Source organism: Pseudomonas sp. BS3767, assembly GCF_900099665.1.
Taxonomy (GTDB): Bacteria; Pseudomonadota; Gammaproteobacteria; order Pseudomonadales; family Pseudomonadaceae; genus Aquipseudomonas; species Aquipseudomonas cerasi.
The window spans coordinates 1-50,932 of the sequence record NZ_FNCX01000015.1 but is presented as its reverse complement, the minus strand read 5'-3'; the positions used below and the strand labels follow the sequence as shown (position 1 = coordinate 50,932).

Annotated in this window: 57 protein-coding genes and 2 pseudogenes; 46 read left to right on the top strand and 13 right to left on the bottom strand. The window is 54.4% G+C overall.

The window, feature by feature from the left end; translation table 11 throughout:
* A partial coding sequence (locus BLR16_RS27640; RefSeq protein ID WP_256333256.1) for a tyrosine-type recombinase/integrase occupies nt 1–1,182 on the top strand: 1,182 nt, incomplete at its 5' end.
* 102 nt (nt 1,183–1,284) lie between these two features.
* On the opposite strand, the gene xopG is transcribed toward BLR16_RS27640, so the two are convergent.
* On the bottom strand, nt 1,285–1,941 hold the full coding sequence (gene xopG, locus BLR16_RS27635; protein ID WP_092194728.1) for a XopG/HopH/AvrPtoH family type III secretion system effector: 657 nt from the start codon (nt 1,939–1,941) through the stop codon (nt 1,285–1,287).
* 351 nt (nt 1,942–2,292) lie between these two features.
* Here xopG and BLR16_RS28730 point away from each other — a divergent pair.
* A pseudogene (locus tag BLR16_RS28730) lies at nt 2,293–2,412 on the top strand (ATP-binding protein); the annotation flags it as partial.
* 147 nt (nt 2,413–2,559) lie between these two features.
* Here BLR16_RS28730 and BLR16_RS27625 read toward each other — a convergent pair.
* Nucleotides 2,560–3,285, bottom strand: coding sequence for a YopT-type cysteine protease domain-containing protein (locus tag BLR16_RS27625; RefSeq protein ID WP_241689261.1), 726 nt, complete (start codon nt 3,283–3,285; stop codon nt 2,560–2,562).
* Between the two features lie 257 nt (nt 3,286–3,542).
* On the opposite strand from BLR16_RS27625, the gene BLR16_RS27620 reads away from it, so the two are divergent.
* Nucleotides 3,543–4,643 carry a DUF4113 domain-containing protein gene (locus BLR16_RS27620; RefSeq protein ID WP_092194724.1) on the top strand — a complete coding sequence of 367 codons (1,101 nt, stop codon included), beginning with the start codon at nt 3,543–3,545 and terminating at the stop codon, nt 4,641–4,643.
* A 75-nt stretch (nt 4,644–4,718) separates the two neighbouring features.
* On the opposite strand, the gene BLR16_RS27615 is transcribed toward BLR16_RS27620, so the two are convergent.
* The gene (locus tag BLR16_RS27615; protein ID WP_005782530.1) at nt 4,719–5,039 is read right to left on the bottom strand and encodes a hypothetical protein; all 321 of its coding nucleotides are present in this window, start codon (nt 5,037–5,039) and stop codon (nt 4,719–4,721) included.
* Between the two features lie 265 nt (nt 5,040–5,304).
* Between BLR16_RS27615 and BLR16_RS29435 the strand changes: the two genes are divergently transcribed.
* From BLR16_RS29435 to BLR16_RS27580, 7 genes are all read left to right on the top strand, one after another.
* A complete protein-coding gene (locus tag BLR16_RS29435) occupies nt 5,305–5,592 on the top strand; it encodes a hypothetical protein (protein WP_092194722.1) in 288 nt (95 codons plus the stop codon).
* Between the two features lie 93 nt (nt 5,593–5,685).
* The gene (locus BLR16_RS27605) at nt 5,686–6,096 is read left to right on the top strand and encodes a hypothetical protein (RefSeq protein ID WP_005782529.1); all 411 of its coding nucleotides are present in this window, start codon (nt 5,686–5,688) and stop codon (nt 6,094–6,096) included.
* A 337-nt stretch (nt 6,097–6,433) separates the two neighbouring features.
* Nucleotides 6,434–6,634 (top strand): hypothetical protein, encoded by a 201-nt coding sequence (locus tag BLR16_RS27600; protein ID WP_092194720.1) that lies wholly within the window; start codon nt 6,434–6,436, stop codon nt 6,632–6,634.
* 112 nt (nt 6,635–6,746) lie between these two features.
* Nucleotides 6,747–7,397 (top strand): AAA family ATPase, encoded by a 651-nt coding sequence (locus BLR16_RS27595; RefSeq protein ID WP_003348583.1) that lies wholly within the window; start codon nt 6,747–6,749, stop codon nt 7,395–7,397.
* Nucleotides 7,387–7,674, top strand: coding sequence for a hypothetical protein (locus BLR16_RS27590; protein WP_003348585.1), 288 nt, complete (start codon nt 7,387–7,389; stop codon nt 7,672–7,674). The genes BLR16_RS27595 and BLR16_RS27590 overlap by 11 nt, the downstream gene beginning before the upstream one ends.
* 211 nt (nt 7,675–7,885) lie before the next feature.
* On the top strand, nt 7,886–8,527 hold the full coding sequence (locus BLR16_RS27585; RefSeq protein WP_092194718.1) for an SOS response-associated peptidase: 642 nt from the start codon (nt 7,886–7,888) through the stop codon (nt 8,525–8,527).
* Between the two features lie 187 nt (nt 8,528–8,714).
* Entirely contained in the window at nt 8,715–9,290 is a 576-nt protein-coding gene (locus BLR16_RS27580) for a PBECR2 nuclease fold domain-containing protein (RefSeq protein WP_003348590.1), read from the top strand.
* Between the two features lie 1,030 nt (nt 9,291–10,320).
* Here the strand turns inward: BLR16_RS27580 and BLR16_RS27575 are convergent.
* The 5 genes and pseudogenes from BLR16_RS27575 to BLR16_RS27555 form a co-directional block, all read right to left on the bottom strand.
* Nucleotides 10,321–10,581, bottom strand: a pseudogene (locus BLR16_RS27575) (tyrosine-type recombinase/integrase); the annotation flags it as partial.
* Between the two features lie 13 nt (nt 10,582–10,594).
* Nucleotides 10,595–11,263: a hypothetical protein gene (locus BLR16_RS27570; RefSeq protein WP_092194716.1), complete on the bottom strand. Its 669-nt coding sequence runs from the start codon at nt 11,261–11,263 to the stop codon at nt 10,595–10,597.
* Between the two features lie 64 nt (nt 11,264–11,327).
* Nucleotides 11,328–13,568: a ThiF family adenylyltransferase gene (locus BLR16_RS27565; protein ID WP_092194714.1), complete on the bottom strand. Its 2,241-nt coding sequence runs from the start codon at nt 13,566–13,568 to the stop codon at nt 11,328–11,330.
* 2 nt (nt 13,569–13,570) lie between these two features.
* Nucleotides 13,571–14,734, bottom strand: coding sequence for a ComEC/Rec2 family competence protein (locus tag BLR16_RS27560; protein ID WP_092194712.1), 1,164 nt, complete (start codon nt 14,732–14,734; stop codon nt 13,571–13,573).
* Between the two features lie 293 nt (nt 14,735–15,027).
* Nucleotides 15,028–15,990, bottom strand: coding sequence for a tyrosine-type recombinase/integrase (locus BLR16_RS27555; RefSeq protein WP_092194710.1), 963 nt, complete (start codon nt 15,988–15,990; stop codon nt 15,028–15,030).
* A gap of 340 nt (nt 15,991–16,330) precedes the next feature.
* Here BLR16_RS27555 and BLR16_RS27550 point away from each other — a divergent pair, with 340 nt between their 5' ends.
* Together BLR16_RS27550 and BLR16_RS27545 are read left to right on the top strand one after the other, a co-directional pair.
* A complete protein-coding gene (locus tag BLR16_RS27550; protein WP_017685122.1) occupies nt 16,331–16,579 on the top strand; it encodes a type II toxin-antitoxin system prevent-host-death family antitoxin in 249 nt (82 codons plus the stop codon).
* Nucleotides 16,580–16,594: 15 nt separating this feature from the next.
* Nucleotides 16,595–16,945 (top strand): type II toxin-antitoxin system RelE/ParE family toxin, encoded by a 351-nt coding sequence (locus BLR16_RS27545; protein ID WP_092194708.1) that lies wholly within the window; start codon nt 16,595–16,597, stop codon nt 16,943–16,945.
* A gap of 116 nt (nt 16,946–17,061) precedes the next feature.
* On the opposite strand, the gene BLR16_RS27540 is transcribed toward BLR16_RS27545, so the two are convergent.
* On the bottom strand, nt 17,062–17,835 hold the full coding sequence (locus BLR16_RS27540; protein ID WP_017279416.1) for a helix-turn-helix transcriptional regulator: 774 nt from the start codon (nt 17,833–17,835) through the stop codon (nt 17,062–17,064).
* A 108-nt stretch (nt 17,836–17,943) separates the two neighbouring features.
* Here BLR16_RS27540 and BLR16_RS27535 point away from each other — a divergent pair, with 108 nt between their 5' ends.
* Nucleotides 17,944–19,044 (top strand): polyamine ABC transporter substrate-binding protein, encoded by a 1,101-nt coding sequence (locus BLR16_RS27535; protein WP_092194707.1) that lies wholly within the window; start codon nt 17,944–17,946, stop codon nt 19,042–19,044.
* Between the two features lie 97 nt (nt 19,045–19,141).
* Complete coding sequence (locus tag BLR16_RS27530) at nt 19,142–19,339, top strand: hypothetical protein (RefSeq protein WP_092194705.1); 198 nt, start codon at nt 19,142–19,144, stop codon at nt 19,337–19,339.
* A gap of 11 nt (nt 19,340–19,350) precedes the next feature.
* On the opposite strand, the gene BLR16_RS27525 is transcribed toward BLR16_RS27530, so the two are convergent.
* Nucleotides 19,351–19,746, bottom strand: a complete 396-nt coding sequence (locus BLR16_RS27525) for a helix-turn-helix domain-containing protein (protein WP_005782487.1) — start codon at nt 19,744–19,746, stop codon at nt 19,351–19,353.
* A 216-nt stretch (nt 19,747–19,962) separates the two neighbouring features.
* Here BLR16_RS27525 and BLR16_RS27520 point away from each other — a divergent pair, with 216 nt between their 5' ends.
* From BLR16_RS27520 to BLR16_RS27405, 23 genes are all read left to right on the top strand, one after another.
* The gene (locus tag BLR16_RS27520; protein ID WP_010199861.1) at nt 19,963–20,475 is read left to right on the top strand and encodes a transcription termination/antitermination NusG family protein; all 513 of its coding nucleotides are present in this window, start codon (nt 19,963–19,965) and stop codon (nt 20,473–20,475) included.
* A gap of 87 nt (nt 20,476–20,562) precedes the next feature.
* A complete protein-coding gene (locus tag BLR16_RS27515; RefSeq protein ID WP_017279420.1) occupies nt 20,563–20,805 on the top strand; it encodes a hypothetical protein in 243 nt (80 codons plus the stop codon).
* A gap of 12 nt (nt 20,806–20,817) precedes the next feature.
* Entirely contained in the window at nt 20,818–21,507 is a 690-nt protein-coding gene (locus BLR16_RS27510; RefSeq protein ID WP_092194703.1) for a lytic transglycosylase domain-containing protein, read from the top strand.
* On the top strand, nt 21,507–21,842 hold the full coding sequence (locus BLR16_RS27505) for a hypothetical protein (RefSeq protein WP_005746160.1): 336 nt from the start codon (nt 21,507–21,509) through the stop codon (nt 21,840–21,842). Before BLR16_RS27510 ends, BLR16_RS27505 begins: the two co-directional genes overlap by 1 nt.
* Nucleotides 21,843–21,854: 12 nt before the next feature.
* Nucleotides 21,855–22,343: a VirB3 family type IV secretion system protein gene (locus tag BLR16_RS27500; protein ID WP_080348828.1), complete on the top strand. Its 489-nt coding sequence runs from the start codon at nt 21,855–21,857 to the stop codon at nt 22,341–22,343.
* A complete protein-coding gene (locus tag BLR16_RS27495; protein ID WP_092194701.1) occupies nt 22,270–24,744 on the top strand; it encodes a VirB4 family type IV secretion system protein in 2,475 nt (824 codons plus the stop codon). Before BLR16_RS27500 ends, BLR16_RS27495 begins: the two co-directional genes overlap by 74 nt.
* Entirely contained in the window at nt 24,741–25,427 is a 687-nt protein-coding gene (virB5, locus tag BLR16_RS27490; RefSeq protein WP_092194699.1) for a P-type DNA transfer protein VirB5, read from the top strand. Before BLR16_RS27495 ends, virB5 begins: the two co-directional genes overlap by 4 nt.
* Nucleotides 25,428–25,459: 32 nt before the next feature.
* Entirely contained in the window at nt 25,460–25,813 is a 354-nt protein-coding gene (locus tag BLR16_RS27485) for a hypothetical protein (RefSeq protein WP_092194697.1), read from the top strand.
* A 10-nt stretch (nt 25,814–25,823) separates the two neighbouring features.
* Complete coding sequence (locus tag BLR16_RS27480; RefSeq protein ID WP_092194695.1) at nt 25,824–26,756, top strand: TrbL/VirB6 family protein; 933 nt, start codon at nt 25,824–25,826, stop codon at nt 26,754–26,756.
* A gap of 407 nt (nt 26,757–27,163) precedes the next feature.
* Nucleotides 27,164–27,952, top strand: a complete 789-nt coding sequence (locus BLR16_RS27470) for a VirB8 family type IV secretion system protein (RefSeq protein ID WP_092194693.1) — start codon at nt 27,164–27,166, stop codon at nt 27,950–27,952.
* Nucleotides 27,942–28,751, top strand: coding sequence for a P-type conjugative transfer protein VirB9 (gene virB9 / locus BLR16_RS27465; protein WP_092194692.1), 810 nt, complete (start codon nt 27,942–27,944; stop codon nt 28,749–28,751). Before BLR16_RS27470 ends, virB9 begins: the two co-directional genes overlap by 11 nt.
* Nucleotides 28,738–30,105, top strand: coding sequence for a TrbI/VirB10 family protein (locus tag BLR16_RS27460; protein WP_092194690.1), 1,368 nt, complete (start codon nt 28,738–28,740; stop codon nt 30,103–30,105). Before virB9 ends, BLR16_RS27460 begins: the two co-directional genes overlap by 14 nt.
* A gap of 9 nt (nt 30,106–30,114) precedes the next feature.
* Nucleotides 30,115–31,146, top strand: a complete 1,032-nt coding sequence (gene virB11, locus BLR16_RS27455) for a P-type DNA transfer ATPase VirB11 (protein WP_092194688.1) — start codon at nt 30,115–30,117, stop codon at nt 31,144–31,146.
* Between the two features lie 9 nt (nt 31,147–31,155).
* Nucleotides 31,156–31,512, top strand: coding sequence for a hypothetical protein (locus tag BLR16_RS27450; RefSeq protein WP_074910194.1), 357 nt, complete (start codon nt 31,156–31,158; stop codon nt 31,510–31,512).
* A 125-nt stretch (nt 31,513–31,637) separates the two neighbouring features.
* The gene (locus BLR16_RS27445) at nt 31,638–34,043 is read left to right on the top strand and encodes an ATP-binding protein (protein WP_092194686.1); all 2,406 of its coding nucleotides are present in this window, start codon (nt 31,638–31,640) and stop codon (nt 34,041–34,043) included.
* A 98-nt stretch (nt 34,044–34,141) separates the two neighbouring features.
* Nucleotides 34,142–34,372 (top strand): hypothetical protein, encoded by a 231-nt coding sequence (locus BLR16_RS27440; protein WP_092194684.1) that lies wholly within the window; start codon nt 34,142–34,144, stop codon nt 34,370–34,372.
* Entirely contained in the window at nt 34,372–36,033 is a 1,662-nt protein-coding gene (locus tag BLR16_RS27435) for a type IV secretory system conjugative DNA transfer family protein (RefSeq protein ID WP_092194682.1), read from the top strand. The genes BLR16_RS27440 and BLR16_RS27435 overlap by 1 nt, the downstream gene beginning before the upstream one ends.
* Nucleotides 36,034–36,073: 40 nt before the next feature.
* Nucleotides 36,074–36,436 carry a TrbM/KikA/MpfK family conjugal transfer protein gene (locus BLR16_RS27430; RefSeq protein ID WP_092194680.1) on the top strand — a complete coding sequence of 121 codons (363 nt, stop codon included), beginning with the start codon at nt 36,074–36,076 and terminating at the stop codon, nt 36,434–36,436.
* A gap of 27 nt (nt 36,437–36,463) precedes the next feature.
* Nucleotides 36,464–38,626, top strand: coding sequence for a type IA DNA topoisomerase (locus BLR16_RS27425; RefSeq protein WP_092194678.1), 2,163 nt, complete (start codon nt 36,464–36,466; stop codon nt 38,624–38,626).
* Between the two features lie 26 nt (nt 38,627–38,652).
* On the top strand, nt 38,653–38,937 hold the full coding sequence (locus tag BLR16_RS27420) for a hypothetical protein (protein ID WP_092194676.1): 285 nt from the start codon (nt 38,653–38,655) through the stop codon (nt 38,935–38,937).
* 27 nt (nt 38,938–38,964) lie between these two features.
* On the top strand, nt 38,965–39,570 hold the full coding sequence (locus BLR16_RS27415; RefSeq protein WP_092194674.1) for a single-stranded DNA-binding protein: 606 nt from the start codon (nt 38,965–38,967) through the stop codon (nt 39,568–39,570).
* A gap of 306 nt (nt 39,571–39,876) precedes the next feature.
* Complete coding sequence (gene stbB / locus BLR16_RS27410; protein ID WP_092194672.1) at nt 39,877–40,611, top strand: StbB family protein; 735 nt, start codon at nt 39,877–39,879, stop codon at nt 40,609–40,611.
* Entirely contained in the window at nt 40,608–41,180 is a 573-nt protein-coding gene (locus tag BLR16_RS27405; RefSeq protein WP_092194670.1) for a hypothetical protein, read from the top strand. Before stbB ends, BLR16_RS27405 begins: the two co-directional genes overlap by 4 nt.
* Before the next feature lie 26 nt (nt 41,181–41,206).
* Here the strand turns inward: BLR16_RS27405 and BLR16_RS27400 are convergent, their stop codons facing one another.
* Nucleotides 41,207–41,626 carry a hypothetical protein gene (locus tag BLR16_RS27400; protein ID WP_241689263.1) on the bottom strand — a complete coding sequence of 140 codons (420 nt, stop codon included), beginning with the start codon at nt 41,624–41,626 and terminating at the stop codon, nt 41,207–41,209.
* Between the two features lie 342 nt (nt 41,627–41,968).
* Here BLR16_RS27400 and BLR16_RS27395 point away from each other — a divergent pair, with 342 nt between their 5' ends.
* Nucleotides 41,969–42,694, top strand: coding sequence for a plasmid mobilization protein (locus tag BLR16_RS27395; RefSeq protein WP_058416849.1), 726 nt, complete (start codon nt 41,969–41,971; stop codon nt 42,692–42,694).
* Nucleotides 42,695–42,896: 202 nt separating this feature from the next.
* Here BLR16_RS27395 and BLR16_RS29430 read toward each other — a convergent pair whose 3' ends face one another.
* Both BLR16_RS29430 and BLR16_RS29425 read right to left on the bottom strand, forming a co-directional pair.
* Entirely contained in the window at nt 42,897–43,130 is a 234-nt protein-coding gene (locus BLR16_RS29430; protein ID WP_040118650.1) for a hypothetical protein, read from the bottom strand.
* Between the two features lie 192 nt (nt 43,131–43,322).
* Nucleotides 43,323–43,607 (bottom strand): hypothetical protein, encoded by a 285-nt coding sequence (locus BLR16_RS29425; RefSeq protein ID WP_371125155.1) that lies wholly within the window; start codon nt 43,605–43,607, stop codon nt 43,323–43,325.
* A 73-nt stretch (nt 43,608–43,680) separates the two neighbouring features.
* Between BLR16_RS29425 and BLR16_RS29070 the strand changes: the two genes are divergently transcribed.
* The 8 genes from BLR16_RS29070 to BLR16_RS27360 form a co-directional block, all read left to right on the top strand.
* On the top strand, nt 43,681–44,100 hold the full coding sequence (locus BLR16_RS29070) for a hypothetical protein (protein WP_025391098.1): 420 nt from the start codon (nt 43,681–43,683) through the stop codon (nt 44,098–44,100).
* Between the two features lie 323 nt (nt 44,101–44,423).
* Nucleotides 44,424–46,433, top strand: a complete 2,010-nt coding sequence (locus BLR16_RS29065; protein ID WP_241689264.1) for an LPD7 domain-containing protein — start codon at nt 44,424–44,426, stop codon at nt 46,431–46,433.
* Between the two features lie 129 nt (nt 46,434–46,562).
* The gene (locus tag BLR16_RS27385; protein WP_003407061.1) at nt 46,563–47,213 is read left to right on the top strand and encodes an AAA family ATPase; all 651 of its coding nucleotides are present in this window, start codon (nt 46,563–46,565) and stop codon (nt 47,211–47,213) included.
* Nucleotides 47,204–47,557, top strand: a complete 354-nt coding sequence (locus tag BLR16_RS27380) for a hypothetical protein (RefSeq protein ID WP_003407059.1) — start codon at nt 47,204–47,206, stop codon at nt 47,555–47,557. Before BLR16_RS27385 ends, BLR16_RS27380 begins: the two co-directional genes overlap by 10 nt.
* Nucleotides 47,558–48,122: 565 nt before the next feature.
* The gene (locus BLR16_RS27375; RefSeq protein ID WP_092194664.1) at nt 48,123–49,436 is read left to right on the top strand and encodes a replication initiation protein; all 1,314 of its coding nucleotides are present in this window, start codon (nt 48,123–48,125) and stop codon (nt 49,434–49,436) included.
* A 138-nt stretch (nt 49,437–49,574) separates the two neighbouring features.
* Nucleotides 49,575–50,000 (top strand): LexA family protein, encoded by a 426-nt coding sequence (locus BLR16_RS27370; protein WP_092194662.1) that lies wholly within the window; start codon nt 49,575–49,577, stop codon nt 49,998–50,000.
* The gene (locus tag BLR16_RS27365; RefSeq protein WP_092194660.1) at nt 49,978–50,241 is read left to right on the top strand and encodes a Y-family DNA polymerase; all 264 of its coding nucleotides are present in this window, start codon (nt 49,978–49,980) and stop codon (nt 50,239–50,241) included. Before BLR16_RS27370 ends, BLR16_RS27365 begins: the two co-directional genes overlap by 23 nt.
* A gap of 59 nt (nt 50,242–50,300) precedes the next feature.
* Nucleotides 50,301–50,932, top strand: a 632-nt coding sequence (locus BLR16_RS27360) for a tyrosine-type recombinase/integrase (protein WP_170846056.1), incomplete at its 3' end; no start/stop codon positions are given.

Here is a 50,932-nt window from a genome sequence, read left to right as displayed (position 1 = left end):
GCACCGAACTCAAAACGAGCGTTTCTGCATGCCTTACGCCGTTTTTTCATCGACTTTGAACTGTGGGGCTGGGGACGTCTAAAGTTCAGCCCCCGTCATCACCTGGCCACACCCCGTACTGTGGCGTTCAACTCGGGTATCAATCCACGCGTTGTCGACGACTCCAGCTGGCTCAAGCTGGTCTGGGCGAGCCTAAACCTGGAGCGTAAGGATTTGCTCTCGGAAATACACTACCCCTTGGCGATGGTTCAGGCGGCGGCTGTGGTGTGGACACACACCGGGCTACGCAGCAATGAAATTATGCGGCTGTCCATGGGGTGTGCGCATGCCCAGCCCCATGAGGTAGTACACGAAGACGGAACCACAATTCCACCAGGGACCTTGTGCTACCTCGATATTCCACCCAGCAAGACATTCAAGGCTTTTGTCAAACCCGTGGCGGTGGTGGTTAAAGAGCGAATCGACGCCTGGCTTAAAGAAAGACCGGTGAACCAGGCACCACTTCTGGATGAACGAACCGGGGAGAAGGTCAGTTACCTGTTTCAGTTTCGGGGCAAGCGCATGGGCGCGGGAGTCATCAACCGTACGATTATCCCGATGCTATGTGCCAAGGCAGGTGTCCCGCTAGACGACAGTCGGGGTCGTATTACCAGCCATCGGGGGCGCGCCTCGGTCGTGACTGCATTGGCGAGTGTTCCGCAGGGCATGTCGCTAATGGAGCTGATGCAGTGGTCTGGGCACAGTTCACCCAGTTCTACGCTCCATTACATCCGCATCCGCCCCACCAAGCTGGCTGCATCATTTGTCAAAGCTGATCAAATGTCTCACATGGTGTCAGTGCTTATCGACCACGGCGTAATCGCACGACGTTCATCTGACCCTTATAACTTTTATGATCTGGGCGATTCGTACTGTTCAAATCCGTTCTGGAGCAGTTGCCCTCATCGAATGGCGTGTGCTGGCTGCGATTTTAATATTCCCAAAGCCAGTGCCAGAGCGCAGGCTCTGGAAAGTAAAGCGTCCATCGGACATTATCTGGAGGCCGTGCCCCTGACGGCCGATGAGCGGGCTATTGTTGAAGGTGACCTGGAAAAATTGGATGGGCTGATACGCAAGCTCGATGATGTGCCGACGCTGGATGGCAGAACGCCCAGTCAAATCGAGGCGAAAAAAAACCGATAATCATGGGCGTCCTAATTTGGCGTTTGTCTTAATTCCTTATGTGCGAAATGAGATATAATCGCCTGTACTCATCTCTAAAAAAATAACTTACAGTAGGTTGCCCTATTGATGTGGCCTGTACTTCATGCGCAGAGGCAGACCGTGTTCAGCTCGGATGGAGTTCTCTGACGGTTTTTTTGTAAGTGAATAGCGGTACTTATCTAATCCAATGGCCCTAAGCTCCTCTTTGCCAGATCCCGTACGTGGATTATATCGATCTCCGCCATCCGCTAAGGAGCTGCCACCTAACACATGTCGAGCATGAACGAGCTCATGAGCCAGGGTCGTGATTTTGTCGTCGTTATCCATTCCAAGGTGTAGCGGTGAGCCATTCTGATTTAAGCATATGCTTGCTTTGTCTGGTGACCAGCCAATAATCGCATTGCTTCCTTCACCTTTGGTAAAGGTCCCCTTTCGTGATAGCTGTGATGCAATGTGCCGATTCTCGTTAAAGTTTTCTGGTTCGTACTTTTCCAGCTGCCTCCTGCTCAGAACAGCTTCGGTATAACACTGGTTATTTATTTCAATCTCTTTTAGCGTGACTTTTCTATCTTTTTGACTGGCAAGAGTGGATATTTTTCGCAATAGCTTATCGCCCGAGGGGCCGGCGCTGATATGGTCAAGTGCTTCCTCTGCTTGTTCTTTGAATGTGTGAGCTGCTGTCGGCTCGTTACTGAGGGGGGCGATATAGATGCCTGGATATCGAGACGGAGTGATCATAGTTATCCTGAAAAGCTAATTGAGTTGATCTGACGAGTATGTGATTGCTTGAGATTTAGCCTATTGGTGTTACTCCAGTTGCTGCTGAAATAGTTTGGCAGGGAGTCTAATGGGGCATCCAGGATTATCTGAAAATTACACTTCAGGTGCTTGAGTGGCCCTCGAGATGGATTCGGTTCCATAAAAAGGTTATGTAGTCTCCAATCAGCAGATGTCTTTCAGACCCCGAATGCGCGGCAAACGCAAAAAACCGCCGTGAAAGCTTCCTGATCGAGATAGATCAGGTCGTGCCTTGTATGGCTTGACCAAATTGATCAAGCCTCATTATCGCAAAGCGCGAGGGCGCCGTTGGACAAATGACATGCGCTAATCGGCGATCCGATCTCAGGCGATGCAATCCTAGACTGGTTGGTGCACAACGCTTATCATATCGAGCTGAAGGGCGAATCGATGCGCAGATGCGCAAAAAAACGACGGCAGGGACTTCAGACTAAAAATGTAATCTGCTGGGCTTCGACGGCCTGTCCAAGTGAGCGGAGCGTAGAGCGAGTGTCCAAATAATCGGGCTGTGTCTCCAAGTGTCGTGGAATCCACAAGGTAGAGCTTGGAGACTTCAAGTCAGTGTATTTTTGAAGCGAATACTTGAACGCCGATTAAAGGCAGTCCATCTACCGATGATATGTTTTCGATAGTATCCGCCAACGCTTTCGAGCGTGTATGAAATTCTCCGAGATTGGGATCAAATAAGGTCGCTCTTTTGCCATCTGATGATACAGAAAAGCCCAGAGCGTGAGCAATTTCTTGGCTGTATATCACCATTACCCCTCTCTTATTTTCTACAATTGCATCACATAAGGAGCTTAGCGCAGCTTCATCTGTGCTCACCTGCCGCCCTGACTGCTTACACGCAATTAGGAAGGGTAGGCCTGAGTTCGACTTGTCCTCTAGAACAGGTTGAAGCTTTAACCCCTTCAACTCAGCAGCTTGCAATAAGCTTTCTGTGCCAGCCATCGCGCCACTTGATACTCCGGGGTTTGCGGAAGCTTGCTCCATCAGAAATTTGTGCTCAGTCCGATAGAAGTTATGAACAGTACGAGCATGCACCACCCCTTCAAAGGAACCCAGAAACCTCATTCTTTCTGCCGATGCATAGGGCGTAACATGATCTTTCCCGGCATGAATCATGTTAATCCAGCTCAATGAAAGGCCAAAGCACATTGCACGCTGACTGATGCCATGATTATTCGTGCAAATATCCTGATCGAATCTCGCCAATGAAATTGAAGATAATTGGGTCGGAAGCTTTTTCCACCGTCCATCACTGAGCTGTGCAGGATCAGGCATTTGATTCTCGACCGAAGCCGAAGACCCAGCTTGAACAGTGGTTAGGCTTGGGTGTTTTCCGATGTGTCCAGACACGATTGTCATATTTCCAGCGCCCTAGTCAAAAAGATGCGAAATGAGTGGTTTCATAAGCGGTTCAGTTCCCTGACTTTTCTGAAGTGGTGCAGCCTGTTTCTCTTGGGTTTGGTACGTAAAATCAGGAACGGTTTCATGCCACGTATCATGCTATCAAAATCAGTAGGCCAAGACGGCAAAGCATGATCCTGCTTACCAAGCTCCACTGTCTCTCCGGACCTTTGGTTGATTTTCCATTCCACATAAATGGCGACTTAAGCCAGCGCGTGATGGCCATCATTGAATCCATGGTCCCTGCTGTTGAGGTTTATAGCATCGATGAGGCGTTTGCAGACCTGACCGGCTTGCCTGGCAATCTGACCGAGTTGGGAAGGTCAATTCGATCCAAAGTCTACCGCTGTACCGGCATTCCCGTGGGTGTGGGGATTGCACCGACTAAGACACTGGCCAAGCTGGCCAACCACACGGCAAAGCGTCTTCAGGCGCACACCGGCGGGGTCGTTGACATCTGTGACCCTGTAAAACGCGATTGGGTGCTGCGCAATACTTCTGTCGGAGAGGTCTGGGGCATAGGTCGAAAGATGAAAGCGCACCTGGAGGGCATGCAGATCCGGTCGGCCAAGGACTTGGCCATGGCCGATCCTTGGATGCTGCGCAAAACATTCAGTGTTGTGATCGAGAAAACGGCACGCGAGCTGGCGGGCACCGCGTGCCTGGAGCTGGACGAAGTCGAACCACCACGTCAGGAGATCTGCTGCAGCAGAATGTTTGGTAAGCGGTTGACCGAGCTGGGGCCGATCAAAGAGGCGGTGGCCACCTACATGATGCGTGCCTCTGAAAAATTACGCGCCCAGGGATCGGTGTGTAAAAAGATCCGGGTGAGCATTCGCACCGGCATGTTCAATCCTGACGAAGCCAAGTATGCAAACGGCGCTCTGGTCCAGCTGCCCTACCCCACCAACGATGTGAGGGTGATGACCCAGTTCGCGACAGAGGCGGTTTCGCGGATTTTTCGACCAGGCTTCAGGTACAGCAAAGCAGAAGTCTTGCTGATGGATATCTGCCAGCCAGGCGAATTCACCGACGATCTGTTCACCATCAATCAGCCGGCGAGTTCAGATCGACTGATGGCTACTTTGGACATGATCAACGGCAAGTGGGGACGCGGGACGCTGCGTACAGGATCAGTACCAGTCGTTCCGGATTGGGGGATGCGCCGTGAGCTGATGAGCCAGAGCTACACGACGCGACTTGATCAGCTGTGGGTTGTAAAGGCTAACTGATCAAGTGCCAGGATCCCCAGGTCAGACAAGGAAAACCCTCGGCTACCCTGAAATTCCAGAGGTTTATTTGCTAGCTTAATCTCTGCGTTTTCCAACAATTACTGCGCCTCGCGTCAGCGAGAAGCCAACGTCTCCAACATAAGTTCCATTGGACTGATTGCAGTTCTCCGACGAGCCCATGGCCACTGGAACGACGTTGACCACGTCATAGCCTCTCTCATCAAAATTGTTATATGCCTCTTCAAGGCGCTGTGAAAACTCATCGAAATCCACAGAGCGATCATCGTAGATTTTCCTGAATTTGGTTCTGAAAATACCAACGTCTTGAGTTTCTGAGTGCTTAGATGCGTAAAACCACGTGGTTATGAATTTCTTCGACACTATCGACTTCTCCATTGTCAGCTCTTCCGAGCTTTTTTACCTGTTGCTTGGCACAGCTCAGGCAGATTAAGTGATGGATGCTGGAAATCAAATCACTTCTGGGTCGTAAAGGCTAAGTGATCAATTGCCAGCGCTCGTGCTGCTTTAAATATTAATTATGAATTAGTAATTAATAATTCTTGTTTTTAGGCCCATATGGGCCTATTATGTCTTTGTTGGTGGCACGCAGAGAGCCACTCGAACCTGAGGGGGCTAGTCGTTGCCACCTACGAGGAACGAGATGAGACTTTCAGATGTAGCGACTATCCGGACGAATTTTCCAGAGGCTCATTTTTGGATAATTCGTCGGGGTTCAGCAGAACGATGCGGCGCACCAGGGCGAGTGTTCAATCCTGAACACATAGGTGTCCTGGTGAACCGAACAGACATCCTTCTACCTGACTACCTTTTCTACGCGTTGATGCATGTGCATCAGCAAGGCTACTGGGAAAGGTTGGCAACAGGGACGCTGAACCTGGTCAACATCCGTGTTTCAGACGTTCAGCGTATCGAACTGTCACCACGGTGAAGAAGGGGCCGGAAGGCCCCAGTCTTTACGTTCCTCAATGTGTTTTATTAATTGGCAATTAATAATTATGATTTATTAATTAATGGGATGACAATGAAGATTGAGCTACCTGGTATCCCTGAACAGCAGAGATTGATTTTCGAGATGGCTACTCGCGAGGCGATAAAGCAGCTCGAAGCAAACCTGCACGCGCCAAGCATTCCTGGTCCGAAGGATCTGGACGAGGCCCTGTTTCCGCGTACTCACCTGTTGCGTAAGCACGAAGGATGGGAAGCACCTCACGCTGAAATAGTCAGGTCCTATTTCCGGCACTTTCAGGACCATTTCGACGCGTATGCGACGGATAAAAAGCTGGCGGGATTGCTTCGCATCGCATCAGACAGACGAATTAGGAAGTTCAAGGAGGGGAGCCAAGACGTGCCTTACGAGATCTGGCGAAATTTTCTAATCCTCACAGGCCGAGTGCCGCAGGACATCGTGCCGATTCTGGCATTCACGGGCTAATAGAAGGAGAAGGTAGTCAAAGAAGGTGCTGGGGATGGGTGCAACCACCCCCAGCGTGAACACAATAAACCTGGTGGAAAATCATGCTCAACATGAAATGTATCACAGCTCGTCCTTTGCTGTTACGTGACCTTGCAGACCCTAAATATCGCTATTGGATAAAACAGTTTGCCGGTGAGGTTGCAGCTCCCTGCATAGCCGAGTCGCTCATGTCGTTCCTTCGTAAGCATCCCCTTATCACCTGAAAGCTGTTTTTAGCTGCAGCGAATGGCCTCTGCGTGTCCGCTCGGATACGCAGGGTGCTGTGCCGTCCAATCTTGGGCTAAGGGAATGGCATATGACCTCTTATGCGCTTACTGGAGCGGTCATTGATGACGAGGGTGTTACTACGATCATCAACGAATTCACCACCAGTGCAGCACGTGCAGCTGGGTGGATCCGCTTCTACACAGGTAACAGCTTTACCGGCACGTTGATCCTTATAACGACTGACATCGACGGTATCAAAGCCAAGCGACGGGTCGTTCTAGATCGTTGAGAAGGGGAATGGACCGATCTGCGCTGGATCGGTCTTGACTAGAAGCCCCGCAGAGCTGATTATTAATTGTTATTTGCGAATTATTAATTGCGAATTAATTTAGGAGGCCCACATGGGCACAATCGTGATGGTTGGCGGGAACAAAGGCGGCGTAGGCAAAACTACCACTGCCGTAAACGTATCCATTGGGTTGGCAATGGAAGGCTACGATGTCTGTTTAGTAGACGCGGATGCGCAACGCAGCGCCTCGAAATGGTACGCAGAGCGTGAAGCGGCACAACTGGAACCGAAGATCACCCTGATTGAAAAACGCGACAACATCACGGTTACGCTGCGAACACTGAGCGAGAAATTTGATTATGTGATTGTCGACGTCGCTGGTAGAAACTCGCGTGAATTGATCACCGGAGCAGTAGTGGCAGACATCATCATTGCTCCAAACCAATGCAGCCAGCTCGATCTGGACACCCTTGGGGAGCTGCAAGAGCAAGTCTTGCGCTGCCGAGATCTAAACCCAAACCTGCAGGCATATGCCTATCAATCTATGGCTTCCCCAAACCCTGCAGTTCGTGTCACGGAGAGGCGCGAATTCCTGGAATTTCTTTCCGAGTATCCTGAGATCAAGCCTTTGGATTCAGTCGGCTTCTATCGGAAAGCATACAAAGACTCGATTCCTTCGGGAATGTCAGTTTTAGAAGGGAAAAACCGTGAAGCAGCTAACGAGATAAAGAGTCTGTTGAAAGAGGTGTTCCATGGCAATTAAAAAGGCGAGTGAGACTGCAAATAGGAGGGGGCAGGTCAGCGAGGAAGCATCTGAACGCCTGGCCCGAGAGCTTGCTGACAAGCCTTATGACTCAACCCCGTTGGCAAAGGCACCGGATAAACGGAAGCCCGTTCCCGTATCGATCAGCTTGCCCCCAGGCATACTGGAGAAAATTGAGGACGATGTGCGTGAAAATAAGCGCTCCGGAAAAGCACTCAGGACGGTCAGTGCGATAGTTAAGCATGCGCTGGAAGCGCAAGGTTACACTCTGGATTAATTGGTAATTATTAAATAATAATTACTGGTTTGCTCATTCTCAAATGGGCCGGGCACAGGGTGGCCAGCTCTTTGGCTACGTATAGTACGAAGAGGGTGCCTAAGGCACCTTTTATCGTTTCTGGCATTAGGCTGTAACCAGTCGATTAAATGGAACGGCAGGGCAGGGCGGCGTCTCACATTAGTACATCCACATGCCCCCGCGAGCCACTATGTGTAGCCATTATGAAGCACCGTCACCGCACCAGGTCGCTGAAGTGTTCGGGGTCGCACTGTTCGACCAGGGCAGGCTCGATCTGTGGCCTGGCTACATCGGTCCATTCCTGCGCCGCTCAGATGGCCGGGCAGATGACAACGATTCTCCCGCAACCATGGAAGTGCTGACCGGCTCCTTTGGGTTGATCCCGTCCTGGAGCAAGGACAGCAAGTTTGCCAAACACACCTACAATGCTCGATCAGAGACAGTGGCCGAGAAACCGTCGTTCCGACATGCATGGCGCCAAGCGCAACATTGCATTATCCCAGCGGTGGCCATCTACGAGCCGGACTGGCGATCAGGCAAGGCAATAGCCACGCGTATAGCCCGTGCAGACGGCGAGCTGCTGGGCATTGCTGGGCTGTGGGAGCAGTGGCGCGATCCGTCCACCGACCAGATCCTGCACAGCTACACCATGCTGACCGTGAATGCAGATGATCACGACTTCATGAAGGCGTACCACAAGCCCAAGGATGAAAAGCGCATGGTAGTTATTTTGCCCAAGGGCTCGTATGCGGACTGGTTGACTGCGCGGCCAGAGCAGAGCGCGGCGTTTATGAACCAGTACCCGGCAGATCGGCTGATTGTGGACATGTGATGAGCCTTACCTGGAGCTGGTGACGGACAGGCTGACTTGTCGCGCTGGCTGTCACCGGCAACCCTGAATATCGAGGGAACTCCGCTCGCTGAATTGAACCTCTACCGCCAGGCTCGGCATCACTACTGTCTTTCTCTAGACATGGCACAATGACGGCCTAACAACCGCCAAGATTGAGCGACGACGTTTGAGCACGGATACTCTCCTACCCAAAATTTCTGAAGTAAAAGGCCAGCCCACGTGGGTTGATAGCAATCTTCCTGACCTGCGTACCTTGGCGCGTGAGCTGCGTACACATGCTCTTGAGGAAGTCACTGCGGCATCCAGCCATGAAGACGCCATTGAGGTGACAGCTCAGCATCTGGGGTTCATCGACTCTGCGATTTTGTCCATAACCGTCATTACGCCTATGGGGGATGTGACTATCCTGCGCAGCAGCATCTACCACATCGTCGAAAAACGACTGGATGCCCGGGAGCGCTACGTAAGATTGGCTTTAGACACTCTCACTGGGCCGCTAGAGGTCTGGAAAGTGGCTTTCACGGACGGCACTGACCGCCTGGCTTTCATTGGTGCGTATGAGTCTAAGCGGCAGATGCTCGTAAGCGTTGTGTTCATCGAGGGGCAGATGCTCTGGAATTTTATGCACACGGACGCCAAATCGCTCAACAAGCATCGTCATGGCGAGCTGCTGTACAAGCGCTACACGCTTTTTTCAGAGCAAAGAAAAAGGGCTACTTGTGAAAGTAGCCCTCAAATTTGAAGCTTGATATTCATATACACACCCTCAAGCAGGGGTGTGGAGGTCTCACCCTACGCCGATGTTCAGCCATCGCCGGGGTTCCTACGCCAGTCATTGCCGCTGAAGGCCACTGGTTTCGCGCTCACTTGCAATCATATACAAGGTGACACGTGTGTCAACCAAATTTGATGAATGGCCGTGATTTTCCGGGACTTCCGGTGACCCTTGATGATAGGAATTTCGCTGCACCACCTGCCCTTGATTGGGCCTATGGCAGTACCAGGTAACTGCTAGCCGTTGTTTTGGAGAGTCAAAAACGGGAGCCAAGGCTCCCGTTTCTTCTCTGGTGCGGCTAGTCCTTAGAATTCCTGTATCACGCGATACAAGCGAATGGACCAGTAAGCCGCTTGCAGCGCGCGAATCAGTTCAGACGGCAGAAACCGTTCGAAAACTGCTTTCATAGAGTAAACCTCATGCGTTAAAGGGCTCGCCCAGATCGAGCGAGGGTATCAACGAGGCAGACAGCACAAAGCCTTAAAGTTGACGGCAGTGTCATCCCGCAATACCCTTTAACCGCCAAGTCAAAAGAAGTATTGCGTTTCGTCTTGCCCTGCATGTTACCAATCGCTTTGCAACGAAGGAAGAAGTTCGCTGAGCGCTACGTGTGGATGAGTCCAAAACGCCGTGAGGCCCGCAGTTTGCGGGCCTCGTCGTTTCTGAGTAAAAATTTGCAAAAGGTACATCGTGGGATGATATGCATTAAAAGTATTCCCCACTGTACCCCTCAGAATCATTGAGCCTCACCGTTCGTCGGTGGCCAGGGAGTTCGTTTTCGCAGTTTTTTTGTAAGTGTTGCTAGGGTGTCAGCAGTCAACTAATCGTTGAATGCTTTTTTCCGACCAGCGGTCAATGCTATGAGCCATCAATAGCGCTTCTCGTATTGGAAAGCCGAAAGTCCGCCCACGCACACCTGGCTCCTCTATGAGGGCTGGATGGGCTCGCCTGAGTTTATCTAGGTGATCAGTAACCGAACCTTTCACTAGCGCTCGTCTCAGTACTTCACTTTAAAAGTCGGTGAATCCTCTGGCCGCTGGTCGCGCCTATCGTATAGCCGCGTGGGACTGATGTTGGCATGGCCAAGCCACATCTGCACCTTGGCGATATCCGCATCATGCTCCAGCGCATTGGTTGCCGCTGTTGCTCGCAAACCATGCACACCCAATCGCTCGACCTCGATGCCTGCCACGCGTGCCCACTGCGCAACAATGGTGTAAAGACCATTCGCAGTGACACCGGCACCGGTATGCACCCCTGACAGGCGCACTTTATTCCCTCTTCACCGGCGCCGCTTTCTTCTCACTCGCATGCAATGCTAGAACATTCTGCACAAAGCGGATGCCCGTTGTCCTCGCTGCCAACGCGGCCATTAGGTACTGCCCCAAAAAAAATGCCGCGCAAGCCAAGGACCGAGCAACATCGACATCACTGAAATGCGTGACTACCGGCACCAGCAGCGTCAACAGTAACGACAACGCCGCGATATCCCGGAAGAGCAAGTAGTTCTTGTGACTATCCACCACAGACGGAGCCGAATCGACCTTCTTGTAAAGTCCATACCACTTTGCATTCTGGTCGCGCTCGGTAACCGGAAAAACACCGACATTCTTCTTCAACCTAGCAAGATCAATGCGATGATCCGCCGGTGCGTGCACGGTAAACGCACGCGAACCCGGCAAGGGGTAAGTAATACGCCAGAACACAAGTATCGCCTTGATATTCGCCGAAATTAGCGACGAAAACAGCAAAACAGGAATGGGCAACAACGCGGTCAAACTAGCCCGAATAAACACCAGCTTGCTCGGCGTCAACTCCTCGATTGACGTGTGGAACGTCATCACCAACAACACCAAGAAATCCAAGATTAGCGTTGCCACCAGCCAAGCCATATTGCGCCCCTTTAGGGCTTTACTGCTGTAATCCACTCCATCCTTCATAGTCCATGCCTTATAGTCAGGAGCAACATTTCAGACCAACGCGACCATCGTAACCTGGCGGACGCTACTTCACTTCAGCCTGCAGGATATGCATATCCCGCTCGCCTACGATGAGCTGGATTGCAGGAAGACCGTCGTCGGCCATGCCCAAAGCCAAATGAGCCAGCTGGATCAAATCATGTTGGCTGGGGGCGGCGGAATGACCAGGCGGATGGCTATGCCAGTCACCGATGTAACTCACCATGCCTCCCGTTCGTTCCGCCGCCTCTTTCAGCGCCTCCACCTGCCCTACCACGCCCCGTTTGAACGAGTGCGGAGTTCCTTGACTATCAGGTGACGCGGGCAACCCTGCAACCACAACGGCTGCACCTATGTTGAAGTCGTAATAGCCAAGCAAGATCCCGCCGGTCTCATTGGGGAAGCCTTCGTTACGCAATACTCGGAGTTGATGCTCAACACCGTGATCTATGAAAACCCTGAAGTCTCCCAACTCCATACATTGCTCTGGAGAAGCAGAGACATCGTGAACGGTCACACCGCCCAGAACTGGATCACGATGCCACACGCGGATCAACGCCTTGTCAGCTTCAGCCCCCGTCTGGACCTGCTCTGCCAAGGTACTTGCGTGCGCGAGAATTCTGGAATAGGGCATCACCACCGAAATATCACGGCAACCGGCACCACTCCAAAACGTGCCTGCTTCGCCACTCAGGTGAGCCGCCCCCCATGCTTCTTGAATCAAAGCGCGATAGTACTGTGCCTCTAACGTGCGCAAACGACACGTTCGCTTCCGATCCTCCACCAGCAGTACTGCCGCCTCACCGTTTGGCGTGACAAACGCAGACATATGGCGTGCGAAATCGTCTCGATCACTGGTAGAGCGAGGGTACTCAAGGGTCGTTGATACATCTATCACCAACTCGGCGGTCGATAGTGCCTGTGAGATGAGTTCTTGGTTGAAATCACTTGCGTCTGCATCGATAGCGGTAATCGACGTCGCTCCGGCCACAGCCAGCTCATGCAGCTTCGCGGCTACCTTGGCCTTGGATTCACCGATTTGCTGCGTGAAGGCAACATGCCGAGACAAGTTGTGCGGCCTGATGTGGTCCTTGTCGATCACTGTCCACCGCCCCCAGCCGCTGCGTCCCCAGAGATTCAGCATCGCACTGCCGAGCGACCCCGCGCCCACCAAAACAGCAGCTGGTCCCTGCGCGACAATGCCGGACTGCATTCTGGCGGCCGTGCCGCTATTGCGGTACAACACGTCCATGGGGATAACTATCTGCTCCTGCCAAACATCGCTGGGTTGCGTGTTCATCAAATCCCTGAAATAACGCCCCTCATGCAAGAACAACGCGCCCACAGCCACACCAAGCGACGACGCCCCCACCGGCACCAATAGAGCTCTTTGAGTGATTGCCTCTGGCTCCGCCCCTGCAATTCTGCAGATCGGGATGTGCAATAGAATAATGGTCCACTTGTTCTCGGGCAATACAGCCAGTCCCAACTCACCTACCTGCCCTTGCAGTTCAGCCTTCAGTATAGAAAGCAGATCAGTATTTCGACGCGATAACATCTCGGCCAACTGCCCTAACGTGGCGGGATCACGCTCTACAAATCCATGAACAACCGGTGGCAGCGTTAACTCAATGTGGGCAACAGCTCCGCTTCCCTGGCGCTCCTCTGAAAGTACATCCAAGAAACAGGTAAACCCTTGATCACGACGATCTTCGCTCCGAGCGATAGAGAACCGGCTAGTTGGGTTCTGCTGAAGCGCTTGCATATTCCAAGGCAACACCAGCTCGAACTTGGAGGCAAAAAACAATTGCTCAAGCGGCTGATCAGCGGCGTGCAGCTCACCCGTCGAGCTTTTCTCAAGCCACCACTGCACCCGTCGCAGGAACCCCTGTGGCGTCCACGTCCGGGCGACTGAAGTAGCTGACTCAAAGTACAAACACAAACTAGCAGGAGCGCCGGGCGGGCCTTGGTTCTGATGCATCAAGAGCGGAAAGTCTTTGCGGAGCGCCAACACCTCGATCGGCGTCTTAAGATCGTCGGGTACACACAATGCGAGACGCTCCCTGTAACGGATGCCCGCGGAATTCTTCGGCGCGATACCGTCACATTCAACGTCGACCAAAATGCATTCAGTGTTCGACGCACCCTCTACGCCGAATCGCAAAAGGCGGACGGGTGCGTAGTCCCGATGGCGCTTGACAGCGTCCAGCAATCGCACGGCACGCGGCAATTGCAAGGCAGAAGCATCCACCTCTGCGCCGCCACGCAGCTCAAAGTACTCCTCCATTATTAACAACCCGCCCGCGGTGGCGAGGATGAAGCCACGGCCGTAGCTCCAACGGACGTCGAACGCTTCCAGGCCACGCCTGCAAACGTCACCTCAAAAGTGATTGGCTCAGGTTTGTTTGCATTCGGCTCTTCCATAGTGACCAGAAATTTACGCCCGCCCACTTCTTTCAGGTATCGTTCATAGGCATTGCGTGCCTGGATATGAGGTGGTTGGATCTGATCATACGACTCCTTCATATCGGTCACTGGCTTACTGCAACTGACAATGTAGGCGTCCCGTTTTCCTTGCAGCAGCAACTCTTTGACCAGGGGCTTTGGCTCAGTCTCTCGCTCCCCCTTATGCCCATCCTTGTTCAATGCCAGATAGCTGCAATGGTGAGGTATATTGAACAAGTCCCATGCTAGGCGATCATCATTCTTGTGGTACCGCGTGGTAGCCACAACGTCCTCAATATCCTCCCAGGTCGCATCACCCACCTCCAGGTAGTCATAGTGCATGCCATCTGCTTGAAAACGTACGTTGAAGATCAAAGAAGCGCGATTGCGGATGATATCGCCATCTTCACAGTGCTTGATAAAGGGCGAATGGCAGAAAAACTCGACACCGTCCTCTGCCAATGTGAAGCCCGGAACAAGTGTTCCCGCATCTATGAATAAATGATCACGAGCGGTGGCAGCTTCCCCCCGCGCCTTAAGTAACGGCTCCAGCCAATCAGCAACGCCCTGAGGCTTGGAGAAAACCAAGATATCTTTACCTTCCAGCAACCTGTGCCGCGCCTCTTGGCGGAGAAGGACGTATTCCTCGCCTTGGTGATCCTTGTCGGCCTCCTCCAGTAACATGGCCGCGGGAACCCATAGTTCACGAATCTTGATGCGCCCTTCACCGTGGTACTTCTTCGCATGCTGAAGCTCAAAAAAATCGGTACTGCCCTGAATATGGTCTAGGTCAGCATGAGTAAACGCAACGACATCGAAGTAGTCGCGGTTAATCTCCTGCAGGTCCGCCTTCAATCGTGCTTTCAAGTCGATCTCGGGTGTATCGGGGGCTTCAGCCGTCCCACGATGACAAAAATCAAACAAGACCCGGCGCCCGGCCGAAAGAACAATTTGCGTCGTGTCACCGTTTCCTACTGGATAAAAGATGACTTGATGTTTATCCGCCATAGATCCTCCTTCATTGGGAATACGCGCCAAGGGATTGGATCCACGGCTGAGTGCCACCACTATATGTGCCACCTCAAATGAATTCAAGGCACAACATGTGCCGATTTTAGATTTTCCTTATTAGTACCGCTATCAAGCGCGCCTAGCCAGTGGAAGCTAGGGGCGGAGGAGTGATTTTTCTAGCTCCCCCTATGCAGCATTGCTCCTGAATTAGCCATCGCCTGCCAGATCCATGTCATTCGCTCCTCCAAGGTGCCTTACCTAGAAAGTGCGACGATCTCGCTCGCCTGCTATTAATACTTCACCTTATAGGTGGGTGAATCCTCGGGCCTGTTCTCCCGCCGATCGTAAATCTTGGTCGTACTGATGTTGGCATGTCCGAGCCAGGCCTGGACCTTGGCGATATCGGCCTCATGCTCCAGAGCATTGGTGGCTGCGGTTGCTCGAAGTCCATGGACGCCCAAGCCGTCGATCTCAATCCCGGCTTTTTTCGCGTAGGCCTCGACCACGGTATAGATCCCGTTGGCCGAAACCCCGGCGCCGGTCGGTTTGCCTCTCAGCGGTATGAACAGCGGAACCTTTTTGTCGTCCAGGTGATGCCCTGATTGTTCCAGGTACAGGTGGATGCGCCCGGCCGCGACAGGGTGCAACGGTAGGTAGCGCACTTTGCCGCCCTTGCCATGGATTTTCAGGTGCTGGATACCGCGCCTTTCTTGGATGTCGCTGACCTGCAGCTGCGCTGCTTCTTCTCGGCGCAGGCCGTGGTAAAGCAGCACCGCCAAAATGGCCCGATCGCGCAGGCCCTTAAGCGTGCTTTCGTCTGGGGCCTCAAGCAGCGCCTTGGCCTGGTGATCACCCAGTGCCGGAGTCTTGCCTTCGTTGCTTTCGATCTTCGGTCGTTTGACGCCATGGACCGGGTTACCGCCCGTGACTGCATTGCTGTCCAGGAGGTGATCAAAGAGGCTGGCCAGCGCGGCCAGTTTTCGGCGGATGGTGGCCCCGGCCAGGCTGCGTTGTTCCAGATCGGCGCGCCAGGCCAATACGTGCGACCGGGTGACCTGGCGAAAATCATCGGCGCTGGCCAGCCCTATAAAGGAAGAGAAATCCGTTAGGTCATTTTGATAAGCACGGCGTGTGCGCGGGTTGTCGAGGTTGGCAAACCACTCGACTGCTGACGGTACTGCGGCCAATTGCTTAAATTCGACGGCGGTCAGCCTGCGCGAGTCGTTCGAGACGACTTTCGTCACATCCTGCATGTAAATCCCTCAGTAGGGCTATCAGTGAACACGGATTAAGATTTTAGTCACCAAAACGCCGCCGCTGGTGCGCAGCGTACACCCTCAACAATACGCGTCAATAATTGGTGATAACGTATTTTATCACCACTTTACTGCCGTACCTTGATGGACCGAGAAGTGAGCGTAAAAACTCTGGGCAAAAAAAGCTGATTGATGCGAAGCAATGAAAATGACTTTGAAAGATTTAATTTGGACTTAATATGGTCTACAATGCACCGTCGCTCGATACCGGATCGACATTCACTTTTGAAGTTGCAAGCGTGGTGCCCTGGCAAAGGACACCCCTAGGAAGGAACTCATGCGAGTTGAAACAATTAGCTATTTGAAACGCAACGCAGCCGACCTGCCTCTCGATGAGCCGCTGGTCGTCACGCAAAACGGTGTCCCGGCCTACGTGGTGGAGTCTTACGCAGATCGTAAGCGCCGCGATGAGTCGATCGCCTTGGTGAAGCTCCTGGCCATCAGTTCCCGCGAGTACGCCCAAGGCAAGCACTGTTCCACTGACGAACTCAAGGCCCGATTGAGCAGGAGGTTTGACCACAAATAATAAATAGGAGCATAAATGAATACGTTTGCACTGCGCTTTACTGATGTTGCTCAGCAAAGCCTCGAAGATCAGGTTGAACACCTGGCTGTCACTCAGGGATTCTCATCAGCTGCTCAACGCATAGATTCCCTTATCGATGCCATCCAGGACAAGCTCCTGTCCACCCCGTTGGGCTATCCGGTCAGTCCTCAATTGAGTGAGCTGGGCGTACTGCACTATCGTGAGTTGAACACTGACGGATACCGGATCTTTTACGAGGTGATGGATTCTGATGGTATTACCGACATCAGCGTATTGCTCGTATTGGGTAGTAAACAGAGTGTTGAACAGGCACTGATCCGCTACTGTCTGCTACAGCCTATGTAGTGGCTGGATGGACAAAACACGCTTGTGCTATCCCATCCAGTCTAGTCTCTGACAGCGTCAAATCATGAAAGGGAATGCGAGAAAGTCGCACTCCCGTTATGATAACTTCTTTTATGTTAGCTTATAGTGCTTTGGAAGAAATAAGCAAAAAGTTCTGATTGAGATTTTATATTGAGCTTACTGTAAAAGTTTCTTCGATGTACTTTCACTGTTTCTGGGGATACTGATAACTTTCCAGCAATTTCGCTATTTGAAAAACCACTCAAAGCCAGCTTTAAAACTTCAATTTCACGCCCCGTGAGTTGTGGAGCAAGCTCTATAATCTTGTCCTGCCATTGCTGGGGTCGAGAGCTTTCTTTTTCTTCAACATCAGAAGCTATACGTTGCTTCATCAAAGCCAATACCCAAGGTTTGATTAAGTCAAATATAGCAATATGCTCCTGAGTAAACCGACTTTTGCTACCCATGGATAAACAAAGTGTTCTTTCAGAGTCAAGCTGAACGTTATACTGAACTTCATCTACTGATACGAATTGTTCAAAATAAAGATGATAGTACTCTGTTTCCAAAAAGTGAGTCGGTGCAATATCCAAGAGATGAAAGAAACCGCTTTGCTGATTTTCTCGATTAGCTATGTAGAAGGGGTCAAGCATGTATAGCCCTTTGACATACCGGTTGAGCAGCCCATCTATTTCTTCTTCGTCAGCGGTATCAGGATAGCAAATTGCCTGTACCCCTTCGCTGCCAAACATCAGCACAACCCAGTTGTCGACTGGTGCATATTCCTTCAGCAATCTGACTAGCGAATTCCAAAACTCAGGTCGGTTGAGCTTTTCGATTAGTTTCGCTATCGATCTGTGCCAAATTTGGCCCTGGAGCTGGTTTGGCATCGTCTACCCCTATTGGGTTATTTAAAACCTGACTTGATACGTTTATATTGCGCCCTCATGGATTCGGTACCTACCAATGGGGACTGACCAATGGCATGGAGTAAGCCTATGAAAAGCGTTCGTATGTTGACCATCATTACTGCCTCTTTGTTCAGCGCTGGGCTAAATATTGCGATTGCGAGCCCAACCAGCGTGCATCTATACAACTGGTATGCCTTCATTGCACCAGATACCCCTAAAGAATTCGAGCACGAAACCGGCAGCAAACTGCTCATTGACTCCTTTGACAGCGCCGAGATCATGCAGAGCAAGGTCATGGCTGGGCGCACGGGGTATGACGTAGTAGTAGCTACCTCAAACGTGTTGCCGAGCTTGATCACTGCAGGAGTGCTCCAACCTCTGGATCGTAGCCAGCTCGGCAACTGGTCGCACCTTGATTCCGAAATACTGGCTAAGGTTTCTGTTAATGACCCTGGAAACCAGTACGCAGTGCCCTACCTTTGGGGGACTACCGGAATCGGATATGATGTCGATAAGATAAAGTCCGCACTAGGTGATGACGCTCCGGTGGATAGTTGGGATTTGGTGTTCAAGGAAGAAAATATTAGTAAGCTCCAGCAGTGCGGTGTAGCAATGCTCGACTCTCCGAGTGAAATTATTTCGATTGCCTTGCACTACCTTGGTCTGCCTCACAACAGCAAAAACCCAGACGACTATCAGAAAGCTCAAGCCTTATTGCTCAAGATTCGTCCTTATGTACGCTATTTTGACTCATCTAAAATTGATGCTGATCTGGCTGATGGTAATATTTGTATGGTTGTAGGATGGGCAAATGGTGCGCTTGCAGCGCAAGAGTTGAATGAGAAAAACAAAACTGGACGTCGGATAGCATACTCCATCCCTCGCGAAGGCGCTTTGGTATGGTCAGAGAATATGGTGTTGTTGAAGGATGCCCCTCATCCACAAGAAGGCATGGCGTTTATAAACTACATGTTGCGCCCTGAAGTGATTGCTAAAACTTCAAATCACACCCTTTACGCTAGTGCTAATAAAGATGCAAAGCAGTTTGTAGAGCCAAAACTTAGAGATAACGCTTCGGTTTATTTGGATAAAGATACTATTAGTAGGCTTTTCCCTTTAGAGCCCCTTCCGTTGAAGCTAGAGCGAATTCGCACACGCGCTTGGGTCAAAGTGAAGAGTGGTATTTAAGCCGGAAATTTTGCCGTAAATATTGAGCGCGTTTTGCGTAGATTTGTCTAAGTAGAAGCGCTCAAGTGATGGTATAGATTCGAGGACAGAATCAGCTATGACTACTTCAGTCGCTGTACTAGAAAAACCACACCGGGATGAAATCAAAGAGCTGGTGCAACTCGTTAGAATGGATGAGAAATATGCTGCGTTGGTTGCAGACGGTTTCTTACCTCTAGATGTGCAATCGAGTATATATAACTTTCAGAGAAAAATCCGTATAGCGGAGTTGTCTCAAAAATATGGCCTGGTTTAACGAGTTTTCATCTAATCAGACTGTGTCTTTTTGGAAGGGTTATTGTATGCGATGAATTTATCAGTGAGGCGGATGATTTCTTCAAGACTTTCAGGAGAATCGACCTGGTTGATTTTTTCTGAAAGTTCTTGTCGCAGCGATATCAATCGCGTGCGGAGAACATCTTGGCCACCAGGTAACAGCTCTCCTGGAGCGACGTTGAAAATGGTTGCGATTCTTATCAACTGCTCGATGCCAGGCAGGGTTATGCCTCGTTCGTAACGTCCTATCAGCGGAGCCTCGCAGCCAATCTTTTCCGCCAAGTCCGCTTGGCTCAACGTAGAAGACTTCCGAAGGGCTTTGATTTTTGCTCCTACCACGCTCCTGACAGTGTCCACAGTGTCTCCAAAAAAAACCAATAATTTCATCTGCTTGCGCCTTCACAAAGTCACAAATATGTTTATTAGACACAAAAGTGTTTACTTTTTTTTCTGTTCCATCTATTTTGTGTCCTAGAAATCCGTTCCCTGATTGAGCTCCTTCGATCCAGAAGCGGATAGAGCCGGCTCTCTATGGCTCATGATTCTCCCCTGGGCCCAGCGGTTCCGGAATTCGAAAGAGCGCCTGATCGAAAGGTTCTGATTATGAAAAACTGGCACGTTTTGATGCACAATTCTGCCGTTTATCAGTCACTTATGACATTGATAGAACGGTTAGACGTTGAGGTGTATTCCCCCGTCAGAATCACCTCTCGCAAACGTACGGATCGCCCTTCGTCGATAGAAAAGGAGGTTCGTTTGTTTCCTGGCTATCTGCTGCTACGGTTCGATCCCGAGGTGACACACACCACAACCATCACAGCGTTGAATGGTGCCCATGGGTTCGTTCAGTTCGGCGGTCGAACCTGTGTTTTGCAGGACTCTACGGTAGAGGAATTAAAGGCTGCTGCGCTGATTCGATCTAACCGTTCACTCGATTGCATCGAGTTTCGCAATGTGCCGACAGAGCTGGAAAAAACGCTCCGTCTGATCATCGACATGAAATCTGAAGCTGCCCGCAGGGCGGCTTTCTTCGCGCTTCTGTCGCAGAACGCCGCGCTGGAGCGCCTTGTCGGGCGTTCTGGGACTGTTTTCTATTCGACGGTGAATGCCGCCTAGGCATTACCTACTTCCAGGATTTCCCATTTCACCGCCAGGTTCGCCTGGCGGTGTTTTTTTGCGTTCTCACAGCCCTTAGGAGTTCCCATGGCGTCATCCGAAGATGAAGCAACCACCAAGACATCAAGCGTATATATCCGACCTATCAGGGTGGAAGCACTGAATAAAGCCGCGATACGGGTGAGTTATGAAACCAACAGCTCCAGGCAGATTTCGCCTTCTGACCTCGCTCGGTATCTGATCGATAACTTTCTTGAGAAGGCCGTCGAGAAGCTAATTGAAGATTCTCAAGGGCGGCCTTCTGGGAAGCCTCTCACTACTACCGACTAGAAGGAATTTGCAATGCTCACCACCAGTGCCTTCCTGGCCCTGGCTATGCAATGTGCTCCCTCGATACACCCTGCCACGCTTACCCCCATCGTCAAGACAGAATCTTCCTTCAATCCCTATGCCATTGGCGTGGTCGGCAAAGTGTTGCCGCGTCAACCGCAAAGCCTGGATGAAGCCGTATTGGCGGTGAAAAAGCTGGTCGCGGAGGGGGCTGACTTCAGCATCGGCCTGGGCCAAATCAACCGGCAGCATTTCGATGTCAACCGACCCGAACCCGTATTTGAGCCCTGCACCAACTTGCGCATGGCCGCCGATGTTCTAGAACAGTGCTACTCAAGGGCCAGCGCCAAGGAGCCCAATCGGCAGGCAGCGCTGCACAAGGCTATTTCCTGCTACTACAGCGGCAACCCCAAACGCGGCTTCAAAGCCGAGGCCGAATTCGGTGGCAGCAGCCACGTGCAACGTGTGTTGGCCAACGCCGGCACGACCACCGTGACGGTCCCTGCGCTGGAAGGCGGATCACCTGAACCGAACAAGCTCCAGCGCACTCAGGCCCCGGCGTCCACCGTTGATCCGACCTATGAAAGCTGGGACGTGCTGCGCCAGTACCCGCGCTATCTGCCACCTGCACCACCGTCTGTTTCTGCTCCACCAGCTGTATCCCCTGAAGAACCGTCAACTCTCCCTAAAGAGGATCAATGATGATCAAACGTACCCTTGTGCCCAACAAAGGCGAGCTGGGCATTCTGCTGGTGGCTCTGGCCTACCTGCCCGGTATCGCCTCCGCTGACTGGCTGACCACGTTGCAGCAATATGGCAGCAATATTCGCCTGGGCATTTATATGCTGACGGGCACCCTGGGCCTGTGTTGCCTGATCTGGTCAGGTGCCAAATGGATGATTGCTCGCTCCACGGGCGACCGCTCGCACACCTTCGTGGACTACCTGGAGCAGGTTGCTGTGTTGATGGTTGTCGGAGCCACAGTTGCCATTGGCACAGCGGTTTGGGGAATTTTCGGCACCGGCGTGCCGGGTTGACCAGGAGCGCTTATGGCCGGTAACGAAGTGCTCAAAAAAGAGGTTTCCCCAAGCTACAACGCGATGAGTCGGCCCGCGATGTTCTGGAACATCCCCATCATGCCGATGGTGGGATTGCTGATGGGCGGCTTGGTCTTCGGTGTTGCCGCGACGTTTCTGCTGTCCTGGGTGTGGGGCCTGGTCGTTGCCTCCCCATTCCTGATTGCCCTCATCGCCTTGAGGGTTGTTGGCCTGATCGATCCTCAATATTTGCGCCGCGTCCGCTTTGCACTGCGGCGTCTCCGGCTGAACCTCAAGTACGGCAAACCGTTGTTGCTGACCCCCATTAATCCGCAATGGAGCAAATTCTATGGCGCACGATTTTCACAAAAGCGTTATGCCAGCGGAGGACAAAGTGCCGCTGATGGGCTATCCGGTAGACGAGCTCATGACAACCCTGTCAGGCAATCGCCTGGTGAGCCTGATCCAGCTCAAGGGGGTCTCCCCAGAGACCCGCAGTGATGAAGAACTGATCCGCCTGTGCGAGACCCGCAACCGCTACTTTCTGGCGTTGGGCAAGAAAGAAGGGAAAAACCTGTTGGTGCACACCTACACCACCAAGACAGGCATCGAGCTGGACACGCAGTACACGATGCCACTGCCTGCCCTGCAGGACTTCGTGGACGCTTATACCGAACCGTTTCGCAACGGCACCTTCTACCAGGTGGGCTACGGCCTTGTCCTGGTTCTTAAGTACCGCGAGCTGGATGACGGAATCCAGCGCATGAACGACCTGTTGTCACTGACCAGAACCCTACTGGCCGAATATGACCCAGCGATCATGGGCCTTGAGGAAAACGAACACGGCGCATTGTTCTCGCAGATCGGGCGCTACTACAGCCTGCTGATCAACGGGCACGAAAAAGACGTGCTGGTCAGTGATACCCGTCTGGGCGACGCGATCATTGACAGCGTCACCAACTTTGAAAACTACGATTTTGTGGAGAACCGGCCCAACCGAGGCGGTCAGCGTTTCGCGACCACCTTTGACCTGCGCGACTACCCCAGTGGCGGGACTTACCCCGGCATGTGGGATGAAGCCAACGAGCAGCAATTCGAGTTCACCCTGGTGCAAACGTTTCTGTTCGAGGATCGCAACAAGGCCAAGGACAAATTCCAAAAGCACAAGGCGGATCTGGGCTCGGTCGAAAACGACTCCCATCAAACCAAGGAGCTTGAAAAAGCCATCGAAGGCATCACCCTGGGTGAAAAGGCGTTCGGTCGTTATCACGCCTCCCTGATCGTTTACGGCAAGACCCCGGACCAGGCCATCGAGAACGGCACGAAAATGGCGTCGGTGTTTACGGTGCGTGACGCGACCTTTGTGCGTTCGACTATTAGCAACGTCGATACCTGGTACACGCAGTTCCCTGGTGTGACCGAGGCCATGTACCCCATGATGAAATCGACCGAGAATCTGGCGGATAGCTTTTCACTGCACTCCGCCCCTACGGGCAAGGTCAAGGGCAACCCTATCGGCGATGGAACAGGGTTGATGCCCGTGCTGACGGCCAACAAGGCGTTGTATGTCCTCAACGTGCATGACAGCCCGCCCGGCCAGAACAACCTCGGTGAAATGCTGCCAGGTCATGCGGTTTACACAGGCCAAACGGGGGTCGGTAAAACCACCGCTGAGGCCATCCTGCTGACCTTTCTCAGCCGCTTCGATCCGCTGATATTCAGCATCGACTATAACGAGTCGCAGAGGCACCTGCTGTGTGGATTGGGTGCCGAGTATTACACCGTGCAGCCTGGGCGCTTCACCGGCGTTAATCCGTTCCAGTTTCATGACAGTCCGGGGTTGCGGCAAATGTTGTTTGACCTGGTGCTGTGTTGCGCGGGAGGTCCTGACAAGAGCAACGAAGCTGACCAGAGGAGGATCAAGGATTCGATCGAGGCTGTCATGGCGCACACCAACGTGCGCAATCGCGGCATGTCACTGCTACTGCTGAACATCCCTGACCAAGGCGAAAACTGCCTGCGGACGCGGCTATCTAAATGGTGTCGACAGGCGGGTGAAGGCCGTGAAGGGCAGTACGCCTGGGTACTGGACTCGCCCGTCAACCAGTTCGATGCGCAGACCTACCGGCGTCTGGCCTTCGATTGCACGCAGCTGCTTAACAACGACTATGCCCAGAAGCACCCAGAGGTCATGGAAGCGTTTCTGAACACGCTGTTCTACATGAAGCGCGAAATGCACCAGGCCCGCCCCGGCAACCTGCTGCTGAACGTGGTGGCCGAGTACTGGGCACCGTTGTCGTTCAAAAGCACAGCGGATGCAATCAAGGAGGTCCTGCAGAGCGGACGCATGCGCGGGGAAATCCTGATCATGGACACCCAGTACCCCGAGCAAGCGCTGGCAACGCCTTACGCTGCGGCAGTCATTCAGCAAGTGACGACCCCCATCTGGCTGCCAAACAAAAATGCCCAGGCTGACAGTTACGCGAAGTTCGGCGTCACGGGCAAGTTGTTCGAGGCCGTGCGTGATATGGGGCCGTTGAGCCGGGAAATGGTGGTGCAGCAGGGTAACCAGTCGGTGAAGCTGAAGATGGAGCTGGACGGCCCACTCAAGTATTGGCTGCCGCTGTTATCAGCTACGAAAAAGAACCTGGCGGTGGCCGAGCGTATCCGGCAACACCTGAGCACGACCGATCCCAAGGTATGGGTCGATGCATTCCTGGTGGCCGAGGCAGTGCGCCAATGGTTGAACACCGACGATCCCGCTGTATGGCTGCCCGCGTTCGACTATGCCGAGGGCCTGCGCCAGTCCATGAAGACGCGGGATGCACAGCGCTGGATGCCGGCCTTTCAAAAAGCCTGGAAAGCCCTTCAGGAACAGAATGAAATCGAGGTTTCGTCATGAAAAAACACGTGATGGCTTACGCGCTTAGCGCGCTCATGTTGACCACAGTCCTGCCTGCTGCGCATGCGGCAGTACCAGGCGTTCCGGTCCTGGATCCGTCTAACCTGCTCGCGCTGAAGGCGAATGCGTTGGCCCAGGCCAAGCAGGCGATGGACGCGCTGAGCACGGCCAAAGACGCGATCACCCAGACCGCGCAGCAATACAACCACTACAAAAGCATCATCACCGGCAACGACATGTTGGGTGGGTTCCTGAACGACCCAGCCTTGAACAAGGTAATGCCTCTGGGGGACTGGGCCGATGTGTATAGCACGGCACGTGACATCGCCAGTTTGCGTGACCGCTATGGCTTAACCTCGGATAATGCCAGCGTGCAGGCCAAATTCGACCAGATGATGTCGGTTGCCGATGCGCTGGAGCGCAATTACAACGCCAGCACTGAACGGGTCAAGAATGCCGAGCTGCTACGGGCCCGGCTGAATGAGGTGACGACCCCACAGCAGAAGGAGGATTTACAGCTGCGCTACCAGCAGGAGCTGATCGAACAACAGAACCAGCAGATGCGGCTGGCCAACATGCAGATGCTTCAGCAGCAGCAAGAGAAAATGGAAAACGAAAAACGGGCACAAGCGTTCCGTGATTACATGAACGGTAAAACGAGCGTGCGGCCTAGCTACGAGTGATTAACTAATAAATTCAAAAGGGAAGATGACCTATGTTGAAAAAAATGACGGCTTTGTTTTGCTTTATGTTCTTTGCATTTGCACTGTCCGGGTGCGGTGCGGACAAAGGTCAAGGATTTGTTGGGCGCTGGACTGGAGAAAATAAAACCAGAATGGGCAGGCCAACCTATTTAATGGACATATCCAAAGATGGAGAGATTTTCCACGTAAACCTTGAAACCACTGCCGATATTGTGGGGTATGGAAAAATGGAAAAAAACCTACAACGATTTGAAGCCAAAGCGGAGTCGGACAGTGTCCTGAGCATGTCTGGTGGCCTTGCAACCATGCGTATGGAAGGCAACCTCATCTATTTCGACAACACAACCTATACCCGATCAAAATGAAGGAGGCGGCATGGACGTAACAAAAATAGCCCAGACGTTGTTTGGTTTCGTTGATGCCGCTCTGCAAAGCGCCCTGGTCACCGGGATGGCCAAGGTGATGTTGGGGCTTGGGGCGCTCTTCGGCACCATGTGGTTGATCCACTTCACGCTTCGCAACATGCAGTGGCTGTACCGGGGGATGAACGTTGCCTTCGAGGATGTGGCCAAAGAAATTATGAAAATGGCTGCCATCACCGCGTGTGCGTTCAATGTGCAATGGTACGTACAGACAATTGTGCCCTTTATCACCGGTTTCCCCAACTGGATGGGAGGTATTTTGTCCGGCCAGGCGGGCGTGCAAACTAATCAAATCGACAATTTGATTGCTACGTACACCATCAATCTGCAAGCGCTTATTAGTGCCATGAATTTCAATGTCATTACAACCAGTCTTGCTGATATCTGGTTGGGTATTCAGGGGGTGGTGTTTTATGTGCTGGGAGGCATCCCGTTCTTGCTGGCCGCCGTCGCCACGCTGTTTGTGCTGAAGGTGTCGACGACGGCTATCGTGGCCGTAGGGCCCTTGTTTATCGCCTTTCTGCTGTTTGATCAGACCAAACAGTATTTCTGGGGGTGGGTTGCAGCCATCGGTGGCTTTATGTTGGCTCAGGTCTTGATATCGGTTGTGCTGGCTATCGAAATCGGCTTTATCAACACCGTGATGATTAAAGATGGTTCCTTGACCACTACTTTGGCGGGAAATATCACCATCCTTATTGTCTTTTGCACGTTCACAGCACTTGTCATCGAGCTGCCTGGGCAAGCGGCCTCTATCATGGGCGGTGGCCCCTCCGGAGGCGGAATGGTCAGCCGCATTTCAGGGTTTAGCGCAGCCAAAGGCATGACACGCGGTGTCGCTGCCGGCATTTCAAGACTGCGGAGGGGACGCAACAACATCAAATAACACACCGCTTCACCGGCTACGTCCTCTCTCTACTCGCAACACCCTCGCTTCTCTCAGGTACTCCACTATGAATTTCAAACTTGCTTTAAGCGGGCTGCTTTCGGCTGCCCTGCTATCAGGGTGTGGCTCTGCACCCAAACTGTCTGAACCGGAAGGGCAATGGGAAGACATGCCCTTCACCCATGCCCCAGCGCCTCGCGCTGCCCCCGTGGCAACGCCTGCTCCCGTTCCTGGCCGGGTACTGCCAGCTGCGAGCCCTGCGCCCAAGGCCCAGCCGCTCAAGACCAACAGTACAAAGCGTTCAGCAACCGTCTCCCCGGCAAAGCCCGCCGAGGCCCCGCCCAACGATTCCAAATGCTCCGCGAACTGATCCGCGAAGCACGTGTATGTCCAGGTTTAGGTGACTTATGAGAAAGCTTCGAAAATCTAAAGAGGACGTGATCGAGCAGGAGCGCCAACTGGCTGCCCGTACCTGCATCGATGCGGCCACCGCACAAGAAATCAGCCTGGCCGAACAGGCCTTCATCCACGCATCGCGGTATTTCGAGAAACACATCGCCGCCGATGAAAAGGCCAAGACCAAACGAGCAACGCGGTTGAATTATGTGTTTGGGACCATTGCCGTCATGTCAGTTGCCGCCGTGATGGGCCTGACCCCGCTCAAGACCGTTCAACTTGGCCTGGTACGGGTCGACAGAAACTCCGGCTACACGGATGTGGTGTGGGCCGACGACAAGGGCAAGCCACAGGAGCAGATCGATGACGAGTTCTGGCTCTCGGCCTATGTACGGTTTCGCGAGAGCTACAACTTCTCAAGCCACGACGCAGAGTTCGGCATGGTGGAGCTGATGTCCTACGGTGAAACGTTTACCGAGTACCGCAATTTCCAGCTGTCCTCTAAGGGCTATGTGCAGGTGTTGGGAACCAACCGGCAGATACGCACTGATATCAACAACATCAACTTCCTGGAACGCAAAGATCGGGAAGGCACCGCCCAGGTGCGGATCACCAAAACCGTGCTGGACCGCAACGGCGTCCCCGACCCCCAGCTGCACCCGGTGACCTGGGTGGCCACAGTGACCTACGACTACAAAAACCCTGCCAAAAAAGCCGGTGACCAGTGGCTAAACCCCCGTGGCTTCGGGATCAAGGCCTACACAATGACCCAGGAAGTGGGGGTGTCCAATGGCAAATAAAGCCGCTTCAGGCCTCACGGCCTTGTTACTCATGACATTCGGTCTGCCTGCCTTTGCCGAGAGCATGGGCACCGGCTCATCACTCGACCGCCGCGTACAGACGGCCATTTATTCGCCTGACGAGGTGTTCAGGGTGCAAGCGACGGTTGGGCGTGGAGCGCTTGTCCAGCTCCAATCCAACGAGACGATCAATCAGGACACCGGGCTGATGGTCTCGGGCGATCCGAAAGCCTGGTCAATTGGCCCCAACAAGGCTGGCAACATGGTCTCGCTCAAGCCGATCACGGATAAGGAACCCGACACGAACCTGACCATTAACACCAATCGGCGTACCTACCTGATTGAGCTGAAGCTGGTCAAGCGCAAACAAGACTCGACGTATCTACTGCGCTTCACCTACCCCGAGCCGCCGAAAAAATCCGTCTCGGCTCGCCGTGACCCCGGCAACCCCTGTGACGGCCCGGTGCAAAACGGCCCCTATCAGAAGCGCTCCAGTTCAGAGAGCAGGTCCATAGCGCCTTACGAGGGCTGGGACAACGGCATGCTGACCTGCTTCCGCTTCACCGGTAACGGGCCGCGCCCGGTGCTGTACCAGGTACTGCCCGATGGCACCGAAACGGTGGCCGACATGCACAACGAACAGAACGTGGTCGTGGTGCATGGGGTCAGCCGGTTGTTTCGGTTCCGCCTAAACGGCTTGGTTGTAGAGGCCCGGCCTACCGCTCAGGTGAACACGGGGTACAACTTCAACGGGACCACCACCGGCCAGATTCGGGAGCTCAAGCATGCAGAACAATGACAATGACCAAACTCCGGAGAGCACCCCAGGGCCGGACAGCATCGGGCCGCCCGAATCAGCAGCGACCACAGCAGCCCCGGAACAGGCACCGGCCTCCGAGCCCGCTAGCACCCAGGCCCGTGGGGCCTTTGATGTGCGGGCCAAACGCACAGGCGATACCCAAAACAAGAAGACGCTTTACCTGAGCATGGCCGGGCTGGTGTTTGTAGGGCTGCTGATGATTGGCGGACTCTGGTACTTCACCATTTCCCAGATGAAAACCACCGGCTCCGAGGTCGATGAAACCCACGTCAAGAAGGACGCGACCCTGGACGTGAATCTGGGCAATGACGACAGCATGAAAAAGGCACGGGAAGCCAAACTGGCCGCTGACAAAGCGGAAGAGGAAAGGCGAGCCCGAGCGGAAAGAGAGCGATTGGCCAAGGAGCAAAAGGAGAAAGAGGATGCCGAGCGCGGAAAAACCAGTCAGGACCATGCCGGTAGTGCGCCACCACCGCCCGGCGCGCCCGGCCAAAACACGCCCGTGGAACAGACCCCCCGGCAACGAAAACTGGGACGTGAAATGTTGGTCACCTCGGAAGACGTGCAGGGTACTGGTGCTGGGAATACTCAGTCGCAACAGCCGTCCGGCGAGCAGCCATCAATGCCGCCGTCAATGTTGGGCGACATTCAGGGCGGATCGAGCAGCGGTCTGGGTGGTGAATCGTCCAGCAGAAAACGCAGCAGCCTGAGCAATCTGGGCGGCACCACCTTCACCCCGGCCAAGGCGTACCTGGCACCGAACCGCAAGTACCTGGTCAGTCACAACACCTACACGCGCTGCGCGCTGTATACCGAAATCATCAGTACCCACCCAGGGATGGTGGATTGTCGTCTGACCGATCCGCTGTATTCCGCCGATGGCTCCACGGTAATCGCGGAGGCCGGAGACAAGCTAACCGGCGAGCAGACCGTTCAGGTAGGGCCAGGCGAAACCAGCGTGTTCACCACCTGGACAGAGCTTGAAACCCGATCGGGTACGCGGGCCAAGCTGGACAGCCTTGGTGCAGGCCCCATGGGAGCCAGTGGGACCGAAGCCTGGATCAATCGTCACTACATGCAGCGCTTTGGCGGTGCGGTGATGTTGTCGTTCATCCAGGACGCGCTTCAGGCCGCGTCCAACACGACGCAGAAAAGCTCGGGGTCCGGAGGCTATACGGTGAACAACAGCGAGCAGAACGTGGAGAGCATGGCCAACAAGGCGCTGGACAGCACCATCAACATTCCGGACACCGCACACCTGCTGCCGGGCACCGTGATCACTGTCATCGTGGCCCGCGACATCGACTTTTCATCGGTTTTCGAGAACCGCTAAGGAGTATTCATGACTGAAGAGCAAGGACTTACCGAAGACACGCTGGTTCTGGACTTCCTCGACCAGGCAGGTGCCACCGAGCGCCTAAATCGTCAGGGCACCAAGGACGTGGCCATCAACCGGCCTTACGAGCTGTGGGTGGACGGTCCAAACGGCTGGGAACACGAAGAAGCGCCTTGGCTCACCTACAACCTGTGCTGGCGGCTGGCCAATGCGCTCTGTGCGCTGAGATACCGCGTACTGGCTCCTCACTCACCTATTCACACTGTGAAATTACCTTGCGGGGAGCGGGGCCAGATCGTCATGGCCCCGGCGTGCGAAGAGGGCACCCTGTCGATGACGTTTCGAAAACCCTCTTTGGATCGCTTCACCCATATGGATTACGTCAATAGTGGCCGCTATGACCGAGCCAGGGCCATCGCTTCACCGATACTGACCCTGAAAGCCTGGCAGCGCGACATGCAGGAAGCCCACGCAGCCGGCGAGTGGCACCGATTCATGGAAATCGCCATCGCTAATCGCCAGAACATCATCATTTTTGGCGGGCCAGGGTCGGGTAAAACCACTTACGGCAAGTCGCTGATCGACATGTTTCCGGTTAACCGTCGCATGATCACGATCCAGGAAATACTGGAGGACCCCATGCCCTTCCATCCTAACCATGTGCATTTGCTCTATGGCCATGTGGTGACGCCCAAAGCCCTGGTGGCCAGCGCAATGCGGATGAAGCCTGACCACCTGTTTTTGGCCGAGCTGACTGGTGATGAGGTGTGGCACTACATCGAGATTCTGAACACCGGCACCAAGGGCACCGTGACCACTGCGCATGCCAATGACAGTGAAGCAGGCTATGCCCGTGTGTGCGGCCTGGTGAAGCAGTCACCAATCGGACTCGGCCTGGATTACGCGTACATCGAGCGCTTGGTGCGCACCTCATTTGACGTGGTCGTGTACATGGAAAACACCTACATCGAAGAAGTGCATTACGAACCCGAACACAAGCTGGCCTTGCTCAATGGCCAGCGTCAACGCGCTGCCTAGGAGAACGCCATGTGGTGGAAAATCTTGCTATCAATCGTGTTCATGATGGCTGTGTGCTTCGTGATCGGGCTGTACGCAGGCGGGGCTATGTATCTGCACCTGACCCAAGGTCACTTCACGGGCTTGGCCTGGGACACGCTATGGGAGACCCGCAAGCTGGCCTGGAACGACCGGCGGATGCTGTACGTGCCTTGGTCTTGGTGTGTGACGGCTGCCCTCACCTTCTTGCCAGTAGGCATCACGCTGATGGCCCTTTTCGTGCGTTTGAAGCCCAAGACCTCGCTACACGGTGATGCCCGCTTTGCCAACAACCGCGAGCTGCGCCAGTTCGAGTACCAGGGCGAATACAAGAACACCAGCAAGTAGGCATTGCACCCGCATCACCCCCTGATACTCCCGCATTTTCAATCCATCCCAGTGCACCGCTGCGCAGTCGGCTATCAGCTGTCTGGCGTTTGGCTGTGCCTGGCCTTACCTATAAGAGGTGTACCGTGCTGCTGCCTTTCGAGCTGGACCCTGAAATTATTCACCACATCATCTACAGCCAGGCCGGTTCCATCGGCAAAGCCGTCATCGAGCTGCTGATGAACTCCGTTGATGCTGAGGCCTCGGCAGTACGATTGACCATGACCAAAGAGGGTTTTCACTGCACCGACGATGGTCGCGGCTTTGCCAGCCGTGAAGACGTGCTGCGCTACTTCGGACGCTTTGGCACACCGCACCAGGAAGGCGATGCCACCTATGGCCGGTTCCGCCTGGGCCGGGGCCAGATCATGGCGCATGCCAAAACGCGCTGGACTTCCAACGATTGGCAGATGAGCGTTGATACCCGCTCAATGGGTTACAACTACGAGCTGCACGACTTGGAACACGGCGTATCGGGTTGCTCCATCGAGGGCACCTGGTACGAATCGCTCAACGACCTAGAGCTGAGATCTGCTGTTCAGGAGATACGTGACCTGGTGCGTTACACCCCCATCAGCGTGGAGCTTAATGGCCGCGTCATTACCCGCGATCCTGCAACGGAAAAGTGGGACTTTGAAGACGAATGGGCTTATTACCGTGCCAAGGAAGAAGGCGCGGTTTCGATCTACAACCAAGGCGTGCTGGTCCGTCATGACTCCTCGCACCTCTGGGGAGCTGGGGGCCTGATCGTGTCTAAGCAGGCCATCAGCCTGAACGTGTCGCGTACCGAAATCCTGCGCAAGACCTGCCCCGTCTGGATCGGTATCGCCAAAAGGTTTGGCAAACTGGCAGACGAAGTCTCGAACCGGCAGGGAGCGCATCGTAAAACCGAAGCCAGACGAGAGAAGTCCGCTCGATCACTGCTCAGCGGGGATGCGGAGATTTCCACGATATTCTGGCAAGAGGAAGTGATCACCGTTTTGCCGGGCAAGCGACATGTGACGCTCGAAGCCTTTCTAAAAAAGGCACATTGCGACCATAAGAACACCTTCTCGGTTGCCAGTGGTGGCCGCGACATACCCAAGGGCGAGGCCATTGCCCAGCAAGGCATTATCCAGATTGTCCACCCAGTGACGCTTGGCCGTTTTGGCTGTCACAGCAATGCGGACTTTGAAGAGGTGCTAGAGCGTGTAATCGCTAACGTGGCAAGTGATGCCGAAACGAAGAGCAACTCGCGCAGAAGTATGCCGTGGTACTGGTCGCGACACGGTGTCAAACCCCCTCAACTGGTGGCGTTTTCGACGTTGAAAGAGGCTTTTCTTGAACGCACTCGGATCGTTGATGAAAAAGAGGCTTTAGATAAAGAAACTCGACGGGCCTGGATTGCTCTGCGTTGTTGCCTGCAGCATTACGCAGGTGCGTGTATCGGAACACCTCGGAACAAGGATGGAACCATCATTTACGGACAGCATCGTTTTCATGTTCTGCTGGGTGAATCAAACACCAGCGAAGCGTGGACAGACGGCAAGTCGTATCTTGCGGTCAATTGTGCCGTCATCCGGCGTTTGAAAGCCGAGCCTCTCAAAACGGCTGCCTACATCTTCAGCCTCATCGACCATGAGATTGCCCACGAGGGTGACAGTTTGGAATGTGGGCATGACGAAGCTTTTTACCAGCGCTACCACGACATCTCTATCCGGATGGCTCCCGAGCGTCAGCGCTTCATGCACAAGTGGCTGATGAAATACACCATGAGCATGGAGTCTGAGGGCAAAAAAGCGAACGGAAACGCCTGGCGTGAGCGCAATCTGGTTGATCGCGTGGGCAGCGGTCGAATGAAACGCGGATTGTCGCCGGCAATTGAAGATCTGACGGCACATCCAGTGGTCACCACTCAAGTGCCCGAGCAAAGCCTGGCATTGCTGACCATGATCAACAATGGACTGATTGAAAAAGGGCTGTGCCCGCAGCCGCCTGATTGGGCGCAAGTGCTGAAACAAGCACGGCTTGATCAGCAGGTTCTCAGCGAGCGCAGTCGCGAGCAAAAGATGCTTGATGAAGCCTATGACGAGGACAAATCCAGGGACATTGATCGCTGGTTTAAAGACGCTCAACCGCGAATTGCAGAAATACTGGGTGTGGCAGTGGCGGACATCCCCCATAGCGTATTGCAGTATCTCTGCGACGGCTGGGTGTGTCATGGATTCGACGAGCAAGACATTCGTAATGAATGGGCATGTCAGTGCGCAGAGCCAGACTTCGACGATGATCCCTATGACTACTTCACTGAAGAGGAGCTGGCCGAAGAACAGGCGCGCATCGACCAGTTCAACCAGGAGCAGTTGGCTGCTGATGATCCCCGCCGTCAGTTAGATAAGGAATACCACAGCATGGTCGAGCCCGGCGAAACGTGGTGGATGCTTGAGCGCAATGCTGCCGCTGCCGGTTTTTTGCAGGTTGAGAAATACCTCAAATGGCGTAACGCCGAGTAACCAAGTACGCACTAACAAACCACTTTATGCACAGCCACGCAGTCGCTCATTGCCGACTGGGGCCGAGCTGTGTCCGGAGTAACTTGCAGGAGAGTCCAATGGAAAATTTACAAGAATCGAAACCCCTTCTCTTTTTGGGCTTGCCCTTGCCCATTGCGTTGGGCGTCGTCTTCGTCATTGCAGCTTGGCTAGGGATTTGTATCGCACTCGCCCAGCTCAATGAGATCAGCACATCGCTCAGGCAGATCCAGGCCAATCAGCAGGTGGCCATCGCCCTGCAACAAAGCCTCGACGCCCAGGCGATTGAGCGTCGAGCAGGGAGTCGCTGATGGCCAGAGCTAAATCCAGACCCATCAGCCCAGACAATCCCCAAGAACGGATCGAGGAGCATCCCGCTTTCCTCCTGGGCAAACATCCCACTGAGGATTCGTTTCTCGCCAGCTACGGGCAACAGTTCGTGATGCTGGCAGCGCCTCCTGGTTCCATGAAAGGCGTCAGTGCGGTGATCCCCAACCTGTTGAGCTACCCCGATTCAATGGTGGTCAACGATCCGAAATTCGAAAACTGGGAAATCACCTCAGGGTTTCGCGCAGCAGCTGGTCACAAGGTCTACCGCTTTTCACCTGAACGACTGGAAACGCACCGCTGGAACCCGAACAGCGCCATCAACCGCGATCCTCTGTACCGACTAGGCGATATTCGTACCCTGGCTCGCGTGTTGTTCGTCTCCGACAACCCCAAGAACCAGGAGTGGTACAACAAGGCGGGCAACGTTTTTTCATCCATCCTGCTGTACCTGATGGAAACGCCGGAAATGCCCTTCACGTTGCCCCAGGCCTACGAAATTGGCTCATTGGGTACCGGGATAGGGACGTGGGCTCAGCAGATCATCGAATTGCGCAGCATCGGCCCTAATGCGCTCAGCTTTGAAACCCTTCGAGAGCTTAACGGTGTGTACGAAGCCTCTAAAAACAAGAGCAGCGGTTGGTCCACCACCGTGGATATCGTGCGTGACGTGTTGTCGGTGTATGCCGAAAAGACGGTGGCCTGGGCGGTGTCAGGTGACGACATCGACTTTGCCAAAATGCGCGAGGAGAAGACCACAGTTTATTTCAGCGTTACAGAAGGAAACCTGAAGAAGTACGGCCCGCTGATGAACCTGTTTTTCACCCAGGCGATTCGGCTCAATTCCAAGGTCATTCCGGAGCAAGGCGGGCACTGCCCAGACGGTACGCTTCGGTACAAATACCAACTGGCCCTGATGATGGACGAATTCGCCATCATGGGCCGCATGGAAATCATGGAAACCGCGCCCGCTTTGACCCGAGGCGCTGGGCTGAGGTTTTTCCTGATTTTCCAAGGCAAAGACCAGATTCGTGCCGTTTACGGAGAGGAAGCGGCCAACGGCATCATGAAGGCGATCCACAACGAAATTGTGTTCGCCCCCGGTGATATCAAGCTGGCTGAGGAGTACAGCAGGCGCTTGGGTAACACGACCGTGCGCGTCCACAACCAATCGCTGAACAGGCAGAAGAACGAGGTGGGGGCTCGGGGGCAAACCGACAGTTACAGCGAGCAACCCCGGCCCTTGATGTTCCCCCAGGAGGTGAACGAGTTGCCTTTTGACAAGCAGCTGATTTTTGTCCAGGGCAACCGGCAGACAGAGCCCATGAAAATCCTGGCGCGCAAGATTATTTACTTCGAAGAGGAAGTGTTTAAAGCGCGACAGAAGATGACGCCTCCGCCCTTGCCTGTCGGTGACGCCTCCAAAATCGATGCGCTCACCGTACCGGTGCGCACCGTCGAAGCCAAGGTGGCGGTGGCCGACACCAAGCCCATGCAGGCCGAACAGCGGCAGCGCTGGAATCCCAGAGACACCAACGCTCAGGCAACCGAAGTGGCTCAGGCCGCAACGGACAAGGCACAGCCAGTTGAGGTCGAGCCTGATCCAGAGCCTGTACAGGCTGACGACACCTCCGAACCGATGTAGTCCCCCCACCGGCGCACCCAAGCGCCTGCAGGAGCAAAACATGAATACCTACAGCAAAACGGCTGACCGCCAGGGTCAGGCCGCTGGCAACGCCGTGCCTGGTCGCGGCAAAACGCGGGTCTGCACGCTGTTCGCATTGTGCCTGATGGGCAGTGGCTCAGCCTTCGCCGGTGACCCGTGCAAGTCCGTGCTTTGCCTCTACGGCAAGTTCGCCGGCAGTAGTGGTAGCAGCGAGTGCCGAAGCGCCGAGCAGGACTACTTCAGCATCCTGGTCAAGAAGCACGGGAACATCAAATGGAGCGAAACCGCTTCGATGCGCCAGGACTATCTCAACAGCTGCCCCAGCGCTGATCGTGGCTACACCCAAAAAATCAACGACAAGTTCGGCAAGGTTCAGGGCTAAGCCCCAGATCCTAACAAGGAGAACACCATGCGAGTATTCATTGCGGAAAAGCCTGACCTGGGCAAGGTTATTGCCGAGGCGCTGGGCACCGTTATACGCAAGAACGGCTATTTCGAGTGTGGCAGCCACGATATCGTCACCTGGTGTGTGGGGCATTTGCTCGAATTGGCCCCGCCCGAAGTTCACAATCCTGCGTACAAAAACTGGGTTCAGGCCGATCTGCCTCTGAGGCTTCGTCCTGCCAAATACCAAGCCATTGCCCGTACCAACGACCAGCTAAAAGTGGTTCAGCAGCTGATCGGTCGCGCCTCTGAAATCGTCCACGCCGGTGATCCGGACGACGAAGGCCAGCTGCTGGTCGACGAGGTCCTGGTGCATTTCGGCAACACCGCGCCGGTCAAACGCATCCTGATCAACGACATGAATGCCAACGCCGCCCGCAAAGCGTTGGATGACCTGCGCGACAACAGCGAGTTTTACGGCCTGTACCAAAAGGCCCTGGCTCGAAGTATCGGCGACCAGATCTACGGGTTCAACATGACCCGCGCCTGCACCCTGGCCGGTAGGGCGAAGGGCGTCAAAGGCGTGTTGTCAGTGGGCCGTGTACAAACCCCGATTCTGGGGCTGATCGTGAACCGCTACCTGGCGAACCAGAGTCACGCCAGTGCCTTTTACTACACCGTTGCGGCAAGCCTGGCCGTTGGTAGCAGTCGTGCGCAGGCCCGCCTCGTGGTGGCCGCTGATGCCCCGAGCGACGACAAGAACCGGATCATCGACGAGGCGTATGCCACCCAGGTGGCCGACGCGTGCCGAATGAAGCCCGCAGACGTGACCGAAGCCCGCGTGGAAGAGAAGCAAACACCGGCACCCTTGCCGTTCGCGTTGCTGGACCTTCAGGTGTACATGAGCAAGACCCACAGCATCGATGCTGAAAAGACCCTGGCCCTGACCCAGGCGCTGCGCGAAAAGTACAAGGCCATCACCTACAACCGGTCCGATTGCAGTTACCTGACCGACGAACAATTTGGCGAGGCTCCAGAGACTTTAAGCCTGCTGAGCGAAGCCCTGCCGGATTTGGCCGGGATGTTCACCGAGGTGAATTCGGAACGCAAAAGCCGGGCTTTCAACGACAGCAAGGTCTCGGCCCACACCGCGATCATCCCCACTGCGGTGAAGATCGACATCGCCCAGCTGAGTGACGATGAACGCGCCGTGTACCTGGCCATCGTGAAACGCTACGTCACGCTGTTCTTGCCCGAGAAGCGCTACCTCAGTGCCAAAGTGTGTTTTGGCGTGAGCGGACACACCTTCGTTGCGCGCTCCACCAAAGTGACGCACCCCGGCTGGACTGCCCAGGTGGCCGAGGAAACAGAGGAGGAAGAAGACAGCCAGGAAGACGGTGACCCCCTGGTATTCGATGCCCTGGCGGACCTAAAAGTCGGTGACGCCGGAGTGTGCGACGGCATCACGGTCGCCAAGGAAAAGACCAAGCCCCTGCCGCTCTACACCGAAGCCGAGTTGCTCAAGGATCTACGGCGTGTCGCCAAGTATGTGCAAGACCCGCGTATCAAGCAGTTGCTGATCGCCCGCGACCAGGGCAAGAAGGACGAGAACGGCGGCATTGGCACTCCAGCGACCCGTGGCGCAGTGCTGGCCAAGTTGCAGGAGCGTGGTTTCTACGCGGTAGAGAAGAAAAAACTGATCCCCACCGCGTTGGGGCTGGAGTTCATTGCCGCGTTGCCAGCGATTGCGACCACGCCGGACATGACCGCGCTCTGGCATGAACAGCAACAGATGATCGAGGCCGGTGAACTGACCGTGGACGCGTTCCTGGACGAACTGGAGGACTTCATTGCCCACCAGGTGCATAACGTCGATCTGGGCAACGTGCAGGGTGACGGTAAGCCGGTATTGGACAGCCTGAACGCTAAGTGCCCCATGTGCGGCAATGACCTGGCCGTCACCCCGCGAGTGATCGGCTGTCGCGCCTGCGCGTTCAAGTTCTACCCGGAAGTCAGCGGCAAGATGCTCTCCCCCGGCCAGATCGAGGCGCTGCTGACGAATGGCAAGACCGGCGTGCTGAAGGGGTTTCACAACAAAAAAACCGGCAAGTCCTTTGAAGCGGCCCTGAAGCTCAACCACGAAGCCAAGCTGGAGTTCGTGTACAGCCGCAAACCAAAGCGCGCATGAACCCCTCTTCAAAGGAGGCATTAGCTATGCCAGAGGAACAACAGCCCAAGGCTGCGCAGTGGCCAGCCGGTGACACGATGACGGCGCACTGCCCCAACTGCGAAACCCCGGCGACCGTCGATATCGTCAACGTCAGAGCGTGGGAAATGACCTGGCGTCCGGTGGATTGCGACAACTGCTTTGCAGAGTTTGAGTTGTCGGCAGACGGTTCAACGGCATTGTTGCTGGGCCCAGCTGAGCAGTCCACAGCCCGTGGCCGTGAGCTTCTGAGCACGATATTCGTGTTTGACCCAAACGAAGACACCCCTTAACGAACTCATTGAAGAAGGAGCGCAATCATGGCGCGTGGCATCAATAAAGTGATCCTGGTAGGCACCTGCGGACAAGACCCTGACTGTCGATACCTGCCCAACGGCACTGCGGTGACCAACCTGAGCCTGGCCACCAGTGAGCAGTGGACTGACAAGCAGAGCGGGCAGAAGATCGAGAAGACCGAATGGCACCGCGTGTCGCTGTTCGGCAAGGTCGCTGAAATCGCCGGCGAATACCTGCGCAAGGGTTCGCAGGTCTACATCGAGGGCAAGCTGCAAACCCGCGAATGGGAAAAGGACGGTATCAAGCGCTACACCACGGAAATCGTCGTGGACATGCAGGGCACCATGCAGTTGCTAGGTGGCCGTCCACAGGGCGACTCCCAACAAAGCCAGAACGGCTACAGCAACGGTGAAAGTGATCACCAGGAACCTCCTCGGCAGCAAGCCCCCCAACAGTCGGCACCTGAAAAATCGTCCGGCAAAGGCAAAGCCGCATCAAAACCGCCACGTGCATCAGGCAAGCAGGCACAGGCCAAAGCGCCCGAACCGCAACCCGCTGGGGATTTTGACGGCGGTGATGACAAGATCCCGTTCATGGACCCCTATCGGTTCAACTGGATGCTGGTCTGACCCATCCGCACAGCGATCTTGCCCACGTCAGGTGCCGCGCTCCCGGCTCGTCGTGACGCGCTTTATCGTCGCGGCGAACGGAAGCACGGGCGCAGCGCACACTTGACGCTACCTCGTTCAGAAAAGGCTCACCTTGGGAGTGTGGGGTAGCTTCACCGCCCCGCGCTCCCGAGGTCAACGCGGCCGTTGCAGGATGACAAGGGCAGCGCCCTTGGTGTTCAAACCGCCCGGTATCAACAAATTCCAGATCTAGCACGCTGGGTAGTGATTACCCGGTGCGAACCCCTCTACTCAAGGATTACCCGGATGAAATTCATCAAAAAGAAAGTCGTGGTCATCAATTACACCGGCACCGTTGGCAAAACGACCATCGCTGCCAACCTGTTGTGGCCACGCATGGGCGGTGCGCCGCTTTATGCCATTGAGTCCATCAACGAAACCGCCGAGAACCTTGGCCTGGATGTAGAGAAGCTGCGTGGCAACGCATTCCGTGAGCTGTTCAAACGGCTCATGCTTGAGGATCAGGCCATCATCGATGTCGGAGCATCCAACGTGGAAGACTTCATGGCCAACCTGGAGGAGTTTGACGAAGCCCATGAGGAAATCGACTACTTCGTGGTCCCGGTCACCTCGGGCACCAAGGAGCAAAAGGAAACGGTCAGCATGATTGGCACCCTGGCTTCTCTAGGCGTACCCCCTGAAAAGATTCTTGTATTGTTCAATCGTGTCAAAAAGGATGTTAATGCAGAGTTTCCGATTATCTTTGCTTATCACCAGCGCGCCGGTGCCTTCACGTTGAATCCAGAATGTGCCGTGTTTGAATCTGCATTGTTTGACGCCTTGTCTATCCACCGTATCTCAATGCAAACCGTAATGGACGATGACACCGACTACAAAACACTCCTCAAGAATAAAGATGCCAGCGCACAGGAGCGTGATCGTTGGTCTGATATGTTCGGGCTAACACTCTTGTGTAAAGGCGTCAATCGTAAGCTTGATGCGGTGTTCACAGCGCTGTTTGGCATTGAGGTGATCAAATGAGTGAACATGAAACTGTCCCAACTACTGCGCGTGATGCCCTGATCATTGAGCTTCTGAGCGATGTTGGTCGTTTGCACGATGATGTAAAACTCATACCGCAGTTGCTTGAGCTATCGATGAGGGATTCTCTGGATATTGTGGCCGACGCTGTAGAGGATGCGGAAGACACGGCGTTGCTTTTGCAAGAAACGACAAAGGAAGTCATTCAAGCGACTGCCGCCAAAGCAGGTGTGGACGTTGCTTTAGAAATGTCCACGGCCATTCACCAGAGTTTAGAGCGAGTGTTCGAACCTGCTTTGCAGCGCGCAGCGATCAAAATCGATGACTTGGAAAAGCGAGTAAGTGCTTTATCCGGCAACTTCCGTGACACACAGGCTTCGCGGTTCAATTACATCGTCTTGGCGGGATTTGTGGCCGTTAGTATCGCGGTAGTGTGCGCAATGGGTTGGGTAGCGATAAAGGCTCAGGACGTTAATGAAACCAATCGATGGTTCTACCACGAATACAAAAAACAGCAGGCTGTTATCGAGACGCTGCCTCCTTCCGTGAAGAAGCAGCTTGCGCCGTAATCGCTCAGCCAACAGTGCAGGTGTCATTATTTGGCTGTTCTATTTGCGTCACTGATGACTTGAGCCCAGTTCGTGTTTTCCACCTCCTCCCTGATCTGCTTCATGCTTTGCCTGATGTTGGCTCTTGGCGTGGCCTTTTCGCCATCCAGCAATGCGGGTTTGACGACCGCCGAGCTGTCGCTTTTTTCAGGTAGGGGGTGTTTAACCTGTTCGGCTCGTTTATGGCTTTTACGGATTCTGTACAGTGCCTGGTCGAAGTGACGAAGGCTGATCGCGAGTCCGGTATCAACCAGTTTTTGGTGGATCACCGTCCTGCTTACACCTGAATCCAGAGCGTTTTCGATCACGTCATACAGGTCGCGGATTTGCGCAGTGTACGACCTGGATTTGCTGTCCTGGGCCAGTTCTGCCAGAGCCTCACGCCGGTTTTGTATGTCTTGAGCCACGGTTTGCCCCTTGCTGCGTACAAAGTGATGTAAATGTGATGTAAATCTGTCGTATTCGAGCGTAACACTGATGTAGAAAAACGCAATGCAAAGCAATACTGACGTAATCCCGAGCATTTCTGATGCAATTCTGATGTAACCCGTGGGTTTTCCCTGCTGACCCCCTATCTCGAATTCGCTAAACAGGCACGTTACCGATTGTCTACAAAAAAGAGCTTCGCCTTTTTCGTAGCCAATCGACGTGCCAAAGGGGATACCCCTTTGAAACCCCGCAGAGCGGGAAAGCGTTGTTGTTGTCGTTGTTGGTTGTCGTCATTCCAGGTGCCCCCAGGAGGTGATCTTGTGGCCGAAAAAGTGAACAAGTCGTGCCCAGTGTCATGCCGTTTCACGGACGAACAGTTCGCTCGGTTTGCCGAGGACATAGCTCAATCCGGCCTGAAGCCAGCCCGATTCTTTCGTGACCTGGTGATCAGCCGTTCGCCTACCTTCGAGCGGTCCGCAATCGATAAAAAGCGGATGCAGCAGGTATTCGAAAAGTCCGGACATGCTCTAAACCGAGTTGCCTATTCCGCAAACTCGGCACCTTACAACGGCACCGTTTATCAAAAGCAGTATCTCCACTGGCTTAATAAGCTGAATGCTATTCAACAACTGTTGCTCACCGTGTTGTCCGAGACTGACCCGCCAAAACCGGCAAGGCCAGTCCATAACGGCAACCGTGGTTCACCTAACGTATCTGGCAAAAAAGTTCATATCATCCGGTTTCGACTCACCCAAGACGAAATGACCCAGTTCGATGACATGATCAAACGGGCGGGCTGTTCTGCATCAACCTTTTTTAGAGAGCTGATTTTAAATCCAACTCCCGTATTCAGAGAGTTTACCGGGTTTAGGAGAAGAATAGTATTCATCGTCAATAAAGCCGGTAATAACATTTCGCAGTTGGCTTATATCGCTAAATCAGCCAGTGACAGGGGCCTCATCACCGACAGTGTGAGAGACAAATGGTATGAAGCGCTGGTGGTCATCGAAACGATTTTATTAGCAGGTATTGAATATGCTGATTAGAGTCAGTGGCTATAACACCGGGGCGCAGGAGTATTTAGAACAAGGTAACAAGTCGGGCCGAGAGTTTACACGTGATGAATTGGACCATCGTTTGATCATTGAGGGGCAGCTCAGTGTTACTAGAGCTATCTACGAAAGTATCCCGGACAATGGCCAAGATCGCTACCTTACGTTCACGCTAAGCTTCAAAGAGGACACAGTGTCACCTGAATTGCTCAAGGCAGTGACGACCGACTTCAAGAACTTCTTTATGCATGCGTACAAGCCTGAAGAGTTCAATCTGTATGCCGAAGCGCACTTGCCAAAAATGAAGACGGTCACTGATAGGAAAACCGGCGAGGTGATTGACCGCAAGCCTCACATTCATATCATCATTCCACGTATCAACCTGCTGAGCGGCAACGAGGCCAATCCGGTCGATGTTTATAAGAATCATGAGAAGTATTTTGAAGCTTTTCAGGAGCACATTAACCAGAAGTACGGTCTGTCTTCACCGCGTGAGAATGTGCGTGCGGACATTACCGATGCGGCCAGTATTTTGTCACGTTACAAGGGCGACGACTTTTACGGCAAGAACCGCCAGTTCAAACAGCAGCTGGTTAAGCAGGTCATTGAGCGCGGCGTAACTTCACGCGCCGATTTTTATGCCCTGGTAGCTGAGCACGGTGAAACGCGCATCCGTAACGAAGGCAAGGACAACGAATACATTTCGGTCAAATTGCCGGGTGACGCAAAGGGCACGAACCTGAAAGACACCATCTTTCAGGATGCCTTCATTGTCCGGCGTGAACTGAAAAAGCCGCCGCTTGAAGCCAGAGTGATCCAGGAACGCTTGCTTGCCTGGCCGCAGCGCGCAAGGGAAATCAAGTACGTCAACAAGGCCACCCCAAAGTTTCGCAAACAGTATTCCCAAGCTTCCCCTGAAGAGCGTGTTCGGCTACTGGCCGAGCGCGAAAACAATTTCTACCGAGCACATGGAGATGATTATGAATCCGTACACACCTGGCAACGACAGAGAGATAACCAGCGAAGTCCTGCTGAAACTGCAGGGCGACGCACTGCGGCACCTGCCGATGGCTTGCAAGACCTGTCCGTCAGCGATGTGGCAGATCACCGGCAAGCCGGACCGACCCGAAGCCGTGACGGTGCGTTGTTACTGCCCAGTGATGCACACGTTCACGTGGGACAGTCGCAACCAGGAGGAGATTCTGGATTGCGATCATCTGTACCAGCAGGAGGACGAGGAAGGCGGGCCGGGTCCACAACTGAGCGAGGAAGAGGAGGAAGCCAACCTGCCGCCGTTTCTCAGGAAACAAAGGGAACAGCAACGCCTGCAGGCGCAACAGGCCGACGACGAGCCGGAGCTGGAAAACCCCGAAACACCCGAGTACGAGCTGGACGTGTAGTCCCGCCTTATGCCCAGAACCCCCACCGTGTCGCCACCATCGCTGACATCGAGGAGCGGGGCCGACGCCTGTTTGACCCGCTCAAGCGGCCTTCTGACAACGCGCTGGTGTTCTATCGATCATCCAGCCACCCACAGGTGGCCGGCCAGTTGCCCCAGGCGAGGGCTGCGACGACAACGCCTGTCCAATCTACTGCCGGACGCAGGCCCCGGAGTTCGGGCAAACCCCGCCCTCCCCGTCAATGGCGGCCTGGTGCTGTCCCGCCTTACGCCAAGAACCCGCACCGGGTCGCGACGGTGGCTGACATCGAGCAGCGCGCCCGGATGCTGTTCGATCCGCTCAAGCGACCTGCAGACAAGGCGCTGGTGTTCAAGCGTGCTTCGATCAAGGCCCTGACCGTTAACAAACACGCCTCCACGGTGGCCGCGTATTTCACGCGGCAGGCGCAGCACAACCAGATCGCTCCGGCCCACCGCCGGGCTATACGCCGGATTGATCAGCAGTATTTCGCGCTCAGGCGCGCCGTGTTCTCCGATCAACGCTTAACCCGCCAGGACAAGGCGCAGCTGGTTTCCGTGCTGACCTTTGAACGGCTCAAAGCACGTGAACAGTTCCACAAACCCCAACCCAATATCGAGGTAAATCTCATGGGCAGTGCAGCCATACGCAATCTCCTAGATGATGAAAAAGAAGACCCAGGCTTCAGCATCAGCGGCGCGAGGGGCCCAGGCCGTGAAGGCGTGCGTGACCAGGTGAAGCGGATCATGGATCGCTTCGCCAAACAGGTTGATCCAGCCGCCGCCAGTGAGCGGGCTCGCGACCTCAGCGCCAAGGATCTTTACACGCGCAAGGCCAAGTTCAGTCAGAACGTGCATTACCTGGACAAACAGACCGACAAGACCCTTTTCGTCGACACCGGTACCACCATTTCCATGCGCCGCACGGGCATCACCGAAGCCGGGGTGTCCGTAGCCCTCCAGCTGGCCCGGGAAAGGTTTGGCAGCACACTGACGATCAACGGCACTGCCGAATTCAAAAAGCTGGTGATCGAGGCGGTGGCCAAGAATGGCCTGGACGTGCATTTCACCGACAAGGCCATGAATCAAAGCCTGGCGGACCGCCGTGCAGAGCTGGACATCGAACGTGATGGCCAGAGCATTGGTCCTGCCACCGATTTGCCTCGGCACGTTGATGACGCCACACGGGACGTGCGGGACCAGGCAGACCGCCTAGGCGTTACGGTGCCGATCGAGGCTCTGTATGGAGAAGGCAAAACGGCTGATCAGGTTAGCCAGGCGCTGGCCACCCAGCTGGACACCGTGCCGGAGCCGGAACGCATTGCGTTCGTGGAGACGGTGGCCATCACCTTGGGCATCCCTGAACGCGGTCAGCCCAAAGGCGACCAGGCGTTTGCGCAATGGCAGGCTCAGCGTGCGCAGCCAACTGCGGACTCCGCAGCAACGGCTACAGCAGAAATGCCGACCGGCGTGCCAACGCCTTCAGACGCCGTGCCTGAACCTGTGAGCCCAGAAGCCGCGAAGCCAGCGCTGGCCAACGACCCTGACCTGCAGAGCCCAAGCGAGCTGGTCCGGCTTGAAGCGCAATGGCGTCGTGATTTTCCGATGTCCGAAGCGGATGTCAGGGCCTCTGATACGGTCATGGGCTTGCGAGGTGAAGACCATGCCATCTGGATCATTGCGACGGATGACAAGACCCCAGAAGCGGCTGCCCTGCTGACGGCTTACATGGAAAACGACAGCTACCGCGAAGCGTTCAAAGCCAGCATCGTCGCTGCTTACAAGCAAGTCGAAAACTCGCCTCAGTCGGTCGATGACCTGGACCACCTCACGGCGATGGCTGCCCAGATAGTCAATGAGGTGGAAGAGCGTCTGTTTCCGACACCTCAAGCAGCACCGGGCCAGACAGCCCCGTCCAGGAGCAAAGTCATCGAGGGCACGCTTATCGAGCATGGGGAAGCACCGTATCAGCACAATGACGACAACCAGATGAGCTACTTCGTGACGCTCAAGCCCGAGGGCGGTAAGCCCCGCACGGTGTGGGGCGTAGGGCTGGCAGAGGCCATGAGCGACGCAGATCTGAAGCAAGGCGACCAGGTACGTTTGCAAGACCTGGGCACCCAGCCTGTCGTGGTGCAGGTCATCGAAGAGGACGGCACTGCCACGGACAAAACGGTCAACCGCCGCGAATGGTCAGCGCAGCCGGTCGCGCCTGAACGGGAAGTGGCCGAGACCACGCCCAAGGGGCAGGCCGCCGCAGCAGGCACACCGGAGCTGTCATCCCCGGATGAAGATGATGGTATGAGTGTGGATTGAACCTAGTGAGAACCCTCCTCCTTGTATGGAGGTGGGTCCCTTCCAGGAGACTTAGTAGATTCCTCGTAGCAAAATTTTCATAACTTATGTAAGTTATGTCACTTCAATAATCAGTATCAAGGGCAGTTCATGATCTTACTTTTAGGTGGTGAAAAAGGCGGCAGCGGTAAAAGCTGTCTGGCTCAAAACCTGGCCGTCTGGCTGCAGGCTCGCGGAGGTGACGTCCTGCTTCTAGATGCCGACCCTCAGGGCACAACCGCAGACTGGGCTGCTGAACGCTCTGCACAGGGAGACCTCCCTGCGATTCCTGTTGTGCAAGCACACGGCAATATTCGTCAAACGCTGACAGACCTTCGGGGCCGGTACAGGCAAATTGTGGTCGATGCTGGAGGATCTGATTCGGAGGCACTGCGGTCAGCTATGACGGTAGCAACTCATATGTTGATCCCTTTCCGGCCCAAGCGACGAGATCTCAAGACCCTTCCAAAGGTCGATAACCTGGCACGACTGGCTACTGCAGTGAACCCAGCATTGAACGTGCGTGCAGTGATCACCCAATGCCCTGCCCTTCCTAGCCAGATACAGCGGATATTGGATGCCAAAGAAGCATGCCGCTCCTTCGGCATTCAACCTCTTGACGCGATTACAACAGCTCGCAATGTCTACGACGATGCGGATGAAGACGGATGTTCGGTCTTGGAGAGCAACTCTGACGCACGTGCTAAAGAAGAGATAGAGACGTTGGCAGCAGAGCTTTGGGGGGCTGCAAAATGGGATTGAAAGATTTGATTCGTAAGCCTGAGCAGGTCTCCCCGTCTTCGGAGGCCAACGACGAAGCAGCGCTGGCTTTCATATCTGCAGCGCCCGTTAGTGCCACGCCCGAGCCTAAGCGCAAGCGTAAGAAAGCTTCTACATTCGTGCGTACTACTTTTTCCCTCTCCAAGGACGTTAACAGGCAGATAGATAAGATTTCTCTTTTGCCACGGACCTTCCGCATATCTAGATCCGATGTGATTCGGGCTGGAATCATGGCTCTCCAAGAGCTTGATAAGGCTGACCTCATTGCGCTGCTTGAGAATGCATCTAATGCTGAACCCATAACCGATTCTATGGAAGACGAGTAAGTGCTATAACTTACGTAAGTTATTACTGTTGCATAAATTACATCAGTAATTTCGTTGAAAGCCCCGTCCCGCAAGGGTTATGGCCAGGCGCACTAGGCTGAAAAGATGGTGGAATATAAGCTTAAAAAAATGGCATTTTCATTGCGGATGGGGAATCCGGGTGATAGTGTTCACGCACTTTGCCTGCCCACCATTGCTGGGATGCCATATTTTTCATGCTCGAATGAGCGTAGACGGGAAAATTTCTAACGATTTAGCCAAATAGCAGAAACCAAAAAGCCCCGCTTGCCGGCGGGGCTTTTTGGAAAAACTTGAACAGGCCTTGCTTTTTTCGAGAGAAGGAGACCTGTCCAACACACATAACGTGAGCTGATTATGGCGTTCACTGCGGCTTTGTGCAAGTCGTCAAAAGTGAAGCCATCAGTTCACCGCTGAACGGTGGACTTATGGAAAAGATTCTTCAGCGGCTGTGCGTTCTCGATGACCGCACCCTGCCCCCCCGGTTGACCCTTTGTGTCACACACTTTCACGCCGTTGGCCAACCTGCTGGCCAAGGCGGTGAAGCATGAGCCACGACAATGCGCTCAGCCTTTCCCTTGCGACCTCATACATGGCCAACGCCGATCCGCTGGCCAGCAGCACTCACCTTCCGCCAGCGCGGTTTTTCGAAGACGGCACCGCGCTCAATCGGTTATTGCTGGAAGCGCCGTACATGGCACGATGCAGCGATGACAAAACCGCCACCCGCGTTCGCCCTCGTGAGTACGCGCTTCGTTATCCCTATATGCAGGTCAATCGCCCCGGCATGGTGTCCTGGCTGGTGTTCGACCTAGACCACGCCAATGCCCTGGCCTGGGACGATGCCGGGTTGCCCGCGCCGAACCTGATGGTGCGTAACCGAAAAAGCGGCCATTCCCAATTGTTCTATGCCGTGCCGTCCGTGTGCACCACCGAGAACGCACGAGCCAAGCCGATTCAGTACATGAAAGCGATCTATGCCGCGTTTGCCGCTCGCCTCGACGCGGACGTGGACTACCACGGTGGCCCTGTGGCCAAAACACCTGGTCACCCCTGGTGGGAAACGACTGAATTCCACAGCCACGTCTATGAACTGGGCGAACTGGCGAGCGCGGTAGAGCTGACCGTCAAGCCATGGGCCACTGGTCCCAAGCTTGACCAGGTCAGCCATTCGCGGCACTGCATCCTGTTCGAGCAGCTGCGTTATTTTGCGTACAGCATCGTCAATCGCGAGCGCGAGCTGGGGTCGTTTGAGTCTTTCATGCGCTCGCTCGATGCGTATGCGTACAACCACAACAGCTTTCTAAAACAGGGCTTTTCGGAAAACCTGCCGCTGTCTTCGATACGCGCCACGGTCAAATCCGTAGGTCGCTGGACGTGGGATCGGTACACCGGTGATCGTCGTTGCCATCGAGGCGCAATGCAGCTCGATGGCAGCTTGTCGCTCACCGAGCGGCAGAGCCTGGCTGCGAAGCGCACCAATGAGCTGCGGCACAAAGCCACAGAATCGAAGATCCGTGCCGCGTGCAGGCAGCTTCAAGACCAGGGCAAGGCATTGGTACGTTCTGCCATTGCGACACTCGCCGGCGTTTCGGTGAGAACGGTGGCCAGCTACACGCACATTCTCACTGAAGTCTCTCAACCATCCACTGTGAGCGTTCTCAGGGTCACCCGTCAGCCTGCTATGGCTGTCTCTGATGCACATGGCCAAGTCGATTCAGCTACCCCCCAACCCGCTCCGGCCCGGGCTGCAAATCGCCGCGCTCCGGGTGTGCAATCCGGTGTACATCAGATATCTGCGGTCCCGCAGGGGCCGCAAGCTGGAGAGCCCTTAAAAACAGAACATGACGATTGTTCATGATGGGGCGTGGTTGAATGAGTTCAGTGCGATCAGAGAACGGCTTGTGTGCTGTTGGTCGGCTTGAGTTGACGGGAAACCGCAGCGCGCCGTTAACTGTACGTCCATACAGTTAACTCTGTTCTCATTCAGGTTCGCGTCATGAACGTCAAAATACTCGGTCGGCTGTGCGAGTCCGGAAAGGTCATCCCGCTCTACACCTTTAAAATCCCTGCCGGTTTTCCTAATCCAGCAGCGGATCACATCGAGCAGGACTTTTCATTCGACCGGCTGATGGACTTGCGTGCGCCCCACATCTACGTGGCCAAGATTGATGGTGACAGCATGGAAGGTGCGAAGATTTTTCATGACAGCCTGGTGGTCGTAGATCGTTCGCGAAAGCCGTCCAGTGGCAGCATCGTGATTGCGGCACTGAACAATGAGCCGGTGTGCAAAATCCTCATCCTGCAGGGCGATCATGTGGTGTTGAAGTCAGCCAACCCCGCTTATCCGCCTCGGCATATCCTGGAAGGTGAAGAGCTGTCGATATGGGGCGTTGTGCGACATGGCGTCACAAGCTTTGAGTAACAAGCTAGCGCCGGTCTTTGGCCTGGTCGATTGCAATTCGTTCTACGCCAGCTGTGAGCGCATTTTCCGACCTGACTTGGCCAAGGTGCCTATTGTGGTGCTCAGCAATAACGATGGCTGCGTTATTGCCCGCAGCTACGATGCAAAACCTTACGTGAAAATGGGCGCGCCTTATTTTCAGATCAAAGATATTTTGCGCCGGCACGGAATCCAGGTGTTCAGCAGTAATTTTTCGCTCTAGTAAGTTAGGTGGAATGCTTCTGAGCTACCCTGATTCTGTCGACGTTCTGGGGGATCGCCATGGCCTCTACTGCCTCTTATGAGGACGTGCTTCACCGCTACCCCAGCGTTCAGGAATGGCTGGCGCTGCTCGGTAACCTGGGAAGAGCACCGGCTACCTTGGATGCCTACGGCAGGGGATTGGCGCATTACTTGCTCCACTGCGAAGCCTCCGGTCTGGAGGCTGAATCCATCACATTTGAGCAAGTCACGCTCTACATCCGTCGGCTACAGCCCGGGCAAGAAAACGCGGTGGCGAATTCGACCTTGCACCAGCGCCTCACCGCGATCCGCCTGTGGTACGACCACCTGGTGTTTCAGGGGCGTTGCGCACAGAATCCGGTACCTCGCGGCCAGCACGGCCGCTTATGTCAGGTCCCTGGACATTCAGGCTTCGTAAGAGGGCTGATACCTCGCTTGATAAAGCTGCCCGACATCCCCACGGATGAGCAGTGGCGATACTTTCTGAGTATCGCGGCCAGGTCGTCTATTCGTGATCGGCTTATGCTCTCGTTGGCGTACTGCGGTGCGCTCCGTCGTGCCGAACTGGTGGCCCTTAGAATCGAAGACCTGGATCTCGCCCATCGACTCATTTCAGTGCGCGCAGAAACGACCAAAGGCCGACGCAGCCGTGTCGTGTGCTACAGCCCTGA

Excerpts from the sequence above, each read along its gene's own strand:
- xopG (WP_092194728.1), bottom strand. The coding sequence starts at position 1,941 with ATGATCACTCCGTCTCGATATCCAGGCATCTATATCGCCCCCCTCAGT.
- BLR16_RS27625 (WP_241689261.1), bottom strand. The coding sequence starts at position 3,285 with ATGCCTGATCCTGCACAGCTCAGTGATGGACGGTGGAAAAAGCTTCCG.
- BLR16_RS27620 (WP_092194724.1), top strand. The coding sequence starts at position 3,543 with ATGATCCTGCTTACCAAGCTCCACTGTCTCTCCGGACCTTTGGTTGAT.
- BLR16_RS27615 (WP_005782530.1), bottom strand. The coding sequence starts at position 5,039 with ATGGAGAAGTCGATAGTGTCGAAGAAATTCATAACCACGTGGTTTTAC.
- BLR16_RS29435 (WP_092194722.1), top strand. The coding sequence starts at position 5,305 with ATGAGACTTTCAGATGTAGCGACTATCCGGACGAATTTTCCAGAGGCT.
- BLR16_RS27605 (WP_005782529.1), top strand. The coding sequence starts at position 5,686 with ATGAAGATTGAGCTACCTGGTATCCCTGAACAGCAGAGATTGATTTTC.
- BLR16_RS27600 (WP_092194720.1), top strand. The coding sequence starts at position 6,434 with ATGACCTCTTATGCGCTTACTGGAGCGGTCATTGATGACGAGGGTGTT.
- BLR16_RS27595 (WP_003348583.1), top strand. The coding sequence starts at position 6,747 with ATGGGCACAATCGTGATGGTTGGCGGGAACAAAGGCGGCGTAGGCAAA.
- BLR16_RS27590 (WP_003348585.1), top strand. The coding sequence starts at position 7,387 with ATGGCAATTAAAAAGGCGAGTGAGACTGCAAATAGGAGGGGGCAGGTC.
- BLR16_RS27585 (WP_092194718.1), top strand. The coding sequence starts at position 7,886 with ATGTGTAGCCATTATGAAGCACCGTCACCGCACCAGGTCGCTGAAGTG.
- BLR16_RS27570 (WP_092194716.1), bottom strand. The coding sequence starts at position 11,263 with ATGAAGGATGGAGTGGATTACAGCAGTAAAGCCCTAAAGGGGCGCAAT.
- BLR16_RS27565 (WP_092194714.1), bottom strand. The coding sequence starts at position 13,568 with ATGGAGGAGTACTTTGAGCTGCGTGGCGGCGCAGAGGTGGATGCTTCT.
- BLR16_RS27560 (WP_092194712.1), bottom strand. The coding sequence starts at position 14,734 with ATGGCGGATAAACATCAAGTCATCTTTTATCCAGTAGGAAACGGTGAC.
- BLR16_RS27555 (WP_092194710.1), bottom strand. The coding sequence starts at position 15,990 with ATGCAGGATGTGACGAAAGTCGTCTCGAACGACTCGCGCAGGCTGACC.
- BLR16_RS27550 (WP_017685122.1), top strand. The coding sequence starts at position 16,331 with ATGCGAGTTGAAACAATTAGCTATTTGAAACGCAACGCAGCCGACCTG.
- BLR16_RS27545 (WP_092194708.1), top strand. The coding sequence starts at position 16,595 with ATGAATACGTTTGCACTGCGCTTTACTGATGTTGCTCAGCAAAGCCTC.
- BLR16_RS27540 (WP_017279416.1), bottom strand. The coding sequence starts at position 17,835 with ATGCCAAACCAGCTCCAGGGCCAAATTTGGCACAGATCGATAGCGAAA.
- BLR16_RS27535 (WP_092194707.1), top strand. The coding sequence starts at position 17,944 with ATGAAAAGCGTTCGTATGTTGACCATCATTACTGCCTCTTTGTTCAGC.
- BLR16_RS27530 (WP_092194705.1), top strand. The coding sequence starts at position 19,142 with ATGACTACTTCAGTCGCTGTACTAGAAAAACCACACCGGGATGAAATC.
- BLR16_RS27525 (WP_005782487.1), bottom strand. The coding sequence starts at position 19,746 with ATGAAATTATTGGTTTTTTTTGGAGACACTGTGGACACTGTCAGGAGC.
- BLR16_RS27520 (WP_010199861.1), top strand. The coding sequence starts at position 19,963 with ATGAAAAACTGGCACGTTTTGATGCACAATTCTGCCGTTTATCAGTCA.
- BLR16_RS27515 (WP_017279420.1), top strand. The coding sequence starts at position 20,563 with ATGGCGTCATCCGAAGATGAAGCAACCACCAAGACATCAAGCGTATAT.
- BLR16_RS27510 (WP_092194703.1), top strand. The coding sequence starts at position 20,818 with ATGCTCACCACCAGTGCCTTCCTGGCCCTGGCTATGCAATGTGCTCCC.
- BLR16_RS27505 (WP_005746160.1), top strand. The coding sequence starts at position 21,507 with ATGATCAAACGTACCCTTGTGCCCAACAAAGGCGAGCTGGGCATTCTG.
- BLR16_RS27500 (WP_080348828.1), top strand. The coding sequence starts at position 21,855 with ATGGCCGGTAACGAAGTGCTCAAAAAAGAGGTTTCCCCAAGCTACAAC.
- BLR16_RS27495 (WP_092194701.1), top strand. The coding sequence starts at position 22,270 with ATGACAACCCTGTCAGGCAATCGCCTGGTGAGCCTGATCCAGCTCAAG.
- virB5 (WP_092194699.1), top strand. The coding sequence starts at position 24,741 with ATGAAAAAACACGTGATGGCTTACGCGCTTAGCGCGCTCATGTTGACC.
- BLR16_RS27485 (WP_092194697.1), top strand. The coding sequence starts at position 25,460 with ATGTTGAAAAAAATGACGGCTTTGTTTTGCTTTATGTTCTTTGCATTT.
- BLR16_RS27480 (WP_092194695.1), top strand. The coding sequence starts at position 25,824 with ATGGACGTAACAAAAATAGCCCAGACGTTGTTTGGTTTCGTTGATGCC.
- BLR16_RS27470 (WP_092194693.1), top strand. The coding sequence starts at position 27,164 with ATGAGAAAGCTTCGAAAATCTAAAGAGGACGTGATCGAGCAGGAGCGC.
- virB9 (WP_092194692.1), top strand. The coding sequence starts at position 27,942 with ATGGCAAATAAAGCCGCTTCAGGCCTCACGGCCTTGTTACTCATGACA.
- BLR16_RS27460 (WP_092194690.1), top strand. The coding sequence starts at position 28,738 with ATGCAGAACAATGACAATGACCAAACTCCGGAGAGCACCCCAGGGCCG.
- virB11 (WP_092194688.1), top strand. The coding sequence starts at position 30,115 with ATGACTGAAGAGCAAGGACTTACCGAAGACACGCTGGTTCTGGACTTC.
- BLR16_RS27450 (WP_074910194.1), top strand. The coding sequence starts at position 31,156 with ATGTGGTGGAAAATCTTGCTATCAATCGTGTTCATGATGGCTGTGTGC.
- BLR16_RS27440 (WP_092194684.1), top strand. The coding sequence starts at position 34,142 with ATGGAAAATTTACAAGAATCGAAACCCCTTCTCTTTTTGGGCTTGCCC.
- BLR16_RS27435 (WP_092194682.1), top strand. The coding sequence starts at position 34,372 with ATGGCCAGAGCTAAATCCAGACCCATCAGCCCAGACAATCCCCAAGAA.
- BLR16_RS27430 (WP_092194680.1), top strand. The coding sequence starts at position 36,074 with ATGAATACCTACAGCAAAACGGCTGACCGCCAGGGTCAGGCCGCTGGC.
- BLR16_RS27425 (WP_092194678.1), top strand. The coding sequence starts at position 36,464 with ATGCGAGTATTCATTGCGGAAAAGCCTGACCTGGGCAAGGTTATTGCC.
- BLR16_RS27420 (WP_092194676.1), top strand. The coding sequence starts at position 38,653 with ATGCCAGAGGAACAACAGCCCAAGGCTGCGCAGTGGCCAGCCGGTGAC.
- BLR16_RS27415 (WP_092194674.1), top strand. The coding sequence starts at position 38,965 with ATGGCGCGTGGCATCAATAAAGTGATCCTGGTAGGCACCTGCGGACAA.
- stbB (WP_092194672.1), top strand. The coding sequence starts at position 39,877 with ATGAAATTCATCAAAAAGAAAGTCGTGGTCATCAATTACACCGGCACC.
- BLR16_RS27405 (WP_092194670.1), top strand. The coding sequence starts at position 40,608 with ATGAGTGAACATGAAACTGTCCCAACTACTGCGCGTGATGCCCTGATC.
- BLR16_RS29430 (WP_040118650.1), bottom strand. The coding sequence starts at position 43,130 with ATGATTCTTATAAACATCGACCGGATTGGCCTCGTTGCCGCTCAGCAG.
- BLR16_RS29070 (WP_025391098.1), top strand. The coding sequence starts at position 43,681 with ATGAATCCGTACACACCTGGCAACGACAGAGAGATAACCAGCGAAGTC.
- BLR16_RS29065 (WP_241689264.1), top strand. The coding sequence starts at position 44,424 with ATGCTGTTCGATCCGCTCAAGCGACCTGCAGACAAGGCGCTGGTGTTC.
- BLR16_RS27385 (WP_003407061.1), top strand. The coding sequence starts at position 46,563 with ATGATCTTACTTTTAGGTGGTGAAAAAGGCGGCAGCGGTAAAAGCTGT.
- BLR16_RS27380 (WP_003407059.1), top strand. The coding sequence starts at position 47,204 with ATGGGATTGAAAGATTTGATTCGTAAGCCTGAGCAGGTCTCCCCGTCT.
- BLR16_RS27375 (WP_092194664.1), top strand. The coding sequence starts at position 48,123 with ATGAGCCACGACAATGCGCTCAGCCTTTCCCTTGCGACCTCATACATG.
- BLR16_RS27370 (WP_092194662.1), top strand. The coding sequence starts at position 49,575 with ATGAACGTCAAAATACTCGGTCGGCTGTGCGAGTCCGGAAAGGTCATC.
- BLR16_RS27365 (WP_092194660.1), top strand. The coding sequence starts at position 49,978 with ATGGCGTCACAAGCTTTGAGTAACAAGCTAGCGCCGGTCTTTGGCCTG.